The organism is Methylomonas aurea (genome assembly GCF_024505045.1).
In the GTDB taxonomy this organism is placed as follows: domain Bacteria; phylum Pseudomonadota; class Gammaproteobacteria; order Methylococcales; family Methylomonadaceae; genus Methylomonas; species Methylomonas aurea.
Genome location: NZ_JANIBM010000012.1, coordinates 1 through 57671 on the forward strand (window position 1 = coordinate 1; position 57671 = coordinate 57671).

The 57671-nt window shown below is 58.4% G+C and carries 55 protein-coding genes and 2 pseudogenes (1 of these 57 running past the window's edge); 13 read left to right on the forward strand and 44 right to left on the reverse strand.

Annotated elements, in window-relative coordinates:
- The 17 genes from NP603_RS11520 to NP603_RS11600 form a co-directional block, all read right to left on the reverse strand.
- Positions 1-601: 4Fe4S-binding leucine-rich repeat protein (locus tag NP603_RS11520; RefSeq protein ID WP_256611031.1), on the reverse strand; the 601-nt coding region annotated here is incomplete at its 3' end.
- Positions 602-610: 9 nt separating this feature from the next.
- Entirely contained in the window at positions 611-877 is a 267-nt protein-coding gene (locus tag NP603_RS11525; protein WP_140911805.1) for a DUF6129 family protein, read from the reverse strand.
- Positions 878-879: 2 nt separating this feature from the next.
- A complete protein-coding gene (gene nifX, locus NP603_RS11530; RefSeq protein WP_256611032.1) occupies positions 880-1572 on the reverse strand; it encodes a nitrogen fixation protein NifX in 693 nt (230 codons plus the stop codon).
- A 4-nt stretch (positions 1573-1576) separates the two neighbouring features.
- Positions 1577-1777, reverse strand: coding sequence for a 4Fe-4S binding protein (locus NP603_RS11535; RefSeq protein ID WP_140911807.1), 201 nt, complete (start codon positions 1775-1777; stop codon positions 1577-1579).
- A gap of 4 nt (positions 1778-1781) precedes the next feature.
- The gene (gene nifT / locus NP603_RS11540) at positions 1782-2003 is read right to left on the reverse strand and encodes a putative nitrogen fixation protein NifT (RefSeq protein ID WP_256611033.1); all 222 of its coding nucleotides are present in this window, start codon (positions 2001-2003) and stop codon (positions 1782-1784) included.
- 96 nt (positions 2004-2099) lie between these two features.
- The gene (gene nifK, locus NP603_RS11545; RefSeq protein ID WP_256611034.1) at positions 2100-3671 is read right to left on the reverse strand and encodes a nitrogenase molybdenum-iron protein subunit beta; all 1572 of its coding nucleotides are present in this window, start codon (positions 3669-3671) and stop codon (positions 2100-2102) included.
- A gap of 115 nt (positions 3672-3786) precedes the next feature.
- Positions 3787-5268 (reverse strand): nitrogenase molybdenum-iron protein alpha chain, encoded by a 1482-nt coding sequence (gene nifD, locus NP603_RS11550; protein ID WP_256611035.1) that lies wholly within the window; start codon positions 5266-5268, stop codon positions 3787-3789.
- Positions 5269-5364: 96 nt separating this feature from the next.
- On the reverse strand, positions 5365-6237 hold the full coding sequence (gene nifH / locus NP603_RS11555) for a nitrogenase iron protein (RefSeq protein WP_256611036.1): 873 nt from the start codon (positions 6235-6237) through the stop codon (positions 5365-5367).
- A 352-nt stretch (positions 6238-6589) separates the two neighbouring features.
- Positions 6590-7339, reverse strand: a complete 750-nt coding sequence (locus NP603_RS11560; protein WP_256611037.1) for an Lcl C-terminal domain-containing protein — start codon at positions 7337-7339, stop codon at positions 6590-6592.
- A 114-nt stretch (positions 7340-7453) separates the two neighbouring features.
- Complete coding sequence (locus tag NP603_RS11565; protein WP_256611038.1) at positions 7454-7783, reverse strand: hypothetical protein; 330 nt, start codon at positions 7781-7783, stop codon at positions 7454-7456.
- A 496-nt stretch (positions 7784-8279) separates the two neighbouring features.
- The gene (locus NP603_RS11570; protein WP_256611039.1) at positions 8280-8618 is read right to left on the reverse strand and encodes a YdbL family probable chaperone protein; all 339 of its coding nucleotides are present in this window, start codon (positions 8616-8618) and stop codon (positions 8280-8282) included.
- Positions 8619-8628: 10 nt separating this feature from the next.
- Positions 8629-8823, reverse strand: a complete 195-nt coding sequence (locus NP603_RS11575) for a YnbE family lipoprotein (protein WP_256611040.1) — start codon at positions 8821-8823, stop codon at positions 8629-8631.
- Positions 8824-8858: 35 nt separating this feature from the next.
- The gene (locus tag NP603_RS11580; protein WP_256611041.1) at positions 8859-10679 is read right to left on the reverse strand and encodes an intermembrane phospholipid transport protein YdbH family protein; all 1821 of its coding nucleotides are present in this window, start codon (positions 10677-10679) and stop codon (positions 8859-8861) included.
- Positions 10676-13021, reverse strand: coding sequence for an MMPL family transporter (locus NP603_RS11585; RefSeq protein ID WP_256611042.1), 2346 nt, complete (start codon positions 13019-13021; stop codon positions 10676-10678). The genes NP603_RS11580 and NP603_RS11585 overlap by 4 nt, the downstream gene beginning before the upstream one ends.
- Positions 13002-13583: a LolA family protein gene (locus NP603_RS11590; protein ID WP_256611043.1), complete on the reverse strand. Its 582-nt coding sequence runs from the start codon at positions 13581-13583 to the stop codon at positions 13002-13004. The genes NP603_RS11585 and NP603_RS11590 overlap by 20 nt, the downstream gene beginning before the upstream one ends.
- Positions 13580-13999: an acyl-CoA thioesterase gene (locus NP603_RS11595; protein ID WP_371928836.1), complete on the reverse strand. Its 420-nt coding sequence runs from the start codon at positions 13997-13999 to the stop codon at positions 13580-13582. The genes NP603_RS11590 and NP603_RS11595 overlap by 4 nt, the downstream gene beginning before the upstream one ends.
- Before the next feature lie 4 nt (positions 14000-14003).
- Positions 14004-15536, reverse strand: coding sequence for an HAL/PAL/TAL family ammonia-lyase (locus NP603_RS11600; protein ID WP_256611044.1), 1533 nt, complete (start codon positions 15534-15536; stop codon positions 14004-14006).
- Between the two features lie 399 nt (positions 15537-15935).
- Between NP603_RS11600 and NP603_RS11605 the strand changes: the two genes are divergently transcribed.
- Positions 15936-18158 carry a PKD domain-containing protein gene (locus NP603_RS11605; protein WP_256611045.1) on the forward strand — a complete coding sequence of 741 codons (2223 nt, stop codon included), beginning with the start codon at positions 15936-15938 and terminating at the stop codon, positions 18156-18158.
- A gap of 91 nt (positions 18159-18249) precedes the next feature.
- Here NP603_RS11605 and NP603_RS11610 read toward each other — a convergent pair whose 3' ends face one another.
- The 22 genes and pseudogenes from NP603_RS11610 to NP603_RS11715 all read right to left on the reverse strand — a co-directional run bounded on the left by NP603_RS11610 (position 18250) and on the right by NP603_RS11715 (position 34090).
- Entirely contained in the window at positions 18250-19170 is a 921-nt protein-coding gene (locus NP603_RS11610; RefSeq protein ID WP_256611046.1) for a lysophospholipid acyltransferase family protein, read from the reverse strand.
- Entirely contained in the window at positions 19167-19901 is a 735-nt protein-coding gene (locus tag NP603_RS11615; protein WP_256611047.1) for a glycosyltransferase family 2 protein, read from the reverse strand. Before NP603_RS11615 ends, NP603_RS11610 begins: the two co-directional genes overlap by 4 nt.
- Positions 19898-21574, reverse strand: coding sequence for an ApeI family dehydratase (locus tag NP603_RS11620; protein ID WP_256611048.1), 1677 nt, complete (start codon positions 21572-21574; stop codon positions 19898-19900). Before NP603_RS11620 ends, NP603_RS11615 begins: the two co-directional genes overlap by 4 nt.
- A gap of 4 nt (positions 21575-21578) precedes the next feature.
- Positions 21579-22121 carry a COG4648 family protein gene (locus NP603_RS11625; protein WP_256611049.1) on the reverse strand — a complete coding sequence of 181 codons (543 nt, stop codon included), beginning with the start codon at positions 22119-22121 and terminating at the stop codon, positions 21579-21581.
- Between the two features lies 1 nt (position 22122).
- Positions 22123-22371, reverse strand: coding sequence for an acyl carrier protein (locus NP603_RS11630; RefSeq protein WP_256611050.1), 249 nt, complete (start codon positions 22369-22371; stop codon positions 22123-22125).
- A 6-nt stretch (positions 22372-22377) separates the two neighbouring features.
- The gene (locus tag NP603_RS11635) at positions 22378-22635 is read right to left on the reverse strand and encodes a phosphopantetheine-binding protein (protein ID WP_256611051.1); all 258 of its coding nucleotides are present in this window, start codon (positions 22633-22635) and stop codon (positions 22378-22380) included.
- Positions 22616-23410: a lysophospholipid acyltransferase family protein gene (locus NP603_RS11640; RefSeq protein ID WP_256611052.1), complete on the reverse strand. Its 795-nt coding sequence runs from the start codon at positions 23408-23410 to the stop codon at positions 22616-22618. The genes NP603_RS11635 and NP603_RS11640 overlap by 20 nt, the downstream gene beginning before the upstream one ends.
- On the reverse strand, positions 23395-24123 hold the full coding sequence (locus NP603_RS11645; protein WP_256611053.1) for a beta-ketoacyl synthase chain length factor: 729 nt from the start codon (positions 24121-24123) through the stop codon (positions 23395-23397). Before NP603_RS11645 ends, NP603_RS11640 begins: the two co-directional genes overlap by 16 nt.
- Before the next feature lie 233 nt (positions 24124-24356).
- Positions 24357-25022, reverse strand: a complete 666-nt coding sequence (locus NP603_RS11650; protein ID WP_256611054.1) for a RusA family crossover junction endodeoxyribonuclease — start codon at positions 25020-25022, stop codon at positions 24357-24359.
- A 199-nt stretch (positions 25023-25221) separates the two neighbouring features.
- Positions 25222-25734, reverse strand: coding sequence for a hypothetical protein (locus NP603_RS11655; RefSeq protein WP_256611055.1), 513 nt, complete (start codon positions 25732-25734; stop codon positions 25222-25224).
- Positions 25735-25809: 75 nt separating this feature from the next.
- Entirely contained in the window at positions 25810-26244 is a 435-nt protein-coding gene (locus tag NP603_RS11660; RefSeq protein ID WP_256611056.1) for a DUF695 domain-containing protein, read from the reverse strand.
- A 114-nt stretch (positions 26245-26358) separates the two neighbouring features.
- Positions 26359-26900, reverse strand: a pseudogene (locus NP603_RS11665) (REP-associated tyrosine transposase).
- 246 nt (positions 26901-27146) lie between these two features.
- Entirely contained in the window at positions 27147-27794 is a 648-nt protein-coding gene (locus NP603_RS11670) for a glutathione S-transferase family protein (protein ID WP_256611057.1), read from the reverse strand.
- 19 nt (positions 27795-27813) lie between these two features.
- Complete coding sequence (locus NP603_RS11675; protein WP_256611058.1) at positions 27814-28209, reverse strand: nuclear transport factor 2 family protein; 396 nt, start codon at positions 28207-28209, stop codon at positions 27814-27816.
- Positions 28210-28422: 213 nt separating this feature from the next.
- Positions 28423-28782 carry a hypothetical protein gene (locus tag NP603_RS11680; protein ID WP_256611059.1) on the reverse strand — a complete coding sequence of 120 codons (360 nt, stop codon included), beginning with the start codon at positions 28780-28782 and terminating at the stop codon, positions 28423-28425.
- A gap of 34 nt (positions 28783-28816) precedes the next feature.
- A complete protein-coding gene (locus tag NP603_RS11685; protein ID WP_256611060.1) occupies positions 28817-29236 on the reverse strand; it encodes an Sbal_3080 family lipoprotein in 420 nt (139 codons plus the stop codon).
- An 18-nt stretch (positions 29237-29254) separates the two neighbouring features.
- Positions 29255-30478 (reverse strand): beta-ketoacyl-ACP synthase, encoded by a 1224-nt coding sequence (locus NP603_RS11690; protein ID WP_256611061.1) that lies wholly within the window; start codon positions 30476-30478, stop codon positions 29255-29257.
- Positions 30472-31232 (reverse strand): annotated as a pseudogene (gene fabG / locus NP603_RS11695) (3-oxoacyl-ACP reductase FabG). The gene NP603_RS11690 and the pseudogene fabG overlap by 7 nt, the downstream one beginning before the upstream one ends.
- A complete protein-coding gene (locus NP603_RS11700; protein ID WP_256611062.1) occupies positions 31189-31638 on the reverse strand; it encodes a hotdog family protein in 450 nt (149 codons plus the stop codon). The pseudogene fabG and the gene NP603_RS11700 overlap by 44 nt, the downstream one beginning before the upstream one ends.
- A complete protein-coding gene (locus NP603_RS11705) occupies positions 31635-32804 on the reverse strand; it encodes a beta-ketoacyl-[acyl-carrier-protein] synthase family protein (RefSeq protein ID WP_371928839.1) in 1170 nt (389 codons plus the stop codon). Before NP603_RS11705 ends, NP603_RS11700 begins: the two co-directional genes overlap by 4 nt.
- Positions 32797-33366 carry a DUF3261 domain-containing protein gene (locus NP603_RS11710; RefSeq protein WP_256611064.1) on the reverse strand — a complete coding sequence of 190 codons (570 nt, stop codon included), beginning with the start codon at positions 33364-33366 and terminating at the stop codon, positions 32797-32799. The genes NP603_RS11705 and NP603_RS11710 overlap by 8 nt, the downstream gene beginning before the upstream one ends.
- A 1-nt stretch (position 33367) precedes the next feature.
- Complete coding sequence (locus NP603_RS11715; RefSeq protein ID WP_256611065.1) at positions 33368-34090, reverse strand: class I SAM-dependent methyltransferase; 723 nt, start codon at positions 34088-34090, stop codon at positions 33368-33370.
- 579 nt (positions 34091-34669) lie between these two features.
- On the opposite strand from NP603_RS11715, the gene NP603_RS11720 reads away from it, so the two are divergent.
- The 5 genes from NP603_RS11720 (at position 34670) to NP603_RS11740 (ending at position 41811) form a co-directional block, all read left to right on the forward strand.
- A complete protein-coding gene (locus NP603_RS11720; protein WP_256611066.1) occupies positions 34670-35413 on the forward strand; it encodes a YkgJ family cysteine cluster protein in 744 nt (247 codons plus the stop codon).
- A gap of 216 nt (positions 35414-35629) precedes the next feature.
- A complete protein-coding gene (locus NP603_RS11725) occupies positions 35630-36328 on the forward strand; it encodes a zinc ribbon domain-containing protein (protein ID WP_256611067.1) in 699 nt (232 codons plus the stop codon).
- A gap of 81 nt (positions 36329-36409) precedes the next feature.
- Positions 36410-37507, forward strand: a complete 1098-nt coding sequence (gene gcvT, locus NP603_RS11730; protein ID WP_256611068.1) for a glycine cleavage system aminomethyltransferase GcvT — start codon at positions 36410-36412, stop codon at positions 37505-37507.
- A 4-nt stretch (positions 37508-37511) separates the two neighbouring features.
- Positions 37512-40430, forward strand: a complete 2919-nt coding sequence (gene gcvP, locus NP603_RS11735; RefSeq protein WP_256611069.1) for an aminomethyl-transferring glycine dehydrogenase — start codon at positions 37512-37514, stop codon at positions 40428-40430.
- Positions 40414-41811, forward strand: coding sequence for a 3'-5' exonuclease family protein (locus NP603_RS11740; RefSeq protein WP_256611070.1), 1398 nt, complete (start codon positions 40414-40416; stop codon positions 41809-41811). Before gcvP ends, NP603_RS11740 begins: the two co-directional genes overlap by 17 nt.
- Before the next feature lie 45 nt (positions 41812-41856).
- On the opposite strand, the gene NP603_RS11745 is transcribed toward NP603_RS11740, so the two are convergent.
- On the reverse strand, positions 41857-42348 hold the full coding sequence (locus NP603_RS11745; protein WP_256611071.1) for a hypothetical protein: 492 nt from the start codon (positions 42346-42348) through the stop codon (positions 41857-41859).
- On the reverse strand, positions 42345-43283 hold the full coding sequence (locus NP603_RS11750; RefSeq protein WP_256611072.1) for a DUF4747 family protein: 939 nt from the start codon (positions 43281-43283) through the stop codon (positions 42345-42347). The genes NP603_RS11745 and NP603_RS11750 overlap by 4 nt, the downstream gene beginning before the upstream one ends.
- Before the next feature lie 398 nt (positions 43284-43681).
- Between NP603_RS11750 and NP603_RS11755 the strand changes: the two genes are divergently transcribed.
- The 3 genes from NP603_RS11755 to NP603_RS11765 all read left to right on the forward strand — a co-directional run bounded on the left by NP603_RS11755 (position 43682) and on the right by NP603_RS11765 (position 48032).
- A complete protein-coding gene (locus tag NP603_RS11755) occupies positions 43682-44215 on the forward strand; it encodes a DNA/RNA non-specific endonuclease (protein WP_256611073.1) in 534 nt (177 codons plus the stop codon).
- Positions 44216-44434: 219 nt separating this feature from the next.
- Complete coding sequence (locus NP603_RS11760) at positions 44435-47500, forward strand: DUF3857 domain-containing protein (RefSeq protein ID WP_256611074.1); 3066 nt, start codon at positions 44435-44437, stop codon at positions 47498-47500.
- Positions 47501-47795: 295 nt separating this feature from the next.
- Complete coding sequence (locus tag NP603_RS11765) at positions 47796-48032, forward strand: hypothetical protein (RefSeq protein ID WP_256611075.1); 237 nt, start codon at positions 47796-47798, stop codon at positions 48030-48032.
- Between the two features lie 68 nt (positions 48033-48100).
- Here the strand turns inward: NP603_RS11765 and NP603_RS11770 are convergent, their stop codons facing one another.
- The gene (locus NP603_RS11770; RefSeq protein ID WP_256611076.1) at positions 48101-48778 is read right to left on the reverse strand and encodes a hypothetical protein; all 678 of its coding nucleotides are present in this window, start codon (positions 48776-48778) and stop codon (positions 48101-48103) included.
- 1029 nt (positions 48779-49807) lie between these two features.
- Between NP603_RS11770 and NP603_RS11775 the strand changes: the two genes are divergently transcribed.
- The 4 genes from NP603_RS11775 to NP603_RS11790 all read left to right on the forward strand — a co-directional run bounded on the left by NP603_RS11775 (position 49808) and on the right by NP603_RS11790 (position 54965).
- Positions 49808-51334, forward strand: coding sequence for a phytoene desaturase family protein (locus tag NP603_RS11775; protein WP_256611077.1), 1527 nt, complete (start codon positions 49808-49810; stop codon positions 51332-51334).
- A 42-nt stretch (positions 51335-51376) separates the two neighbouring features.
- Positions 51377-52972, forward strand: coding sequence for an aldehyde dehydrogenase family protein (locus NP603_RS11780; protein WP_256611078.1), 1596 nt, complete (start codon positions 51377-51379; stop codon positions 52970-52972).
- On the forward strand, positions 52969-54471 hold the full coding sequence (locus NP603_RS11785; RefSeq protein ID WP_256611079.1) for a phytoene desaturase family protein: 1503 nt from the start codon (positions 52969-52971) through the stop codon (positions 54469-54471). Before NP603_RS11780 ends, NP603_RS11785 begins: the two co-directional genes overlap by 4 nt.
- 89 nt (positions 54472-54560) lie before the next feature.
- Positions 54561-54965, forward strand: a complete 405-nt coding sequence (locus NP603_RS11790; protein WP_256611080.1) for an RNA-binding protein — start codon at positions 54561-54563, stop codon at positions 54963-54965.
- 23 nt (positions 54966-54988) lie between these two features.
- On the opposite strand, the gene NP603_RS21880 is transcribed toward NP603_RS11790, so the two are convergent.
- Both NP603_RS21880 and NP603_RS11805 read right to left on the reverse strand, forming a co-directional pair.
- Entirely contained in the window at positions 54989-56122 is a 1134-nt protein-coding gene (locus NP603_RS21880; RefSeq protein WP_305891412.1) for a methyl-accepting chemotaxis protein, read from the reverse strand.
- A gap of 256 nt (positions 56123-56378) precedes the next feature.
- On the reverse strand, positions 56379-57671 hold the 3' portion of the coding sequence (locus NP603_RS11805) for an FtsX family ABC transporter permease (protein WP_256611081.1). It continues 1119 nt past the right edge of the window; only the last 1293 of its 2412 coding nucleotides appear in the window; its start codon lies off the right edge, out of view; its stop codon occupies positions 56379-56381.

Consider the following 57671-nt stretch of genomic DNA (forward strand, 5'->3'; position numbering starts at 1 on the left):
CCGCATCGTCGGCCGGCATGCGTTCGGCGACGATGCGGCGCACGTCCGGCGCCGGGTCGTTGGCCATCAGGCCCAGGCTGACTTCGGGCAGGCGTTCCGCGACCCGCTTGCGCACCTGCAAATCCTCGTCCTTGATGAAGCGGAACAGGCGGCCCGGCGGCAGGCGCTTGGCGACGGTGAGGCGGACGATGTAATCCGGATCGTCCGCCAGCCGTTCCAGATTGTCGGCGTCGATCCGATCGGCCACGGTCATCCGCACTTCGCGATCCGGGTCGTCGATCAGCGCCGCCAGTTGTTGCGCGGGCAGGCGGAAGGCTACGGCGCGGCGCACGACTTCGTCCTCGTCTGCGATCAGCGGCAACAAGGCTTTCAGCGGCGAGTAACGCACGGCGATGGCGCGGCGCTCCCAGAATTTGTCGCGCAGAAAATTGATTGCGTACACCGGGTTGACGCGGAAGAAACGGTCGATTTGGCGGCCGCTTTGGGCGGCAACGCAGGTATCGCCGGGCATGCAGCGGCCCATCAGCAAGGTCTTGCCGCGAAACGGGCAGATGCTGCAGTCGGCAATCGGTAGGCTGACGGGACGGTCCGCGTCACTCATGCCGCCACCCTATTCCGGGATGACTTCGGCGATGACGATGCCTGACGCGTGTTCGTAGTTACGGGTCAGGCACAGGCAATGTTCACGGCCGTCGACCAGATACAGATTAAAGCCGCTGCCTTCCAGCAACGGTTCGTGGTTGGGAATGTCGTCTTCCATGCAATAGGTGAAGTGGATGCCCGGAAATTCGCCGCGCAATTCGGTGACTACGCTTTCGCTCAGCGTGGTGCCGTTGATGCGGTCGGCAATGGTTTGCAGTTGGTCTGGACTGATCATCGTTAGGATTCCTGTTCGAAACAAATGCGTGGAGTCGGGGCAATCCCCATCGATTTGGCCAGCCACGGCGGCGGGGTTTGGCTCAGCACGCTTTGCAGTTGATGGATGACTTGGTTGATCGCTTCGCCTTGCTCGGTTTTAATCGGGTGCAAGCCGTACTTGATGATTTTGGCGGCGGCCGGCCCGCCGATCGAGGCCACATACAGCACGCGGCAATCGGCGATCAATTGCGCGCGGTAGGCGTTTTTGTCGTCGTGGCGGCGTTGGGCGTCGCTATCGACGCTACGGATATCGATCAAACGCGCTTCGCCGGCCGAAACCTGGTACACCAAAAATTGGCGGCATGAGCCGAAATGGCCGACGACTTGTTGCGGATCGTCGCTGCCGATGGCCACTAATATCGAGCCGGGCAGGTCGGCCAGACGCGGTTGCGGGGCCGGTTCGGCCGGCGTCGCCGTATTTTGCAGCAAGCCGAGCGCCTTGCGCACCGTATCGGCGTCGGTTTTTACGCCGAAGTTACCGAGAGCCTGATGCAGTTGCGCCTCGCCGAGCTGGGCGACGCCGCGTTCGTCGAGCTGCGGTCCGGCGCAGGCGCGCAGCACCGATACGAACAGTTTCGGCGAGGTATCGGGCAGGGCGCGTGCGGCCAGTCCGATCCGTAGAGCCAGTTCCCGGCTTAAGCTCGACCGGTTCATCGCTCTAGGCCGCTAGCGGCAGGATGCAATTGTCGATCGGGCAGACTTTGACGCATTGCGGTTCGTCGTAATCGCCGTTGCACTCGGTACAGGTTTTTTTGTTGATCTCGAATACGATGGCGCCTTCCTTGATCGAATCGGTCGGGCACACCGGCAGGCAATCGCCACAGGAAATACACTCTTCGGCTACGATGTAAAGGGACATGGCTTTATTCCTCCGCTAAACGTTTCGCTTGTAACGTGGTCGGGATTTTCGGCGCCGGGGACAGCGGTTCGAAGTAATATTTCGAGCCGTCGCCGAGCAGGACTTCGCCGCCCCATTTGTCGGCGGTATCGAACTCCAGGGATTCTATGGTTTCTTCCAAGTCTTTTTTGGCAATGTAGAACAACAGCTTACCGTCTTCGCGCTTTCTAAGCATGACGCTGGGCATGGGGATTCTCCTTTAGGATAGCGTGAGGCGGGCAATCGCCCGCCTGGCAGGAAGGGCGGTGGGCGCCTGGCGGCGCCCACCCTACGAGCTTCGATCTTAGCGGATCAAGTCGTAGTTGTAGTCGGTGGTGCCCATGCCTTTGGTTTCTTTGTCCAACTGCTCCAGAACCGCATTGACCAACGTGGTCAGCACATACATGCCGCCTTCGTAACCCAGCGTGGTCATCCGGTGCAAGTGGTGGCGGTCGAAGATCGGGAAACCGATGCGGATCAGCGGCACTTCGAACTCTTCACCTTTGTAGAAGGTGTCGCGTTGGATGAATTTGCCGTAGCTGTTGCCGATCATGAAGTCCGGTTTGTTGGTGAACATCAAGGAACGGAAGTGCCACAAGTCGCGACCGATATGCACCGTAGCATTTTGGCCGTAAGGAGATTCGGCCAGGATAGCTTCGCAGGCTTTTTTCCAACGTTTGTTGGCGTGGTTGACCAACACGTCGCTGACTTCGGCACCGAATTCCAGCAGCATTTTGGTCATGCCCAAGGCAAAGTCGGCGTCGCCGTACAGCGCGAATTTTTTACCGTGCAGCCAAGCGTGGGAGTCGGTGATCATGTCGACGTAACGGCCGCGCTCTTTTTCCAACGATTCCGGAATGGCTTTGCCGCTCAGTTCGGAGATTTTCATCAGGAACTCGTCGGTCCATTCCAGGCCCATCGGAATGTTCAGCTTCGGAATTTCGTGTTTCCAGGTGTTTTCCGCGAACTTTTTGGTTTTTTCCAACTGCCAAGGTTGCAGCAATACGGTGGTGATCGCGTTCGGCGCATCCTTGATTTCGTCCATGGTGGTACCGCCGGAATACATGCGGAAGGTACCGTCGGCCGGGGTATCCAGCACTTCGGTCGGGTCGCTCAGCAAGGTGTAGTCGACGCCCATTTCCTTCATCATCCGGTGGATGACGCGGTAGTTGCCCAGGTAAGTCTCGAAGCCGGGGACGAAGTTGATTTTGCCGTTTTTACCCGGTTCCTTGCCTTCCATGAAGTTCAAGGTGAAGTAACGCGCCATGCCTTCGAACATGTTGTCCCAGCCGGTGGTGTGGCTGTCGACGAAGCTCGGGGTGTGGGCGAACGGGGTCGGAAAATCTTCGGGTACGTGGCCTTCTTTCTTGGCGTTACGGATGAACGCGTTCAAGTCGTCGCCGATAACTTCCGCCATACAGGTAGTCGATACCGCAATGATGTCCGGTTTGTACAAGGCTTTGGCGTTTTCCAGGCCGGCGAACATGTTTTTCTGGCCGCCGAATACCGCCGCATCTTCGGTCATTGAGTCGGAAACGCAAGATACCGGCTCTTTGAAATGGCGGTTGAAATAGGTACGGAAGTAAGCGACGCAACCTTGCGAACCGTGCACGTAAGGCATGGTTTTTTCGAAGCCCAATGCGCAAAGTACCGCGCCCAGAGGTTGGCAGGCTTTAGCCGGGTTGATCGTGATCGCTTCGCGGCTGAAGTTCAGCTCTTGGTATTCCTGGGTGGTGGTCCATTGGAATACTTCGTCGATTTGGTCTTGCGGGTGGCGCTCTTCGTACAGCGCCCGTTTGTTGGCAAGATTTTCCTTGTATTCGTCGGTACGGAATAAAGGGTAACTCGGTTGGATATTGTCGACTTGTTGACTCATGATAATCTCCTAAACGCGCCACTAATCTGTGGTCCGGCGTTGATTGGATTGCTCGGGCCGAAGCCCGAACGATTTTCGATGGCTGAGGCGGACGGCGCACCGCCCACCCGGCGCATTACGCGACTGCTTTAACCGCTTCGCTTTCGGATTCGGCTTTTTTCCAGGGCACCTGAATTTGTTTCCAGCAAGGATTGTTCAGGGTCATGTCCATATCGCGGGCGAAGATGGCGAAGCCGTCGTAGCCGTGGTAAGGGCCTGAATAATCCCAGGAGTGCATTTGCCGGAATGGGATGCCCATTTTTTGGAAAATGTACTTTTCTTTGATGCCTGAACCGACCAGGTCCGGTTTGATTTTTTTGACGAACTCTTCGAATTCGTAACCGGTGACGTCGTCGTACAACAAGGTGGCATTGCCCATTTCCTTGATGGTACGGTCGTAATCGTCGTTATGGGCGAACTCGTAACCGGTACCGACCACTTCCATGCCCAAGTCTTCGTAGGCACCGATGACGTGGCGCGGACGCAAGCCACCGATATACAGCATGACTTTTTTGCCTTGCAGACGCGGTTTATATTTGGCGATGACCGCATCGTATTCGGCTTTGTAACGTTCGATCACGCGTTCGGCGCCTTCTTTGATCGTGTCGTCGAAGTGAGCGGCGATTCTGCGCAAGCTTTCGGCGATTTTGGTCGGGCCGAAGAAGTTGTACTCGATCCAGGGGATGTTGTACTTCTCTTCCATGTGCCGGGCGATGTAGTTCATCGAGCGGTAGCAGTGAATCAGGTTCAGCTTCACTTTCGGGGTTTTTTCGATCTCGGCGATGGTACCGTCGCCGGACCATTGCGCAACGACGCGCAGACCCATTTCTTCCAACAAAGTCCGTGATGCCCAAGCATCGCCGCCGATGTTGTAGTCGCCGATCACGGCTACGTCGTACGGGGTGGTCGGGAAGCTATCGTCGCCGTCGCGTTTGTCCAGAACCCAGTCGCGGATCGCGTCGTTGGCGATATGGTGGCCCAAGGATTGCGATACGCCGCGGAAACCTTCGCAGCGCACCGGCACCACGGTTTTACCGATGTCTTTGGCTTTGTTTTTGGAAACGGCTTCGATGTCGTCGCCGATCAGACCGATCGGGCACTCGGACTGTACGGAAATACCTTTGTGCAACGGGAACAAGGCTTCGATCTCGTCGATACATTTGGCCAGTTTTTTGTCGCCGCCGAAAACGATGTCTTTCTCTTGGAAATCCGAAGTGAAGTTCATCGTGCCGAAGGTGTTGACACCGGTGGTACCGACATAATAGTTACGGCGGCCGGCGCGGGAATATTGGCCGCAACCGACAGGACCGTGGGAAATGTGGATCATGTCCTTGATCGGGCCCCAAACCACGCCTTTGGAACCGGCGTAGGCGCAACCGCGGATGGTCATCACGCCCGGCAGGGACTTACGGTTTGAGGTAATGCATTTGTTGGATTTTTCCAAGCTTTGGTCGTTGACCGCCAAGTGCTTGGCGCGGTCTTTCTTGGCTTTCTCGGGATAGACTTCCAGCACTTCTGCGATCAGCGCTTCCGTCTCTTCTCTTGTCATGGCTGCCATGATGGTTCCTCCTAATGTCGTGGGCAATCCCCCAACTGACAGTGTTTGGGAATGAAAGGCGGACGGCCTGGGCCGCCCGCCGCTATCGCGTAAGGCTTATTCTTCGGCGGCGGTTTTACCGACGACAGACAAATCCTCTTCTTCCATGATGCCGAATTCCATTAACAATTCTTCCAGTTCGTCCATCGTGATCGGAGTAGGAATCACCAGGTTTTTGTTGCTGATGATTTTTTGAGCCAGCGCGCGATACTCGTCAGATTGTTTCGCGGTAGGATCGTATTCGATGCAAGTCATCCGGCGGATTTCAGCACGTTGTACGACGTTGTCGCGCGGTACGAAGTGGATCATGTGAGTGCCCATTTTGGCAGCCAATTGCATGATCAGCTCGTCTTCGCGGTCGGTGTTACGGCTGTTGCAGATCAAGCCGGCCAAACGCACGCCGCCTGAGTTAGCGTATTTCACGATACCTTTGGCGATGTTGTTGGCAGCGTACATCGCCATCATCTCGCCAGAGCACACGATGTAAATTTCTTGCGCTTTGTTTTCGCGGATAGGCATCGCGAAACCGCCGCAGACAACGTCACCCAGTACGTCGTAGAATACGAAGTCGAGTTCGTCGTCGTATGCACCTTCCTCTTCCAGGAAGTTGATCGCGGTGATAACACCACGGCCGGCGCAACCAACTCCTGGCTCAGGACCACCTGATTCAACGCATTTCACGTCGCCGTAGCCGACTTTCAACACGTCTTCCAGTTCCAAGTCCTCAACGCTACCGGCTTCAGCAGCCAAGTGCATGATGGTGGTTTGCGCTTTAGAATGCAGGATCAAGCGAGTAGAATCGGCTTTAGGGTCGCAGCCGACGATCATCACTTTTTTACCGGCTTCCGCCAGAGCGGCAACCAGGTTTTGGGTAGTGGTGGATTTACCAATACCACCTTTACCGTAAATAGCACATTGACGTAATGCCATGGTCTTCTCCTCTTGAGTGGGTGTTGTTAATAACAACCTGATAAGAGCAATGGCCGTGCCAATGTGGTTTGTTGTTTTAAGTTATTGAAAATAAACGAATAAAAATCGGGAATTCCGGTTTTGGTTTGGTGGGGTTGGTAACATTGTTTGTAGGGTCTTGTTATTTAACCAACATAAAAAGCGGGGTTTTTGGCGGGAGGGGGCTTTTGCTGATTTGGGGCAACGGTGTATCTGCATCGGCTCAGCGTTGGGCGGGTGATGTGGTTGCGGAATTCAGCCGCTTTAAGCTCCGCAGTGCTGGGATTAGCGCAAAGGTGTTCGGCCGAAGCCTATCCCCGCACCATATCGGGGGTCAACCGGCATTCGGTGGGAGTGGAATGCCGCATCCAGATAGTCTTTCCGCGATAGTCGATAACTTGCGGTCGGCCTTAAGCGGCTGCGGAGTTAGTTTTTTTGTCCATAACGCCGTAGGCACGCCACTAAGCCCAACCCGAAGCCGTACAACCAGATTGCTGCCGGAACCGGGTACTGCCGCGATATCGCCGTCGCGGACGGCCCAGGCGTGAGGTTCGAAACTCGATTTATTCACATAGACCTGAACACCGCCCATCCCGAATGCCCAGGCCGTTTGGCCGAGCGGATCGCCGGAAAACTCCGTGGCGGACCAGTATCCGGAAATCCGGATATTCGAAAACAACTCGTAATTGTCGTTGTGCGAATCGGAGATTGCGATTGTGGCTTTGCCGCCGAGAACGTTATAAAACAAGTTGCCCAGTTCGCTGCCAATGCAGTTGCTACCCAGGGAGGCACCGAAAGCTTGCACTCCGCAACTGGTATCCGGCTGCAGCGTATAAGGCAACCGCCAACCGGTTACGCCGGCAATATTCAGGCCGGCAGCCCAGGCATTGGCTTGTTCCCATGTCATTAGGCCGTCGCCGTCGTATCCGGAGGTCTTGGCATAGTCGGCATCCGCCAGCCAAGTGATACCGGCGTCGGTATCGTAATAGGCAAGTCCTCCGAGTCGGGATAGTAAATCGGCTTGCGCGGGTGCAGAAAGAAAAGCGGCCAGAACCGCGACGGAAAACAGATTACGTGGCTGCATGGCGTTGCTCCTATTAGTCAAGGGTTCTGATTATGCCAAGTCTCTGATTCGAATGGAATATAAACCGACCTTGTGATATGGGTGGCCGCAATGGTTTTACCGGCGCCGGTGGATTTAATCATCATATACCGCTTGGACGAGTCGGCCGTCCTCGGTAAAACGCAGGCCAAGCCTGCCGACCCGTAACCAACCGTCTTTTTCGAACGGCTGGCTAGATGACCATGCCTGTTGCACCGCCTGAACGATTTGTTCGCGCGAGGCGTCGCAGTTACCCAGAACTTTAATGATCGCTAGCGCTTGAGCGAGAGCCTGCTGGTGTTCCTCGAACGATACGCCTTGATAGGTATATGAAATGCCAAAGTCCAACAAGCGGTAGGCCCACCACGCGTTGGACACGACAAGTGCGATGGTAAGCAACGTGATGGTTGCAGTGGTTCTATTCATATATTCGGCGTGGGGTATCGCGTGGTTTGGGCTTCTTGAAGACCTCTCGGGCCAACTTGTTCCAAAAATTCCTGAATGTCGTTAGATATGCGACAAGCGCTATCTGAGCCGGCGATACAGTCAACTGAAACAACAGGCCATGGTTTGCGGTAACTCATATCGAATGCGATCGATTCCAGGCCGCCGTTACTTCCGAAGAAATACAGGTTTGGATAATGCTTGCGGTAGTTCTTGTCTCGTCACCGTTCTATTGCAAATGCGCCGTCGAATAACTGAAACCAGAACGGGGCGATGGCAAGTTCGCCTTCACCGCCGTTTGAGTATCTGAGAAACTCGATGTACTCGAATGGCGGCTCAAATGGAAGGGCTCTTTTCAGCTCGATAGTATGTTGCCGGGTCGCTCCGGAAACTTTTCGCCATTCACGATCGGACCCCGACAGTAATCCTGAAATGGAACGCATATGGATTCAACGCAGGTAGGATCGTTAGTTGTTTGTCAACGCTGCTGCCACCCCGATCCGGTATCGACAAACTGGCCCGGTGCGGCTTGGTTGATGACTTTTTGTGCCGTCAGCCGCGCGACCTCTTCTGCGGTGACGCCGTTCTTGGCGGCGATGCGTTGGTATTCGGCCTGACGTTGGGCGTTGATGTTGTCGACGAAGGCTTTGACTTCGGCCGGGGCGTCAGGTTTGACCAGGCCCAGCAGGCCGTTGCTGCGTTCGCCGACGGTGCCGGCGGCTTTCAGTTGCGCCAGATCGGCGGCGCCGGCGGAGGTGGACAATATCAAGCCCAGGGTCAGGGCGGACAACAGGGATTGTGCGGTTTTCGCTAACATGGGGGACTCCTTAGAACAGGCCTTTTTGGCTGGAAATCAAATCGTCGACGTCTTTTTCCACTTTCAGGCGGATTTCGTGTTCGATCTTGACGTTCATGTTGATCTCGATCGGTTTGTCGGGGGCTTCGAGTTTGACGGACGGCGAGCATCCCGCCAGTATCCAGACGGCCCAGACCGGCAGTATGCATTGCGCTGCTAATTTCATGGTGTTCTCCTCTCGGCCGCCGGCGGCAGCGTTGGTTATGGTTTCCCAGCGGGCTGGGCTTTGGGTTCGGCCGGCGGTTGGCCGACTTGCTCCAATATCGCGCGTTCGAAATTGCCGGCCACCAAACCGCGGCGCAACAGCTCCGGCAATTGGCCGCTGATGTTCAGGTTAAAGGCCAACGGGTGCCCGGACAGCACTTCCGGATTGTGGCCTTCCAGGCGCAAGCCGATCCGATAATCGCCGTTGGGCTGGTAGTTTAATTGAGCTTGCAAGCGATGGTAAACCAGGTTGCGCAGCGCTTGAAACGCCAGATTGCCGTCGTCGGCCGGGCTTAGGTAGCGCAAGGTGCCGGGGCGGGTGCCGAACAGCGTGCCATTTTGCAGTTCGATGCTGCCGGTTGCCAGCGTTAACGGCAGTTCGCCGTCGACGCTGCCGGTTCCGGACAATTGCGGGTGATGCAGGCTGGCCAATAGCTGGGCCAGATCGATTTGCCGGGCTTGCAGGGTCAAGGCCAACGGCATCTGGCCGATGTCGAACGTCGCCGGTGCCAGTTCCAGTTCGCCGCCGAAGATGGCCAGCCGCGCCCGCTTCAGATTCAATTCCGGCTCCCGGTAGGCGGCGTCTATCTCCAGATCGCGGCCGTTCAAGCCGTCGCCCAATTCCAGCGTCCGAATCCGGGCGCTGAGTTCGCCGCTGCCGGCGCCGAGGTCAGGGACGGCCACATGGATATCGCTGTGCAGCAAGCGCGCCGGTCCGGCGGTTAACGCCAAATCGGAGACATTGATGTCGGCTTTGCCGCGCTTCAGCTGCGCTTGCCAATAGATTTGCCAAGTGGCGGCGATCTGGCCCGAGGCCACGCTCCAGTTGCGGGCGGTTTCCGGGAGCCAGGGTTTGGCCAAGTCGAAGGCTTCGCCGGCGGTCAGCGCCAGCCGACCGGTGACGTCGGCGGCCGGCTGCGGTAGCAGGCTGACCGCGGCGCTGGCTTCGGCCAGAATGTTTTTATCGCGGGCCAGCGACAAATGGCCCTGGCTGTGGCCGAAGTCGTCGGAACTGTGCAAGTCCAGATTTAATCGGCTGTTGCCGAGTTGCGCCGCCAACGCCGTCGGCGCGCCGGCCGGCCGCAGCTTGGCCGGCAGCAACGGCGTGCTTGCCAGCCAGGCGGCGATGTCGCCCAATTTGCCGCGCAGGCTCAGCTTGCCGGCAGCGCTGCCGAAGCCGGAGCCGTCCAGCGCCAGAATCCGCGCGCCGTTTGTGCCCGCCAGCGCCAAGTCGAAATTGCTCATGTCGGCGGCCAGATGCAGGGTCAGACTTTGCCGGCTGTCTTCGAGGTTCAGCCGGTAAGCGGCGGGCGGCGTCAGTCCGAATTGGGCGCTGCCGTTGAAATTGCTGTTGCCCCAGGGTGTGGCGATTTGCAGATCGAGCTGGGCGATGCGTACCGGCGGTAGCGGCAAGCGCCCGGGCTTCGCGTCCTCACCAGCCTTCGCGGGATTGTCGGCGGCGGGCCGGTAGTCCAGCTTCAGTGTCGCGCGGCCGATATCGACGGCATCCACACCCAGCGGTTCGAGCCGATAATCGGCTGCGACGTTTTCCAGCGTTACTTGCAACGGGCCGGCGGCGGTTTCCAGCGCAAATCCGAACCGGGCCAGTTGCACCCGCCCGGCGTCGAATTGAAGGCCGGATAATTCGGTTGCGGCCAGCGGACTGAATTGCAATGCGCGCATTAGCAATCGTTCGCTAATTTGAAAGCGCAGGCTCCAGATCGCAGCGCCGAGTATCGCCAGTAGCGCCAGCAAAAATAACCACCTGTAGCGTTTGGCGGGTTTGCTTGCCGGCGGCGAAACGGGTGCGGGCTTCATTGCTTGGACTTATTTGCGTTAAAGCCAATGAGCGGCGCCAGTAGGAAGGCGCTGCCGACGCCGGCGGCCAAGGTCACGCCGAAGGCATGGACGATGGCGGTGGAGCTGCTTGCCAACAAGCCGTAGCCTAGCAGCGTCGTGAAGGCCGACAACGCCACCGCGAGCGTGGTCGTATCGCGCTTATCAACGGTACCGGCGGAGGCGGCCGCCATATGGAAAAATACCGCATAGTCGACGGCAACTTCCAATACCAACAGCAACGCGAACAGATTGAACAAGGTAAACAATTCGCCGAACCAGCCTAGCGTTGCCAGCGCCGTTAACATCGCCAACAGCGGCACCGACATGACATGCACGCCGTCGCGCCAGCCCAGCCGATAAATCAGGATGCCCATAATCAAGCTGCAGACGCCGACTAGCAACACTGTCACCCGTTGCCGGTAGCGTTGGAATAAGTCCGACAATTGCGACACGTGGTCTACCCAGACGACGCCGGGCAAAGCGGCCAGCGCTGGCAGCGGCGCCAGATCGGCGATGCCGGCCAATACCACGATGCTGCGGCAAGCCTCGGCGTTGCAGCCCAACCATTGCTGGCGCAGATTGGGGTTGGCGCTTGCCAGCCAGTCGTCCAGGCTCAATGTTTTTGATTCTGCGGCCGCGAAATTTTGTAACTCACTATCGATCGCGGTTTGCTCGAATCCGAGGTTCAGCATGTAGCGCTGCAACAAATCCGGCCGGTAAACGCCGGTTTTTAGTAACTGGTAATCGGCTCGTTGTTGGGTCGGGTCCGGCCAGTGCGAACTGACGCCATCGAACTGCTTGAGTTTGGCTTGTGCGGTTAGCGGTGCTAGCGCGTCGAGCAGGCCGCGTTCGTTGCGGTACCAATCGGCCAGGTCTGCCCCGGAGACCAGGAAGAATTGGTTGTCGCGGCCGATCGGCAGTAGCCGCCTGATTTCGGCGTCCGCTGCGGTAATTTCCGTTGGGGCGGTTTGCAACAGGCGAACGTCATCTTGCGCGCGCAACTGGCTCAGGCCGCCGACCAGCAGTAGCGCGAAACCGGCGCAGAGATAGCGCCGATAGCGGTGTAGCCGTTCCGGCCAACTGCGCTGCCAGTAGCCGGCCAGACTCAGCATGCCGAATTGGTGTTGCGGCCGGAAGCGGGCCAGTAGAAAAGGAAACAGCATGACCACGGTAAGCCAGGAGGCGACCAAACCCAGTGCCGAGAACAGCGCCATTTCCCGCAAGCCCGGAAACGGCGAGAAGCCGAGGCCGGCGTATCCCAACAAACTGGTCAGCAAGCCGAAGGCGATGCCCGGCAGCACGTAAGTCAAGCCGCGGCGCGGCGTCCAGTGCGGCAGGCCGAGGCCGTCGCAGAAAAAATGCAACGCGTAATCGACCACCACGCCGATCAGGCTGGAGCCGAACACCAAGGTCATTATGTGCAGTTTCGGGACCAGCAGCAGGCTCAAGTTCCAGGCGGCCAGCAGACCGACGGCAACGGCCAGGCAACACAGCAGCAAGGGCCGGGGGCTGCGGAAAGTCAGCGAGAGCAGCGCTACCACACCCAGCGTCGAGCCGATGCCGATGGTGGATATTTCGTGTTGGGCCAGGTGGGCGCCGTAGGCGGTAAACAGCGGCAGGCCGGTCGCCAGCAGTTCGCCGCCTTGTTGGCGCACTTGGTTTTGCAAACTTTGATTCAGGCTCAGCAAGAGTTCCAGTTTGTCGAGTTTCAAATCTCGGTCGGGCAATTCGCCGACTAGCAAGGCCCGGACCATCTGTCCGTCCGGCACCACCACGGCGCCGTGTTCGATATTCAGTTGCAGCGGGTTTTGCGCGGCGAAGTAACGGCTGAACAGCAACAACGGGTCGTGTTCCAGATTGGCGGCCTGCAACTGGCCGAGCGGGCTGTACAGCGTTTCCAGATTGTCGCGCAGCAAGCGCTCTGGATCGTGCTGCAAGGCTTGCCGGGTTTTCGCGTCCAGCAGTTGGTAGCGGTAACTAAACAGTTGCTGGTAACTTTGCCGGTACTGTTGCTGCGGAATTTGCAGGGTCAACTCGGCGAACAGCCCGCTGGCGGCGAGGCGAGTCTTCACCGTTTCGGCCAGGGTTACCGCTTGACCGGCGTTGGCGGCGCCGGCCAGCCAGACCACTTTGCGGTTGACGGCCTGATTGTGGCGTTCGATGGCGTTTGCAACCTCCGGCCGTTGTTCGGCCTGCGGCAGTAGCGCCAGGAAGCCGGTTTCCAGCCAATCCCGCCGCAGATTTTGCAGGGTCAGCCAGGCCAGGGCCAGCATGCCCAGCAGCCACAGCGCCGCGTAAAGTTTAGGGCGATAAACGCGCAAATTCGGCCGCCTGTTGCGGGCTGAGTTGGGCGGGGCGGCTGATCTGATCGAAGCCGATCCGCGACACGTTGCCGCCGGTTTCGCGAATTTCCACGCTGCGCAATTCGCTGTCGCCGGCCAAGTAAATGGCGGCGATGGCTTTGCCGAGCAGCGGGTCTTTCGGCAGCAATGTCAGGCGCCAGGAATCGGGTTGCATCTCGGCGCTGGTGCTGAAGTCTGCGCCCAATTCGGCGAGATCGCCGCCGAGCATGGCCGGAAACACGCGGCCGAAACTGGCCGGCAGGGCTTGCTCGCCCTGGCTGGTGATTAAGCGGTTTTCCCCGATCAGCAGCACCGACTCGACCGGACTGACGGTTTTCCAGATCACGCCGCGTTGCTGCTGGAAGGTGAATTCGCCTTCCGAAACCAGCGGTTTGCTCAGAAATTTCAGTTGTTTTTCCTGGCGGAAATGGCCTTGGACGATTGCCGCCGGTACCAATCGGGATTTGATGGCGGCCAAGGCGTCGACGGCCTGGGTGGCGGCGGCGAATAGCCAGAGGATCAGGGTGGATAGGGTTTTCATGGTTTTTCGATCCCGAGTTTGGCGAACAAAACCGGCGGCGATTCGAAACGCATTTCCCGGGTTTGGATATCCACCGCCACTTGCACGCTGTGGCCCTTGCACAGCCGGCTGCCGCTGGCGTGGTCGCGGATTAGATAGTCGATTTTCAGCCGGTTTTCCCACTCGCTCAGCGTGGCGCGCACCAAAATGCGCTGGCCGAAACGCGCCGGTTTTATGTAGCGCAGGTGCAAGTCGATGATAGGCCAGAAAAATCCCGAGTCGCGCATTTGCCGGTAGTCGTAATCGATGCTTTCCAGCAAGGCGCAGCGGGCGATCTCGAAATACTTGCAATAGTGGCCGTGCCAAACCACTTCCATCATATCGACATCGTGGAACGGAACCAGCAACCCGACTTCGGTGGTCAATTTTTCGGCCATGGCGTTACGGATACAGTTGCCATTGCTGCTGCCGAATCGCACGCAGGCAGCGGCGCAAATCGGCTTCCAGCGCCCGGTCGTCGGTCAAAAACGCCACTTGCTCGCGCACTTGGTGCAGGGTGGCTTGCAACATCGGTCCGCTCCGATCCAAGCCGCCGCGCAGTTCCAAGGCCTGACAGCTCGCGATCAATAACGCTGCCGCCACTTGTTCCGTCAGTTCCAGAATCCGGATGCAGTCGCGGGCGGCGATGGTGCCCATGCTGACTTTGTCCTGGTTATGGCATTCGGTGGAACGGGAGAACACGCTGGCCGGCATGGTCAGTTTCAAGGCTTCGGCGGTCCAGGCCGAGACGCCGATTTGTACTGCCTTGAAGCCGTGGTTCAAAGGCGCCTGGCCGCCGCAGGCACCGCTCAGATTGGCCGGCAGGCCGTGGTTGAATTTGGGGTCGACCAGTTGCGCCAGTTGCCGGTCCATCAGGTCGGCCAAGTTGGCGACGGCGGTTTTTAAAGTGTCCATCGCCATCGCGATATGGCCGCCGTAAAAGTGGCCGCCGTGCAGGACATGCTCGCCATCGGCATCGATCAACGGATTATCGTTGGCGCTGTTCAATTCGGTTTCGATCAGTTGCCGCAGCCAGGGCAGTGCGTCTTCCAGGACGCCGATCACATGCGGCGCGCAGCGCAGTGAATAGCGGTCCTGCAAGCGCTTGTCGTTGCGTGGCGCTTCGCCGGTGATTTGCAGATCGGCGCGGATCCGGGCCGCAACCCGCATCTGGCCGGGATGGGGCTTCAACGAAAACAATTTGGCGTCGAAGTGGTAGGCGTTGCCTTGCAAGGCGGCCACCGCCAGGCTGGTGATGCGGGTGCAGAGTGCGGCCAGATAGGCGGCGCGGTCGAAAGCCAGACAAGCCAGGCCGGTCATAGCCGCGGTGCCGTTCATGATCGCCAAAGCCTCCTTGGGTTGGAAGCGTAGGGCTTCGATCTGCAATTCGGCGAACACCTCTGCGGTAGGGCGGCGTTGTCCGCGGTACTGCACCTCGCGTTCGCCGGCCAGCACCGCGGCTAAATAAGACAAAGGCGTCAAGTCGCCGCTGGCACCGACCGAGCCTTCCTGCGGGATCAACGGCAAAACGTCGTGTTGCAGCAACAATGCGATTTGTTGCAGCAGTTTGTATCTGACGCCGGAATAACCTTGGGCCAGGCTGGACAGGCGCGCGGCGACAATCGCGCGGCTTTGCTCCGCGTCGAAGTAATGGCCGAGGCCGCAGCCGTGAAAGGTGTACAAATGGATTGGCAATTCCTCAACCCGGTCGAGCGGAATGGCGACCGTACAGGAGTCGCCGTAGCCGGTGGTGACGCCGTAGACGCAGCCTTCTTCGCGCAGCAGCCGGTCGACGAAGGCTGCGCCGCGGTCGATACGGGCCACGAAATCCGGGTTATCGCTCAATACGGCGCCACGGCGTTGGCGGGCCAGGTCGGCGATGGATTCGATGGGCAACGGCGAGGCGTCGAACAAAACGGGCGAGCGGTCGGTCACGGCGTCGGTCGATGGGCGGAGTTGGGCCGGAAGCCGGCCGGATAGCGTAGCAAGGAGTTGGGCATGCCGGTTGCGGAAATCATAACGCTCTGAATTTTCGCATATCCCGCGGCCCAGGGTTTAACGAACTTTGCCTGCGGCTGCGTGCGGCCGGATTTGCAGACCGGCTCACTGAAACGTTAGCGGCTGGTGATGGCATCGGCGGAAGTTAGAGCTGTTTCAAAGTATCCCGACGTTTGCCTCGTAACAATAAGGCGTGCTGAAAACAAACCCTGGGTTTTGACTTTTCCGTGCATTCCATTAACTCGACGGCGATAACGCATAACGCAAAGTCGTCACTGCAACAGGTTGGATCGGTTGGTGTGCCTGTTGAAGTTCGCATAAATAAAGGTGACCGATATGAAAACGCTCAATAAGATAGCAGCGGGCATTCTTGCCATTGCTGCAAGCTCCGCCTCTCTGGCATTCGCCGCAGATACCTCCCGGTTGCTTGGCAAAGATCTCGATAAAAACCGCGATCTGGTCAATAGCGTCATGCAAGGCCGCAACTACATGGTTCAAGTCGATCAGGACGGCAAAATCAAACAGATCATCGATACCGGAGCCAACGGCGACGGTAGCGACCCAATGCAACCGGCCGTTTCCGCCAACGCGGTGTTGGCCGATCCCGCCGTGGCGTCCGTCGAATTGCCGGTCAACTACGAAGGGCAACATGCCATCGACTTTTTAGGCACGGAATTGGCCAAAGTGGCCGACGGTTACGGCTTGGCACCGGAGAAATTGCGGGAAATGTTGCTCAGCGACGATTCCTTGCGGATCGATGGCAATAACCGGATGTTTTACGTCGACCAAGACGCCGGTAATCCTGGGGCGGGCGAACCCGAAGCGGCGGGCGGCGCTACCACCGCCAGCACCAGCAACACCACGGTGCCGATCGCTTCCACCGCGCAGTTGGCCAATGCCTTTAAACTGCACAGCAAACCGGGCGCCAGCAAGACCATTTATCTGAACTTCGTCGGCTATACCGCCAGCAAAACTGCTTGGAGCAGTTCGACTATCGCCGCTCCTGCCTACGATTTGAGCGGTAACCCGGCAGTGTTCGACGACAACGAACGCAGCAATATCATCAGCATCTGGAACCGGGTGGCCGAGGATTACATCGCCTTCGACGTCGACGTCACCACCGAGCCGCCCAGCAGCGACGCGCTGCTTCGTACCAGTTCCGCCGATAGCAGTTACGGCACGCAAGTCGTGATCACCAAAACCGGCACCATCAGTTGCAGCTGCGGCGGTATCGCTTACGTCGGCGTGGTATCGATGGTGAACAATACCTATTACCAACCGGCATGGGTATTCCAACAATCGCTGGCCAACAACGAAAAATACATTGCGGAAGCGATATCGCATGAGGCGGGCCATACCTTGGGTTTGTTGCACGACGGCCAAAAATCCGGGACTACCACGGTAGGATACTACGCCGGCCACGGTACTGGCGAAACCGGCTGGGCGCCGATCATGGGCGTGGGCTACTACAAGAATCTGACTCAGTGGAGTGCAGGCGTCTATCCGGGCGCCAACAATCAGCAAAACGACTTGGCGGTGATGGCATCTGCCGGGTTCAATGCGCGTATCGATGATTTCGGTAACCTGTTCAGCACTGCCAGCTCCCTTAACAACACCGCAACCGGCGCGACGGCAAATATCAGTACGTTCGGTGTGATCGAAACCGCTGCCGATGTCGATATGTTCATCGTCAATACGGCCGGCGGTACGGTCAACCTCAGTGTAAAACCGGCAGCGAAAGGCCCGAATCTGGATACCAAAGCGACGCTCTATAAAGCGGACGGCAGCGTAGTTGCAACCAGTGCTGCAGAAAGTTCGCTCGCCGCTACGATCAGCAGTACGGTACCCGCCGGGGTTTACTACTTGGCGGTCAGCCCCAGTGCTCGTGCCGCGGTTGGAACAGATTACGGCTATCCGACCTATGCCAGCTTGGGGCAGTACAGTATTACCGGCTCGTTCCCGGTTGCCAACGCTGGCGCCGTCGCACCGGCTGCCGTGATCGACGCTTCCACATTAAGCGGACCAAGTGCATTGACCGTCAATTTCTCTGCGAACAAATCGGTCGGTAACGGCAATATCACCAAATACCAATGGAGCTTTGGCGACGGCGGCAGCTCGACCAGCGCCAACCCGGTCTACACCTACAAAACCGCCGGTACCTTTACCGCAAAACTGACCGTAACCAACCAATACAATCTGACCGATACCAAATCAGTGCAAGTGGTTGTCACCGCTCCGCCGGTGAAATCGGTATCTGCCGGCGCCGCCAGCATGATGGTGGCCAGAGGCTCGACTGCGACCGGCATGATTTTGCTCAGAGTGGTCGACGCCCAAGGCCGCCCGGTGCCGAATGCAGTGGTAACCGGAACCTGGTCGGGTGCGCTGTCCGGTACTTCCGTCGCCAAAACCGGAACCGATGGTATCGTGATTCACACCTCCAAACCGTCGAAACAAGTCAAGGCGGCATCCGGCGTCTATACCATCAACAGCATTGCCGCGACCGGTTATACTTACGCCCCGGCAAAAAACGTTAAATCGGTATTTACTCTGACCTGGTAACCGGCTTTGCCGGCGGACACCGGTCCAGGTGTGCCGTCCGGCCCGCTCGGCAATACAGCCTAGGCCGCCGTTCTGCTGAACGGCGGCTTTTTTATGTCTGCCAGAAATCGTAGAAATTGAACCATTGCAAAGGCGCTTGCAATGTATGCTGCTGCAGCCGCTGCGCGAAAAGCGCGGCCGCTTGTTGAATAACGGCATCCCGCTGCTCGCGCCGCCAACTCAACGCATCGCCGATTCGCTCGAATACGATTTGGTGCCTGCCGTTGCGCTTGACGCAAAACAGGAAATACACCGGGCATTTCAACAGTCCGGCCAATACGAACGGCCCGAGCGGCAACCGCGCCGGCGCCCCCAGGAAATCGACGGTCAGCGTGCGGCCGCCGTTGACCGGCGTGCGGTCGGCCGCAATCACCACCAACTCGCCCTGTTCGATTTTTTCCGCCAACAGCATGGCCGTGGCGGCATTGATTTCGGTGACTTGCAATAAATTCATCGCACTGTCCGGGTTGTAACGGCGGAGCAGGCGATTGAATTTCTCGGCATGCTTGGTATGCACCAATACCGTGATCTTCACGGCAGCGTCGCGGTCGGCCATGACCCGGCACACTTCCGGATTGCCCAGGTGGTTGGCCAGCAACAAGGCGCCGCGGCCGCCGGCAAGGTCGGCCAATAGTTGTTCTCGGCCCGAGAATTCGACATCGTTTACCGCGATCAGACCCGACCAGGCGGCCAGTTTGTCGATAATGGCGTTGGCGAAGCCGAGAAAGTGGCGGTAGCTATCGAACAGGCTGCCGGATAGTTTCACCTCGGGCTGGAAAGCCGCCAATCTGGCCAGGTAATCGCGGCTGGCGCGTCTGGCCGCGGAATTTGCCAGCCAGTAATAGGTCACGACCGGGTAGAGAAAGACTTGTAGCATCTGCCGTCCGCACAGTCGGTACACCGTAAACAACAGGCGCATACCCCAGGCCAGGCTCCAGTCCTGCATTTGCGACCAATGGCGCTTGGTTTTCATCGCCAATGCCGCGCCAGCAGGCGGGGGATGCGGGGGAGCATGCCGCAAAACAGGTGGGCGTGGGTCGCGGAAATCTTTAAGTTGTCCCGCCACAGGTCGAAATGCGATACCCCTTCCAACGGGTAGCGGACGGCGGTCGGCAAGTTGACCGCATCGACTCCCTGCCAGTACAGACGCACCGCGATATCGATATCGAACGCCATGCCGGGGGCTAATCGGCTGTGGCTCAGCAATTGCCCGACCGCCGTCAACGGATACAGGCGAAAGCCGCACATGCCGTCGCCGATGGCGGTCGACAAGGTATTGATTGCGATCCAGAAATTGGTGATTTTTCGGCCATGAACCCGGCTTTTCGGCGCGTCGCTCTGGTATTGCGGGGCTCCCAAAATCATCTTTTCCGGATGTTGGCAGCCCAGCTCCAGAAATTTGGGAATATCGTCCACGTCATGCTGGCCGTCGGCGTCGATTTGCAGCGCATGACTGAAGCCCTGGGCTATGGCCCGCTGAAAACCGTCGACTACCGCCGCGCCCTTGCCGCCGTTACTCGGCCGTTGTAGCAGCGTGATCCAACTGCGGTGTCGGGCGGCACAGTCGATCAGCTCTTGCCGGCATGCCGGACTGCTGCCGTCGTCGACCAGAATGCAAGGCAACCCGAAGCGTTCCAATCGGGCCAGCAACGGCACGATCGCGCGTTCGTGGTTGTAAACCGGGATGACCAAACAGGTTTTCACGATGGGTCCGTTGCGTATACCAAGCGGCCGGAACTATAGACTTGTTCGGCTTGGCTGAATCGGAAATTCAGTTTGTTGCTGTCGCGGCGCCAGTCCAGCGTTAATTGCAATTCATAATCGGGACGGACCGGTTTAGCGAACTTGACGGCTTCCAAACGGCTAAACGGCGCGTTGATGTTAAAAAGTTGTTTGCCGAAATGCTCGGCCCAGCCGATCTGTACCACACCGGGCAGAATCGGATAACCCGGGAAATGGTCGGCAAAATAGCGCAGCTGGCGCGGTACTTTCAAACCCAGTACCACGGTGTCCGGCTGCAAGTCGGCGGTTTGTAGCAGCGGCATGCGGTCGTTGCTCTGTAACAAGGTTTGCAGCAATTGGCTGTCGAGTTTGGCTTGCGCGGTGGTCGGCATGGCGGACACAAATAGCCACTTGCGCGGAATCAACACCGCTTCGAACCACGGCTGCAAAGCTTCCTTCAGCTTGCCGACCAAGAGTTTGCGGCCGTGGTCGGCCATTGCCGCTTTCCCGGCCGTCGACAGTACCGCGCAGACGGCCAAATGGTCGCGGCTGCAGGCCAAGGCCAGAGCATGGACTTCGCTCAGCCATGGGCTATCCGCCAAATGCCGTTCCAATTCGTCTAGAGACAACCGTTTTTCTTCGATCTTGACGATACGGTCGCGGCGGCCGTGCAACAGGAAACGGTCCTTGCTTTGCAAATCCAGCCTGTCGTCCAGTTCCAGCGCGTTCTCATCCGGCAAATAGGGTGAGCTAAGGTAGGCTTTGCCGTCGATCAGGTCGATACTCAGGCCGTCGAACAATTGCCAGGCCGGATCGGGATAGCGGCGCCAGGCGATGCCGCCGGTTTCGCTGCTACCGTAGATTTCCAGCGCCGCCCGACCGCAATTGCGTTCGATCTGCGCGGCGGATTCGGTCGGAAGCGGGCCACCGGAACTGAAAATAGCGGAAAGCCCGGCCAGACTCGGCCACGGCGCATCGGCAGCCAGCCGCTTCAAATGGGCCGGGCTGGCAATCCAGCAAGCCGGACCGGCTGCGGCTTGCTGGGCCAGATGCTCGGCATCCAGTGCCGTTTCGCTGTGGAAGGTGCGGCCGGCCGCTAGCGGCCACAACACCCGGAACAGCAGACCGTAGATGTGTTGCTGGCTGACCGTCGCCAGAATCCGGCTGCCGGCCAAATCCCGGCCCCAAAGCCTTTCCAGCGTGTCGACTTCGGCTTGCAACTGTCGGAGGGATTTGCTTATCGATTTGGCCGCGCCGGTCGAGCCGGAGGTGAAAATCGCCAGGTTGTTCGCGTCCGGCTCCAGACGGCCGAAAACCGGCATTCTCCCACGCTCCTGGTCCAGCCGGTAATCGAAGCCGGCTTGCCAGTCGCCGATCAGCCGGCAGCCGGCCTGTTGCAGTTGCTGCGCCGTGCCGGGCCGGTTGTTGGCGGCGAGCCAGACCTGCTTGCCGGCGTGCCACAGCGCGCACAACAACACCGCAAACGGGTAGGCGTCGTGGCAGAACAAGGCATATTTTTGCTCGTTTTCAGCGGACAACGATTCCCGCCAGTCATCGACCGCCGCGCGAAATTCGGCGAAGCTATAATCGCGGCCGCCGTGCCTGGCAACGGTTCCGGCCAGCTCGGCACTGAGTAAATCGGCCAGCGCAATCAAAGCCTTATTCCGGTTTCAGCGTGCGCAGCCTGACCCAATATTCGCCGGCAAACAGCAATCCCATCAGCAGGTACGCGATCAGGCCGTTGTACAGGCTCCAGATCTGGAAACTGCTCCACAGCGCGGTCGCTGCAGCGATACCACCGTTGACGATAAAGAAACCGCACCAGACCTGGGTGACGCGCCGGGTATACGACACGCCTTGCGTCGGCAGATCAGGTTGTTTCAGCCGCGCCAGGCGTTCGACGATCGAGGGCGGATGCAACAGGCTGGCGGCAAATATCGCCAGCATCACGGCATTGACCAGCGCCGGATAAAAGCGCAAGGCCACGGCCTGATTGCTCCAGATTGCAAAGCCGGCGTAGGCCAAGCCGGCCAGGAGTAACGGTTTGCTCCAGTCGGCGCGGACCAGGGTCAAGCGCAACAGCAACGTCGCGGCGAGAGCCAGGGCGATGAGCCGGGGTTGCAGGTATTGCAGGCCGAAATACACCGCCGCCGGATACAGCGCGGTTAACAGGCCGATCAGCGCATTCAAGCCCGGCGTCATCTCAATCCTGCATCAGGCGGTGGACGGCCTCGACTACATCGCCTATGGTGCGCGCGGTTTTGAAATCCTCGGGTTTCACCATTTTGCCGGTGAGTTCTTTCAGGCGCACAATCATGTCGACCGCGTCGATACTGTCGAAATCCAGGTCTTCGTAGAGGCGGGCTTCCGGTTCGATGCGGGCCGGGTCCATTTCGAACATTTCCACCATGATGTCTTGGATGGTGGCCAAAATTTGTTCACGATTTTTCATAAGCTGTTAACTGCGCGCGGAATCGATAAATTGAGCCAGAGCCGCAACCGACGAAAAAATCTGCGCCACGTCGTCCTGTTCGGCGTCGATTTTAACCCGGTATTGTTTGCGGATCGCCACGCCCAATTCCAGGGCGTCGATCGAATCCAGCCCCAGCCCGCCGTTAAACAGCGGCGCCGAGCTGTCGATGTCGGCGGCGTCGATGTCTTCCAAAGCCAGCGTATCGACGATCAGGCGTTTCAATTCAGTTTCGGTGTTGCTCATAACGTTGGCGTTGTTCGGTGAAGTAGTCCAGTAAAGTTTGGGTCAGCCGGCGTACCGCGATCGAGTGCGGTTGCAATCGCCGGTACTCGCTCAGGTCGATGTCGTCGCCGACTTCCATCCGCAAATGAAACCGCCGCGGCGGAATCCGGTACCAGGCCAGGTTCTTGGTCAACGTGCTGGGGGTGCAAGTCAAGGTCACCGGGGTTAACACGCAGTCGGCGGCCAGGGCAATCGCGGCGGCGCCGCGCTGGAAGCGGTAAGCCTGGCCCGGTATCGAACGGGTGCCCTCCGGGAATACGATCAAGCCGCCGCCACCGTTCAGCCACGCCGCACAATCCGCGATCATGGTCTGCGAATCGGCATTGCTGATGTAGCCGGCATGCAGGATCGAGCCGCGCATCGCCGGATTGCGCCACAGGCTAGCCTTGACGATGCAACTGGCTTGCTTGATGCGGCTGAGCAGAAACACTACGTCGACCAAAGTCGGATGGTTGGCGACGACCAGTTGGCCGGGACGGTTCAGTTTCTCGCCGCCGCAGATTTGGTAACTCATAACGCCCAGCCGGTGCATCAAGCCGATAAAGGCATAAAAGCTCAGATGGACCATGGTTTGGGCGCGGCAGGCTTTGCGGCGGCGGTCGCCGGGCAGCAGCGCCAGCAACGGAAACACCACCAACCACAACAGCACACCGCCGAGGCCGAAACAGGCGAAGCTGATTGCGGTTGCCGCCAGTCGCCAAAGATAGTTGATGTTGTTACTCAGAGTTTCTGCCATTGCCAACCGCGGCCGCCGTTTCCCAAATGCAATCGGCTTCGGTCGGCGGCCAGGAATTCGATAAAGGCCGGCAATTGTAGCGGTTGATCGCCGTCCTGACGAGTCGAGCTTGTCGGCGAAAACTCCAGCGCCAGTCCTGGGCCGTCAAGCGTCAGCCGCAATGCGGCTGCGCAGGGAAAGGGTAACGATGCCGCAAAACCGGTCGCAGGAAAGAAATCCGGCAATACTTCGTCGTAATACACCAGCAGGACTTCACCGTACCCGCTATGCAGCAAGCCAAGCGCTTCGATCAGTCCCGGTCCGAGCCCGCCGGCGCCGGGGGCGACGCAATTGATTTCGCAACGGTTGGCGTAGGCGATCGAAAACAGGCCGGCAATTGCATTGTGTACCGACAGGCTGAACGCGGTCGGCGATAACTCCTCGCCTTGCTGCAGATCGTTCAGCATGTCCAGGCATTTGCCGATTTCGCCGTGCGACGAGCTGAACACGGCCGGCATTTGTTCGCCGGGCGCCAGGCATTGCTCGACGACGAACATCGCCGCCTTCGCCAACGGGCTGAGCCGGCGTTGCAAGGGTTTGGGCGTAGATTGCAGCGGCGGCGGGGCCTGATGGTCCGGCGGTTTCCGGCCGGCCGCAAATTGCTGCCAGTCATCCTGGGTTTGCACTCCCGGTGCCCAGGCGCTCCAACGGCGGATGATGAACGGGTAGGCCATATTGCGGAGGTCGGTTGACGCTGGCGCCGAAGCGGCGGGGAGCAAATTATAATCGGGAACTGAACTGCCGCGCGCGGGTCGCCGTTCAGAGGATTCGGAACGAGGGAATTTGGACGGGTGATGCAATACTAATCGAAGCGAAGGCCGTAAGGTGTAATTGGGTAGGGCGTCAATAGGCTAAGCCGTATTGCGCCGCAAGTTGGCTTTTAATCATGCGGCGTATTACGCTATCGCTAATACGCCCTACGCGGGCTGTCAAGATCGTCACCATCGACCGTACATAACTCGACAAACTGGAAGCCCTTGTCGCGTATCTTTACGTAGTAGATGAAGTTCTGAATCGGTAAGTCATAGACTGATTCGTAATACTCGTCCTCGCTGGAAATGGAGTCCCATGTGGCGAAATATCTTCTCACCATGACCATGTAGCCAGTATCTGCGATAAGTGCGTTGGTCGATGGGAAACACCAACCGGAAGGTGACTTGAGGAAGACTAGATCCGCCTTCCTAGAAAACAGGAGGTCCGGATATTCGATTTCAACTTCAAACCAATCATCGTGAGGGCTATCAATCCAATTGACGGTGACCCTATTCACAACGACGTCGTCGACGATTAACCCGCGCTCTCCGGTTAGACCGTCCAAGATTGGCTTGACGATGTTGTCGATGTCGTAAACGCCCGGGTTCTTTTCCCGTCTAACGTGCTGGCAGTAGTAGTCGATGGCAATCCAGCAGGTGCCGGTAATGATGTATTCGGATTGGCTGGTTATCTTCTGCAACTCCTTCTTGAATGCAGCGCGCTTTGCTCCATCGTTTTGCAGGGAAACAGGTTTTGTATGGACTGCAAATTTCACATATCCGTGCTCAAAGTGACTTGAGTCAAAAGTCGAGATCGTCATAGACGGGCTAAGGTAGAAGTGAGGGGCGGCCGGAGCGCAGCGTAGGGAACCACAAGCGGAGCTTGTAGCTGTCCCTATCGACTGCCGGGTTAGGCCGGTTTTTCATATAGCTTGGCACTTTGGACTGCGTAATCTTTTTTCTTTCGGATTTCGCTGGTCATGAGCTTGCTTAACAAACCCTAGTGTTCGTAAAACTTCATCATCGTAGTTCGAAGTTCCAATTGCGTTGAAGTTCAGGTAGCAATAAATCGCGCATGCTCAAAACCTCGACTTTAAAGCGACGATTCAGTGTCTTCGAATTGATGTCGAGAGTAATCGGTTGCGTGTTTTCTTTACCTTTCACAATCCAGCAGACCCAAACACGCTGCACTTTTTCGGGATCAATGCCTACAGCTTGATATGTGTTCTGTATTTGATCAAAGTAAATCTTTCCTTTCTCGTGATCTGTTTTTCCGTTTGCCTTGCTCTCACGTTTTGGCACAGATCCAAAGAATTTCTTTTCAAAGCCGGATTCAAGCTGCACGACCGTTGGAGCCCAATTGGGTCGGTGGGTTACACCAACCTCTACATGAAATGCCAAGTTTTCATGGATATTGATAGCAAGGAGATCAAACTGCCTATTGTTGCCTTGTATGACCTTCAAATCGGTAAGGGTAAAACATTTGCGACAAAGCCTGAAATACGCTTCGACAATGTGTTCCGCCGCGTTCATGTAGGTTGTGCCTAACGTTTGACATGAGAGGCGCTTGGAGGCCGTAGGCCGGAAAGCGTCCTCTCGATGGAAGGGTTAGGCAGCGCTGAAGTCATTGATGAGGCCTTGAAGATCGGACCAGGCTTTGTCTTCATAGAACTTGATCTCGATTGGATACCTAGGGTGAGCTGCAACGTGCTCATTGAACTCCGCTAGGAATCTGTCGCGGTCGGCTGCGTAGAAGACGTACTCCCTTAGCCCAGCTCCGATCCGGCGATAGGCTTCAACGAAAAACTCTTGCCGTTCGATTCTTCCAAGAGCTTCTTCGAGCATCAACATCTGTTGGTTCACTTCAGTTTCAGGCATACCGTTGTTGCCTGATCCGTCGTATTCCCATCGCACGACTGTGAGCCAGGGGCTGTTTCTCCGAACATCTTCTGTGGGCATTTCCGGAACGTACGTCCAGAGAATGCGATGGCCTTCCTTCTGCGTAGCGACTATGGGTCCGCTTGGCTCTGAAACTGTATTCATCGTGCCTTCGAAGTCTTAGATGCGTTGCTTGCGCTGCCTAACAAGTTATTAAGCTGTTAACAGCTCGTAGGATGGGTAGAGGCGCTAGCCGAAACCCATCAAAAACACCATCGATTACCCCAAATCCAATTCAGGATATATGCCGCCCGCCCAATTTTCCGGGAGAATCCCGCGATTGACGAAATCATGAAATGAAGAATATCGCCAATCAGCAACACAACAGACATAGCCGTGTTTTACTGGATTGTAATGAATATAGTCGACATGCTTGACGAAGTCGTCCTCGTTTCTAATTCGATGCTCCCAAAACCGTCTTTGCCACTTGTGCCCTTAGGGTAGATACCGCGCTCCTGTTTGCGTTCACGGCTCTTGGAAATTCGCTCGCCTTTTTCGACCTGTTTAGTGAAGTGGGTCTTAATGAGCCGCCAGCGACAACTAAAATCATCGTCACCCTCCGGCAAAGTCCAAATGGTATGGAGATGTTCCGGTAAAACAACAATCGCGTCGATATTAAACGGGTGTTGATCTATCACGTTACGAAAAGACTCGCGAAGCAGTTCAATTTTATCGGTTAGCAAAGTCCGATTTCGTTCCGCTAAATTGACTGTGAAAAAATAACAACCGCCTTTGAGGCGATGTCGGCGATATTCTGTCATATCTCATTATCGGCGTTTGATTTGATGGGTTTCGCTTCGCTCTACCCATCCTACTGTCGGCAATTGGTTCACCCTCTGTCGGTTGTCTCCTATGGCCGCTACCGACCACTCACCATCTCGGTCCAACTACCGGATTTCTTTCGGCAGAATTAGACACAGAAATTCGGTATCCGCACCGAGCCCTGATTTTCAAACCGGCTTTGCGCTGCTTTTCACCGATAAAACGGCACGGTTGCCAATGCTGCTTTACTCGAACGCGCTGATGACTTCGCTTTCCTGTTTGCCGGCTTCGATCCAGGCTTGCGCTTCCGGGCTGTGCAACACGGTTTGCACGTAGGCCTCTGCCTCAGGATTGGTGGGCAACTGGTAACTGTGGAAGCGGAACGCCACCGGCGCGTACATCGCGTCGACGATGCCGAAACGGCCGAACAGCCAGGCGCCGTCTTTGCCGTGCCGGCGTCGGCATTGTTGCCAGATTTCGCCGATGCGGTCGATATCCGGCTGCACCCCTTCCGGCAAGTGCTTCGCGGCCGGCGTGCGCCGGCAATTCATGCCGCAATAGGTGCGCAATGCGGTAAAACCGGAATGCATTTCCGCCGCCAGCGAGCGCGCCAACGCCCGTTCGGCAAAATCGTCCGGCCAGCCCTGGGTTTGCGGGAAGCGTTCGGCCAGATATTCCAGAATCGCCAACGAATCCCAAACCCGCAGTTCGCCGTCCAGTAATACCGGGACTTTGCCGGACGGCGAGTATTGCAGGATTTTGGCTTTGGATTCTTCCTGGTACAGCGGAATCCGGATCTCTTCGAACTCGATGCCGTGGTGTTTCAAATAAAACCAGGGCCGGAACGACCAGGACGAGTAATTTTTATTGCCGATGACCAGACTCAGACTCATATCGATAAGCTCCCGTGTATCAAGATTCCAATGATGCGCCGCGGGACGCGGCCACCGGGTCGCAATAATGCGCCATGACCCGGCAAATTTTACCGGCGGCGTCGATTTCCATCGTTTCCGCCGCCATCAGGTCGTTCACGCTGCGGTACAACAAGGTGACGCTACCGACGCCCGGCAGGACCTGCAACAGCGTGAAATGCAATTCGGGGAATTTGGCCAAACCCTGGGCAAAATAGGCTGCCAAAGCCGCTTTGCCGTGCAGGCTGCCGTCCGCGATATCCATGAGTTTGACGATGAACGGGCTACGAAACTCGATCGCGTCGGCGTAGTGTTCCATGATCCGCGCCAGGTCGCGGCTATTCCAGGCCTGCAGCCAGGCGTCGGCCAGTTTGTCGGCTTGTGGTTGGGTAAGCATGTGTTAAATCGTAAGTTGCCGGAGTGGTGGTTTGACGGCCGGACGGGTTCGGCGCCATTGGTTGCCGTTTAATTTAACAGCATTCCGGCTAACGGGAAAAGCCATTATGCCTATTCGCCGCTGCCGCCTTGGTCAGACGCTACAGGCAATGCCGGCGCAACGGGCCGGCGGGCTTCGGTTCGCGGCCGGCGGCCGGAACCGAAGCGGTGCGGATTATTCCTGCTTGTCGTTGATCAAGTCGTAGGTGATGTTCGGATTCAGACCCATCGGCCAGTAAATCAACGAGAACGGCGGCCAGAAAATGGAAACCACCCGGAATTTGGCGCGGAGCTTGCCTTCTTTCAACACCTTGCCGTCTTTCTCCAGCCGGTAAGGAATACCGCCGCCCGGCGGCACGCCGGCTGCGGTCCAGAAGAACGGCCGGGTCGTGACTTCGCCGTTGGCTTTAATGTCCACCGGTTGCGGCCGCTTGTACAGATAGAGTTGTGAGCCTTCCGGCACCTTGAAATGGCCGGTCGTGGTACAGCCCACCAACAGGCTCAATAACAGCGCGAGTACGATCTTGTTCAGCATGGTTGTCTCCTGGGTTGCAGTACAGCGTTACGGTTTATTTTCGGAATAGTTCTATCAGTAACGGCCGGATTTTGTTTTTGGTGCGGCCAACGGCGGAAGGCCCCAATGCGGCGTTGTAGGAGGCCATGCCGATCTGGCGGCCGTCTTTATTGACCGAGAATTCGGCCAGCGACAAATATACGCTAAAAGTCCAAAACCAATCCCAGGACCATTGCGCCTCGTAGCTCATCGTATACGGACAATCGCCGCCTTGGCTCAGCAGTTCGGTTTCGATGGCGTGTTCCGCCAACTGGGCGCGGACTTCGGGCAGGAAGTCCTCCATATAGGTTTTGGGATTTTCCTTGATGCACAGGTGGCTGATGGTTTCGGTGGCCGGCACCGGTTCGATCCGGATCACCGGCGAGGCGCAGCCTTGCACGAGCAGAACCGATAACAGGGCGATCAACTTCTTCATATGCGTCTCCTCGTCGATTTAAAAACGTTTGAAAATCAGCGCAGTATTGATGCCGCCGAAGGCGAAGTTATTGCTGATCACGTATTCGGTGTCCACCAGCCGGCTTTGGTCACGAATATAGTCCAGATCGGCGCAGGCCGGATCGACCTGCTCCAGATTCGCGGTCGGGTGAAACCAGCCGGCGTTCATCATCATGATCGCGGCCCAGGCCTCCAGCGCGCCGCAAGCGCCCAGGGTGTGGCCGGTGTAGCTTTTCAATGCGCTGATCGGGGTGTTGCCGCCGAATACTGCGAAGGTGGCGCGGCTTTCGGCGATATCGCCGTGCTCGGTGGCGGTGCCGTGGGCGCTGATATAGCCGATGGCCGATGCCGGCAGGCCGGCATCCTGCAGCGCAAGCCGCATCGTGGTTTGCATGCTGGCTGCGTCCGGCTGGGTCACGTGCAGGCCGTCGGAGTTGGTGCCAAAACCGGCGACTTCGGCGTAGATATGCGCGCCGCGGGCCAGGGCGTGTTCCAGTTCCTCCAGTACCAGCGTGCCGGCGCCTTCGCCGATCACCAGACCGTCGCGGTCGCGGTCGAACGGCCGCGGCGATTGGTCCGGTTCGGCATTGCGCAGACTGGTGGCGAACAGCGTGTCGAACACCGCCGCTTCCGAGGCCGACAATTCGTCGGCGCCGCCGGCCACCATGACCTGCTGCTTGCCGTATTTGATTGCTTCGTAGGCGTAACCGATGCCCTGGCTGCCCGAGGTACAGGCGCTGGAGGTGGTATACACCCGGCCGTTGATGCCGAAAAACAGGCCGATATTGACCGGCGCGGTATGCGCCATCATCCGGATGTACGACGTGGCGTTGAGGCCGTCGGTGGCATGGTTCAACAGCATGTTGCCGAAATCGGCGATCGCCTCGAAACTGCCGGCGCAACTGCCGTAAGCGATGCCGGTAAGGCCGCCGCTCAGGCAGGGGTGGTTCAGCAAACCGGCGTCGACCAAAGCCAGTTCGGTAGCGTAAGTGGCGAGCAGCGCCACCCGGCCCATGCTGCGGGTTTGTTTGCGGCTGTAATGGGCCGGTCGTTCGCAAGCCACCGGGGCTGCCAACCGGGTATTCAGGCCCCGGTATTGGTCCCATTCGGCGAGGGCGCGAATGCCGGTGCGGCCGCTTTGCAGATGTTGGGCTATCGTCGGCCAGTCGTTGCCGATCGGCGACAAACCGGCGATGCCGGTAACCACCACCCGCTTCAACACAGGCCTCCGTTCACCGCAATCACCTGGCGGGTGATGTAGCCGGCGTCTGCCGACAGCAAGAATGCCACCGCCGCGGCCACTTCTTCCGGGCGGCCGACCCGGCGCGCCGGGATCATTTGTTTGATTTCGTCCAGCGGCAAGGCTTCGGTCATGTCGGTGTCGATCAAGCCCGGCGCCACGCAATTGACCGTGATTTCGCGCTTGGCCAGTTCCAGAGCGAGGGCTTTGGTCGCGCCGATGATGCCGGCTTTGGCCGGCTGTAATTGACCTGGCCGCGGTTGCCGATCAAACCGGAAACCGACGACAGGGTCACGATCCGCCCCGGTTTCCGGCGTCTGACCATCGGCATCACCAACGGCTGCAACACGTTGTAAAAGCCGTCCAGATTGGTGCGGATAACGCTGTCCCAGTCTTCGCCGGTCAAGGCCGGAAAGGCATTATCGGCACTGATGCCGGCGTTGCAGACCACGCCGTAGTAGGCGCCGTGGGCTTCGACGTCGGCGCTTAACACTTCGGCGCATTCGCTGCGGTTGCCGATATCGAATTGCAGGATGCGCGCTTGGCGGCCCATCTGCGAAATTTCGGCGCAGGCAGCCTCGGCTTCGGCCCGCCGGCTGCGGCAATGCAAGACCAGGTCGTAGCCGCGTTCGGCCAGGTAAAGTGCGATGGCTTTGCCGATACCACGGCTGGAGCCGGTGACGAGAACAGTGTTATTCATCGGGTAAGGATTGGTCGGATCGAGGTTGGTAGACATTCAGCTTGGCGCTGATTTCGATATTGTCGCCGCTAACCCGGCAATCGAAAACGCCTAATTGCTCGTCCTGCACGATTTTCTCGACCGTCACGGCCAGTTCGCAGCCGACCGGCAATGTGCCGACATTGCTTTGCAGCAGGCGGCTGCCGAGCAGGAAACCGAGACGGATCGGCTGGCCGGCCTGTTTGGCTTGCAGGCCGACATAGGCGCCGATGGCTTGCGCCATGTATTCCAGCGCCGCCCAGGCCGGTACCGAGCGTTCGTCGCCGAACAGCAAGCCGTTGCCGCGCACGGTGATTGCCGCGCTGAGGTGGTCTTCTTCAAAGCTGACTACCCGGTCGAGCAATACCATTGCGCCGGTATGCGGCAACAACTCGGCGATGTCCCAATCGGTCACGGCTGTCATGCCTGCGCTACGATGATCGAAACATTGCTGCCGCCGAAGGCGAAGGAATTGCTTTGGCAGACTGTTAACGGCCGGCCCAGGCTCTGGCCCGGAGCCACCCAATTCAACGGCGGCAGGTCTGGGTCGATATCGTCGCCGTTGATGTTGGCGATCAGACGGCCTTGGGGATCGTTGCTTTGCAGTAATAACCAGCAAAAGCCCAGTTCCAATGCCGCCGCCGCGCCCAGGGTGTGGCCGCTCATGCCTTTGCTGGAACTGACCGGCGTGTCGGTGCCGAACACGGCATGCACGGCCTTGCTTTCCATCGCGTCGTTCAACAGCGTCGCGGTGCCGTGCAAATTCAGATAGTCGACTTGCGCCGGTGTCAGGCCGGCCTGGTCCAGCGCGGCTCGCATCGCGGTTTGCACGGCGGTGCCGTCCGGATCGGGGGCCGAGAAGTGGTAGGCATCGCTGGTCGCGGCCACGCCGCGCAAGCAAACCGGCCCCGGCTGTTTGCTCAGGATGAACAGTGCGGCGGCTTCGCCGATATTGATGCCGTCGCGGCGGCGGCCGAAGGGTTTGCACAAGCCGGCGCCGACCGATTCCAGCGCGGCGAAGCCGTTGACGGTCAAGCCGCACAGGCTGTCGGCGCCGCCGACGATCACGGCGTCGCACAGGTCCATCGCCAACAGCCGTTGCGCCGAGGCAAAGGCCTTGCCGCTGGAGGCGCAGGCGCTGGACAGGGTGTAGGCCGGTCCGCGGATTTGCAGATACTCGGCCAGAAAATCGGCGCCGGCGCCCATCTGCTGTTGCTTGTAGTGGTAGGTGGGCGGCAGCCGGCCATGCTCGGCTTGGTAAGCCAGAGCCAGTTCGGTATTGCGGACCCCGGAGGTGCTGGTGCCGAGGGCGATACCGATCCGCTCGGCGCCGAAGCGTTCGCGCATCGCTTCGATGCCTGGGCGGATTTGCTCGGCCGCGGCCAACAGCAGTTGGTTGTTGCGGCAGGCGTACACGGCCAATGCGTCCGCTATCTCGGGTAACGGTGTTGTGACTGCGCCCAGGTAGTGGCTGCGGCTCGGGCTGAATGCGTCGCTCGGTTGCAGTCCGCTGCGGTCGCCGCGCCACAAGCCGGCCAGTACCTCCTGTTGGCCGCTGCCCAGTGCGCAGAGGATGCCTAAATCATTCAAGTAGCAGTTCATAACTCAGGGTATCGATGGTCAATCGATAGCGGTAGCGCAGGTTCGACAATTCCGCGTGCCGCGGCCAATCGGCTTCGTCAGAGCGATAGACGATTTCGGCGATTTTTTCCGCGCCTTGGAACAGTTCGCGGCGGTTGGCGCCGCTTTGCAGATGCCAGCCGGGCGGTAGCCGGTCTTGCAACTGCGCGACAGGCCAGTAGATTAATTGCATATCGGCGACGATGGCCCGCGGGTCGATCGCATCCGGCAGCAACGGATTTTTATCCAATGCCAAGTTTTCGCCGTCGTAGCTCAAATTGAACAAACTCAAACCGTCTTTGCTGGTGCCGGCCATCGCGATGCGCTCGGCGTTCAATTCCAGTGCACAGAGCAGACTGTCGCTGCCGCCCGGCCAGGTCGCGGTCACCAGTTGCAGGATGTGCCGGGCCGGGCCCAGCGGCGGCGCCAAGTTTGGCGGAGTCAGCTCCGGCGGCGGAGCACTACAGGCCGCAGTCAAAATCGCAGCCAAACCGGCCGGCAGGCCGCGGCGGAGCGCTTGCAATACCGCCACGTTATTTGACGGCGACTAGATTGACCAAGGTCGGTTCCGGCCGCTGCGGCAGGGAAAAGCCGAACCATTCCAGCGCGCCGATATCCGGCCGGCTCCACCACAAATAGGGTCTGGAGATGGCGGCATCGTCTAGTTTGAAGCCGCTGTCGCGGATCAATGCGATGTATTCGTCGGCGGTTTTTTGCACCTGCATCGGATGCCGGAACAGCAGCCGGATCGGCAGGGAATGGATGAAGCGTTTGCAGGATTCGGCGAACAGCAGCAGGCCGCCCGGCTTCAAGACCCGGTGGAACTCCTGCATCGCGCGCCGGTGTTGCACGATGTGGTGGAAACTTTGGTGGCAGAACAGCAGGTCGAAGCTGGCATCCGGAAACGGTAACTGCTCGGCATTGCCTAAAGCGACGTCGACCGGGCAGGAACATTTGCGTCCGGCGCGAGCCGCGTCCGCCAGCAATGCCGGGTCGATTTCGATGCCGGCGATATGTTTGGGTTGGAACTGCTGATCCAATAGCGCAAACGAATTGCCGCGGCCGCAGCCGATATCCAGAATCGCCGGCCGAAGCGGGGGAGACGGCAACAACCTGGCCAGATCGTTCAGTGCGATGCGTAGTACCCGCTGCCGCCAGGTGTAGGTGTTCAGAAACCAGATGCCGAAAGCGCTTTCCTTGACCCAATAAGTGCGCGGCGTCCCAGCCGGGGGTGGAGTGAGGTTGGCGCTGGACATCTGCCGGGCGCAGGCTTATTTGGCCTGAACTCTGTAAATGGCGTAGGCGGCGAAACTGACGGTCAGGATGTAAATTACGGCTGAGATCACAGGCATTTCCTCGTGGATGGTTGAGCGCAAACTTTTAACATTAATTTTCCGCAATGGGAAAGAGATTTTTCTGGCAGTAGCGGCCGCCGTTGTTTTGCAAGGCCATGAGCACCCGGCGAGCTTGTTTTCTGCCGGACTCTCCAAGCCCGACGCTCATGTCGTCGTCCGGCCTAAGGCCGGTTGCCCTAGGCATGGAAACAAAACCGCAAGGGCCGGCGGCAATGCCGTTGGTTTAAGGAACAGAACGGGCTGGCCCGCTCCTACCATCCTTAACTTGTTAACCCGGCCCTATTCGTTACTGGTATTCCGTTCGGGCTGAGCCTGTCGAAGCCTGAGGTGGAATGTCCTTCGACAAGCTCATCACCCTCAAGGGCATAAAGGCGAACGGTATTTAAGGGCCGGGTTAATAACGACATTGAGGCCGGCGGAAGGCGTTAAAATTGACCGGCGGCTGCCCGGCCGCTTAATTCAGCAATCGAGTTTTACAACATGGCCAAGAATGTATCCGCCCAAGTCAATTTGACGCTTTACGGCAAGCCGATCGCGTTGCAGTTCGCGGTCCCCGCGGACAAGGTGACGCCGCTCGGCGTATTGCCGGCATTGCAGCAAATCGATAACCAATTCGTCGATACGGCGGTCGCGGCCTTCGTCGGCACCGACCAGTCCATTTCCTGCCAGGCCGGTTGCGGCGCCTGTTGCCGGCAGGTGGTGCCGTTGGCCGAATTCGAGGCTTACCACATCGCCGCCTTGGTCGAACGCTTGCCGGAACCCAGGCGCAGCGCGGTCAAGCAACGGTTTACGGACGGTTGTGCGCAGTTGGACCGGATCGGCTGGCTGGAGCGCTTGCAGCAGCAACTGGAGCAGGGCTCCACCCATGACGCGGTGCAGAACCACGCACTGGATTATTTCCGCCAGAACATTGCCTGCCCGTTTCTGGAAGCCGAGAGTTGCACGATTCACCCGGACCGGCCGCTGGCCTGCCGCGAATACCTGGTCACGTCGCCGGCCGAGCATTGCCGGGAGCCGTCTCCGGACACGGTCAAGCACATCGAATTGAAGTTTCAGGTCTCGCGGCTGGTGCGCAAGCTCTGGAAAACCAAGCACATCACTCAGCCGGATTCGGTGCCGATGATCTACGCCCTGCAATGGGTCAAGACTCACCCCAACCAATTTCCGAAAAAACGCGGAGCCGAGTGGATGCAGGAGTTTTTCGATTATCTTGCCAAACCTTGATGCCGATTCGGTTTGATTTTGCGGTGCAACGGCCTCGGCTGCTGAAGATGCCGAGGCGGCAGGGTTGGTTGGGCATGGCCGCCAATCCCGCCCGAATTTGATCTATGCTACGCTAGCCCGGGCCGCAATTTAGGGCCTTGTCCGGCAACCGCGTGCGCAGCGCAGCCGGCCGAAGGCTGCTCTCGCCGGTACCAACACCCTGTCATAGGAGGCAATATGTCTGCAAACACGACCGCTCTGCGCGCCGCCCAACTGCTGGTAACGCTGTTGACGATATTGGCCATCGGCAAGGCGGTGTCGCTGGTGCCGATGATGGACCAGTTGGAATTGTTCTGGCATTTCAAGGCCGGACAAATCGTATGGTTCGCAGCGAAACTGGCGGCATTGGTGCTGTTTTATTTTTGCGCCAGCCTGGCGTTGCAAACGGTGCCGGACCGCGGCGGTGTGCTGGCCTTTGCGATGAGCGTCGCCGAGCCGCTGTGCGCGTTAGCCATATTGGCCATGGCGCAAAGCCTGTTTTGGGAGATCCTCGAACCCTTCGTCAATGCCACCGGCAAAACGATTTATTACGGTAGCGTGCTGGCGTTAATCGTCGGCGTCAGCGTCTGGTTGGTATTGCGCGCTTACCGCCAAGCCGACCAACTGGTTCTGGCGCTGAGCGATTTGGCCAGGCTCCGGCCCTGGCTGGCCGGCGCCGACAAACGTCGTTGCCGGCAATGCCGCTCGGCGGTATCGGCTACGGCCCGGTTTTGCGCCCATTGCGGCGGTCAATTGCAGCCCGCGGCGCAATGCCATGCTTGCGGTTCCCCGCTCGGTGCGGAGCAGCGTTATTGCCCCGATTGCGGCGCCGATGTGCAGCTCGCCGCGGCCCGCGAGGCCGCGGCCGACGCCGCAAGCGGCGAGTCCGCCCCCTAGGCCAAGTACGCCGGCGTACCGCGGTGTTTCCCGATACGCTGGTAGACTGAATATCTCGCAACCCGCAACTGCCGGCCCGCCATGACAGACTTGAAACAAACCCCGCTCGCCGCCCTGCATCGGGAATTGGGCGCCAAAATGACCGCCTTTGCCGGCTACCAAATGCCGGTGCAATACCCGCGCGGCATCATCCACGAACACCTGCATTGCCGCAGTCGGGCCGGCTTTTTCGATATTTCCCATATGGGTCAATGTCTGGTGTTGGGCCCGGCAGCCGCTGAGGCCATCGAAAAACTGACGCCGGGCGGCATCGCCGATTTGCCGGTTAACAGCCAAAAATATTCGGTACTGACCAATGCCCAGGGCGGCGTGATCGACGACATTATTGTTACCCGGCTGGCGGACGGCGTCGGCCTGATTGTCAACGCCGGTTGCAAGGACAAGGATTTTGCCTATCTGCGGGAAAAACTGGCCGGCACAGCTACATTTCGGGAATTGGCCGACCGGGCCTTGCTGGCCTTGCAAGGCCCGGAGGCGGCTGCGGTGTTGGCAAAATTTTCCAGCGAAGCCACGGCGCTGAATTTCCTGCAAGTCTGCGACACCAACATCGCCGGGGCGGCCTGCACCGTCAGCCGTAGCGGCTACACCGGCGAGGACGGCTTCGAAATCTCGTTGCCGGCTGAGACGGCCGAACGAGTCGCCAAAGTGTTGCTGGCCGAGGACGGCGTCGAGCCGATTGGTTTGGGCGCGCGCGATACCTTACGCCTGGAAGCCGGGCTTTGCCTGTACGGCCATGAGTTGAATGAAACCATCACACCGATCGAGGCCGGCTTGGGCTGGATTTTCAAGAAAGGCCACACCGATTTTCCCGGCGCCGAATCCATTCTGGCGCAGCGGCAAAACGCGGTCGGCCGCCGCCGAGTCGGCTTGTTGGTTGAAGGGAAAATTCCGGTTCGGGACGGCGCTCTCTTGCTGGATAACGCTGATAGCGAAGTTGGCATCGTCAGCAGCGGCAGCTTTTCGCCAAGCTTGAACCGGCCGATCGCGATGGCCTTGGTCGATCAACGCGTCGCCACAACCGGCATCCGCCTCAAAGCCCTGGTGCGGAACTCGGCAGTGGAATTGACAGTCTGCCGGCTACCTTTCGTGCCACATCGGTACCACAAACCTGGGAGATAAACCCATGAGCCATCGTCTCCGCCTCGATCAACTGGAAATGCGCGGTAACTTCATTCAACGCCATATCGGACCTACTGCCGAGCAAACTCGGGCCATGCTGGCCGAATTGGGCCTGGACGACCTGGAACAAATCGTCGACCGAGTGGTGCCGCCCGATATTCTTAACCACGAGCCGTTAAAACTGACCGGTTCGATCAGCGAGCGGGCGGTGATCAAGTACCTGCGCGCCATGCGCGAACGCAACAAAGTCATGGTTTCGATGATCGGCATGGGTTACTCGGACACGATCATGCCGGCGGTGATCAAGCGCAACGTGCTGGAAAATCCCGGCTGGTATACCGCTTACACGCCGTATCAGGCCGAAGTCGGCCAAGGTCGGCTGGAAGCGTTGTTGAATTTTCAGCAAATGATCATCGATTTGACCGGCATGGAGATCGCCAACGCCTCGTTGCTCGACGAAGCCACAGCCGCCGCCGAAGCGATGACGATGGCGCGCCGTCTGGCGAAAAGCCAAGCCAACACGGTGGTGATCGACCAGAACTGTCATCCGCAAACCATCGCCGTGGTCAAAACCCGGGCCGGCTCGCTCGGTTACGAGGTGGTGGTCACCGACCCATTTAACGGGCTGGAGCAGTACGAGTTTTTCGCGTTGATTCTGCAATATCCCAACAGCGGCGGCGAAATCCACGATTTGACCGAAATTACCGCGTTGGCCCACGCCAAATCGGCGCTGGTCACCGTCGCCGCCGATTTACTGGCTTTGGTGCTGTTGACGCCGCCGGCCATATTCGGCGCCGACATCGTGGTCGGCAGTGCTCAGCGCTTCGGCGTGCCGATGGGTTACGGCGGCCCGCATGCGGCGTTCTTTGCCACCCGCGACGACTTCAAACGCTCGATGCCGGGCCGCTTGATCGGCGTCTCCAAGGACAGCCACGGCCAGGTCGCATTGCGGATGGCCTTGCAGACCCGCGAGCAGCACATCCGCCGCGACAAGGCCACCAGCAATATCTGCACCTCGCAGGTGTTGCTGGCGGTAATCGCCAGTTTTTACGCGGTCTACCACGGCGCCGACGGCTTGCGCCTGATCGCCGGCCGGGTGCATCGTTACGCCCAGATTCTGGCCGCCGGCTTGGCGCGTAGCGGCTACCAGGTGTTGAGCCAATGCTATTTCGACACGATCAGAATTCGTGTGCCCAACCGGGCGCGGCGCTTTGCCGCTCAGGCCGAAGAGGCCGGCATCAATCTGCGCGTGATCGATCCGGATACCTTGGGGATTGCGTTGGACGAAGCCACCACCCGCGACCATATCCGCGCGCTCTGGCAAATCTTCGCCTCGCCGATCAGCGAATTGCCCGACATCGCCGCGCTGGATGCCGGCCTGGCGGAATGCATTCCCGCTCACTTGCTGCGCGACGATGCGATTCTGAGTCATCCGGTGTTCAGCCTGTACCACTCGGAAACCGAGATGATGCGCTACATGCGCCGGCTGGCGCGGCGCGACATTGCCCTGGATCGGGCGATGATTCCGCTGGGCTCGTGCACGATGAAACTGAACGCTGCCACCGAAATGCAGGCGATCTCGTTTTACGAATTTGCGGCGATGCATCCGTTCGCACCGTTGCACCAAACCCAGGGCTATCAGCAATTGTTCGCCGAACTGGAAGACATGCTCTGCGACCTGACCGGCTTCGATGCCTTCTCGTTGCAACCCAATGCCGGCTCGCAAGGCGAATACACCGGCTTGCTGGTAATCCGCAAATACCACCAGGTCAACGGTCAAGGCCAGCGCAATATCTGCCTGATTCCGGCTTCTGCGCACGGCACCAATCCGGCCAGCGCCAGCTTGGCCGGGCTGCAGGTCGTGGTCGTGGCCTGCGATGACCACGGCAACGTCGATGTCGCCGATCTGCGCGCCAAGGCCGCGCAATACCAGGACACGCTGGCGGCGCTAATGATTACCTATCCGTCCACCCACGGTGTGTACGAACAGGCGTTTCGGGAGATTTGCGACATCGTCCATCAACACGGCGGCCAAGTGTATATGGATGGCGCCAACTTCAATGCGCTGGTCGGTTTGTGCCGGCCGGGCAAGATCGGCGCCGACGTGGCGCATTTGAATTTGCATAAAACCTTTGCGATTCCGCACGGCGGCGGCGGGCCCGGCGTCGGGCCGATCGGCGTCGGCGCGCATCTGGCGCCGTACTTGCCGGATCATCCGGTCGTGGAGGGCGTCAATCCGGCCAAGGGCGAGCACGGCACGGTGGGTACGGTGTCGGCGGCGCCGTGGGGCTCGGCCAGCATTTTGACCATTTCCTGGGCCTATATCGCGATGATGGGCGCCACCGGCTTACGCCGCGCCACCTTGACTGCGATCATGAACGCTAATTACATCGCTCGCCGGCTGGCGCCGCATTACCCGATTCTTTACACCGACGCCAACGGCTGGGTCGCGCACGAATGCATCATCGATTGCCACGCCTTCAGGAAAACCGCCAACGTCACCGTCGAGGACATCGCCAAGCGGCTGATCGATTACGGCTTTCACGCGCCGACCGTGTCGTTTCCGGTGCCGGATACCTTGATGATCGAACCGACCGAGAGCGAGAACAAAACCGAGATCGACCGTTTCTGCGCGGCCATGATTGCGATCCGCGCCGAGATTCGCGAGATCGAAACCGGCAGTGCCGATCCGGAACACAACGTGTTGCACAACGCGCCGCATACCCACCGGCTGTTGCTGGAGGACTGGAAGCTGCCGTATTCCCGGCAAAAAGCCTTCTTCCCGGACAGCCACCAGCACGATGATAAATACTGGCCGCCGGTCGGGCGCATCGACAGCGTTTACGGCGACCGCCACGTATTTTGCAGTTGCCCGCTGGATTGGGCGCAAGCCGCGACGGAGTGCGATGCCGAAACTCGTTAACCAGCCGCTGGCCTTCGTCGACCTGGAAACCACCGGCGCCACCGCCACCAAAGACCGCATCACCGAAATCGGCATTGTCCTGGTCGATGCCGATGGGGTGCGGGAATGGAATCAATTGGTCAATCCGCAAACCCGGATTCCGTTGTTCATCGAACAAATGACCGGCATCAGCAATGAGATGGTCGCCGAGATGCCCAGCTTTGCCCAAGTAGCCGGCGAAGTGGCCGAATTGCTGGAAGGGCGCTTGTTTATTGCCCACAACGCCCGCTTCGATTACGGCTTTTTGAAGAACGAGTTCAGCCGGGTGGGTATGACTTTCCGGCCGCAAGTGCTGTGTACCGTCAAATTGTCGCGGGCTTTGTATCCGCACTTCCACCGCCACAATCTGGACAGCCTGATCGAACGCCACGGCTTGCAGGCCAAAGACCGGCACCGGGCGTTGGCCGATGCGCAATTGATTCATCAATTCTGGACTCAGGCTTGCGAGCAATTTTCTGCAGAGACCGTCGATGCCGCTGTGCAGCGTCTGGTCGGCCGCTCCAGCCTGCCGTCCAATATCGATCCGTTATTGATCCACGATTTGCCGGAAACCCCTGGCGTGTACCTGTTTTACGGCGAAAACGACCTGCCGCTTTACATTGGCAAAAGCGTCAACATCCGCAACCGGGTGCTGGCGCATTTCGGCGCCGATCACAAGAACAGCAAAGAGATGAGCCTGGCCCAGCAATTGCGCCGGATCGACTGGATCGAAACCGCCGGCGAGTTGGGCGCGCTGTTGCTGGAAGCCCGCTTGATCAAGGAAAAAACCCCGGTGCACAACCAGCGCCTGCGTCGCAAAAACGCCTTGTGCGCCTGGCAGTTACAACAACAGGGCGAGCAACTCAAGCCGGTATTGAGCTGGGCTGGCGAGCTGGATTTCGGCGCCCAGGACAATCTCTACGGCCTTTACCACAGCCAACGCGACGCCCAAAAAGCCTTGCGCGGCGTCGCCGAACAGCACGGCCTGTGTTTGAGCGTGTTGGGTTTGGAGAAAACCGCCGCCGGCCGGCCATGTTTTGGTTACCAGATCAAAAAATGCCGCGGCGCCTGCGTCGGCAGCGAAGTGCCGCTGGCCCACGCGGCGCGGGTGCTGATCGCCATGCAAAAACTCAAACTCGCCGTCTGGCCGTATCCGGGCGCGATTGGCGTGCGCGAAGGCGAGGAATTGCATGTGATCGACCGTTGGTGTTATCTGGGTACCGCGAAAAATGAGGCGGAAATCGCGGAGTTGTTGCAGGCCGGCGTTCCGGCGTTTGATCGGGATACTTATATGCTGTTGAGTAAGTCGTTGAGGAAGGCGGAGGTCGTCGCGTTGCCGCAAACGTTGAGGGTGGTTGGTTGAGCTTACGTTTGTCCGATTACGCTTTGCTAATCGGACGAATGCGGGCTATTTAGCACGGCTAATCACAGCCCTATAATCATTGGCGATAATAAAACCACGACATTGCACCGCAGCCACTACCGCACTTGAAGCAAAACAGGCCACGCGCATCGCAATAGCAATTGCCCAAACCCAGTTGAAAGGTTCCTCTATGCTGATAGGAAATATCAACGATAACATCTGCGCCAATCGCTCGATGAGCAGTAAGCCGATTACAGCGAATGCGTTTACTAGTATTTCTTTCTTTAAGTTGGTCAGAGATTGAATTGTCGCCCCAAAGCCTTCAACCCCCTTTACTTTCGCATCCGATGAAACATCTTTTAATACGCCATCAACATAAGAATATAACGCATAAGACAGGGTGCCCGTTACTACTGTCAGAGGGACAATGACCGATAATAATTCTTGAAAAATCGGCAGGGCTAAGTTGCTAAAATAAAACGTTATCAGCAACGCTAAACTGAAAGCTAACAAAAAGACCAATATGAATCTAATCATCGGCTATGATTACGATCAAAATTCTCGGATTCGGCAATTACTTGAGCAATAAGGCCTGCATCGCTTGATTCTCGCCCTGGAGCTGGCAAACCTGTTTCCAATTCCAATTGCCCTTCGTTATATATCTCTTCTTCAGTTGGAATTGGCAATTCCACGTAAATAGCGGCCTCCTCGCTTGTATGTGTCTTTTTTCCTCCTCGGTCGCCTTCGGTAACTAATACCCACTTTCCTTCGCCTTCAGCAGCATAATCGACATAGTCGGCTATCGGTTCTTGAGGGATTACTAGATTACCTGATTCACTTTCGAGAACCATGGAAATTTCATCTTGGCTATATAGTTTTTTTAGCTCTTCTAACGCCTCGCGTGCTTTTTCATTGGTACGAAGAATATTTGGCGAAATTAACTTAAGTTCTAATCTATATATTCTTTTGTGGGATTGGACGACTGACCAGAATTCTGCTGTCTTGGTTTTGGCTTCTATGAATACTCGATAGTTATACTTTGCCAGTACCGGTTCGCGGATACCCGCTTGAAGTGCATTTGTAACTTGAGATTCGGTGCCAAACTTCCAATCCCGCTGTATAAATATGTATTGTTCCTGGAGGTCAAATACAGCTACAAGGGGAATCCAGTCATCTGCTTCACGTTCGATAATGTCGCCGGGGACTTTTTCACCAACATGTGCGGTTCTTAACTTTGCTACTTTGCCGACGAAATATCTACCTATTTGGAATGTATATAGCTCGGTAGGTTTTGCTTCCGCAAAACCTACAAATGCGTATTTAACATTGTGATGTTCGAATTCGCGATCTCCATGCAGTGCAACTAATACTGCAGCACCTTTCGTTGAGGGCAACGGCGAGACATCTAAGCTAGTTTGAGCATCTTCCACAAGGGAATAGCGGAGTACCAGAAAATTTCCGGTATTTTTCATGTTCTCTCCTTGGTAGCTATAACAAGTTCTTTAATATCTAACATAAGAAGTTGTAGTCTTGAAGGCCGCAATGCGCAATCTGCAGGACCGTAGGGCGAATAAGCGAAGCGCCATCCGCCAAATTGGCTAATCTTTACCAATGCCAAACTATAGACGTAACCGCATCCCTGGTGGAACGTATTTCTTCACGGTGAATTTGCTCGAACGCAAATCTAGCCTGTTAGTCGATAATATCGACAAACTAAGGCACGCGGTGCGGATTGTTCGGGAAAAGCAAGCTTTTTTCCTCGTTCCCACGCTCCTGCGTGGGCATGCATATTCGTTTCCAAGGCTGTATGGGTTCCCACGGAAGACCGTGGGAACCAGAAAACCAGAAAAAATCCAACCAAGGAGAATCAATGGCTGTATATCCGATGCTGGCGTCTATGATGGCCGGCGCTAACATCCATTCATCGCATGTCTTTGAAACGCGTGTCATACCGTATCTGCTGGAGACTTGGCTTGAGGACTATAGATGTTTCATTAAGGGCAGCGAAATTTTGGAGACTAGTGTCGACGGCTTTTCGTATTTGTTCGATGTGACGGTTGAGCGATTGATCGTCGCATGGGGTATTAGCCACGGCCGACATGCTGGCGCCCGCGACCGCTCGCGTATGGCTGGTCACCCCCTCAGCGACGGTCCGGATTATCACCGGGGCCACTCCATCCCGCATACCCTGGGCGGAACGACCGACATTAACCTGGTACCGCAGCTTGGCGCCGTCAATATAGGTCCTTTTCGGGAGTTGGAGAAACGCGCGGTAGCCACACCCGGTTCCTTGTATTTTACCTATTGGGTATACGGCGCGTCAGGCAGTCAAAAGCCGTTGTATGTTCAACAAGGTATATTAATTCCGGGGAGTTTTCCTGATATTAGAACTCATCCGAATTAGACGTTTCGGGGGAAACCATGGCCGACTTCGGCGTGCAGCCGAAAGCCGGTCCGCATCCTCTCGTTCTGGGTAGCCGAGGCACCCACGGTTGACACTAGACCGCTTTCGCCGCATGCTCAGCCCCGCCCCTGCGGGCCGTCAAGTTTGCCGTGATCCGGCAAGAGCCTGCCGGCCTGCGTAAACGACCCCGCGGGATAAAATAATGAGAAGAGGATTTTCATGTCGATTCGTAAACATGTGCCGATAGAGCAAGCCGAGTGGTCGGTGCAGCCTCCTGCGGAATGGGTGCAACAGCGTTCCGTGGATTGGGCTTGGCGGCCCGGCGAGGGTCACGGTTTCGGTTATTTGCTGATCGACGAACAGCACCACGTGGCCAGCCAGGCTCTTTATGCGCGCACCGTCAAGATGCTGGCTTCGCTGTCTGCGGTGCAGACCCAAAGCCAGGTGGTGGTCGAGTTCGATCCGGCCGCTCAGCGTTTGCAACTCCACGAACTGGCAATCTGGCGCATGGCCGCCGACGGTGCCTGGCAAAAACGCGAGCCGGTGGCCAAAGAGGCGTTTCTGCTCAGGCAGCGCGAGCAACAGTTCGAGCAGCAAATGCTGAAAGGCTATGTCTCGCTGGTGGCGTTGCTGGAAGACGTGCGGATCGGCGACGTGATCGACTTGTCCTGGACGCTGTTGCCGCGCGAACCGCTGCCGGGCCTGCTGTTCACGGCCCTGCATTTCCTGGCCTGGAGCGTGCCGGTGGCGCACTACCGTTTGGCCTTGCACGCGCCTGCCGGCCTAAATCTGCGTTGGCGCTTGCATGCGTCGGACGCGGTGCCGCTGCCGGTCGAGACGGCCGAGTCGGATGGCGTGAGCTGGCGTTTCGAGCGGCCGCCGATCTTCCAGGCAGAGGCTAGCGTACCTGGCGTGTATTGGCCGTTTCCGGTGCTGGAAGCCAGCGCCTGGGAGTCTTGGGGGCAGGTCGCGCGCTTTTTTGCCGAACTGTGGGCCGATGCGGCGCAAGACGATTCGGCAAGCGTCGCCGCAGAAGCGCAAAGCCTGGCCGACGGCAAAACCGGCGCCGAGGCCATCGTCGCCGCGTTGCGCTTCGTGCAAAACGATATCCGCTATTTGAGCGTCGATTTCGGCCACGGCGCCGGCATGTTGCCGAACGGCGCCGGCACGGTGTTGAGGCGCCGTTTCGGCGACTGCAAGGATAAATCCATATTGTTGGTAGCTTTGCTGCGCGAGTTGGGCATCGCGGCGCGGCCGGTATTGGTCGCCAGCGCTTGGCGCGACGGCATCAAACGCTTGATGCCGTCCACGGCCTGTTTCAACCACGTTATCGTCGGCTTCGAATTCGACGGCCAACGATATTTCGCCGATCCGACCGTCGTTGGCCAGGGCGGCGATCTGGCGCATTTGAGCGTGCCGCCGTTCGCGGCCGGCCTTGAAATCGATCAGGCAACGACGGGTTTACTCGACTTGCCGCCAGCGGCGCTCGCTGAATTGACGCTGACCGAAACCTTCACGCTGGACCGACGTGAGGTTAACGGTGCCGTCGAGCAAGTGCTGGAGGCCAGCGGCTGGCTGGCCGACGACATCCGCGCGGCAATCCTTAACCAAGGCCAACGCCAATTTGCCAAACATCGGGCCGACGCCTTGCAGCAGAATTTTCCGGCTCTGCAACCCAATCTGGACAGCCTGCAGATCAACGACGACAGCGACAGCAACCGCATCGCATTACGCAGCCGGCACGGCTTGCCGACCTGGGGCCAGACCGGACGCAAACCGCCCGACTTTTTCAGTTACGGCGCCCACGGCCTGTTTCTGGCGGTGGAAACCATCGATCCGCACCAGCAACGCGAGCAGCCCTTCCAATTGCGCCATCCGCTAACGGTCTGCCACAGCGTCGTCGTGCGCGGTAAAGCGGTGAAGAAGCAGAAAGCCGGCGCATTCCGCCACGAGGGGCCGGGCTTTCGCTATCGAGTCGATATCCAGTCGCGCCGGCGCGAAGTGAGTTTCGATTACCGTTGGGAAAGTACCGCCGCGGAAATCGCGGCCGACCAATGGCCGGCCTACTGCCAGCAACGCGCCGTCGCGCTGGAAAGGGCCGGGGCTTTGGTGCATACCCCGGCTTTCAAACCGCTGGCTGCCGCGCTGCGCTTGGTCCCGGTTCTCGCCGTGGTCGGCGGCTTGGCGGCCGGCTGGCTCGGCAATGCCGGGAATAATCGCACCGTTCGCGAAGCCGGCGGTATCGAAGCGGCGGGCTCAAAAGCTTTCGAACATGTCAAACGTAGCGAATTCACCCAGGGTTACGTCTTGGCTGCTGCCGTTCAGCCCAATTACCGCAACAATTTCGATTTTCAGATCATGTTTAGCGAAGCGGCAATCCGCACCGGCCATTTCGCCGAAGCGGAGCAGGCGCTGGAACAGGCGCGGAGCCTGCGTGCCGGCGATATCCTGCCGGAGCAGTTGCAGGCGGCGTTATTCGAGGCGCGCGGCCAATTGCCGCAAGCGCTGGAATTGCTGAAAGGTTTGGCAAGCCACACTGGCGCGCCGGAGCGGGTATATGCCGATTTGGCGCGCATCTCGGAACGGATGGCCGAATTCGGCGGCGCGCGGACTGCCTGGGAAACGGTGTTGGCGCGGCATCCGGCGGAGCCGGAGGCCTTGTATAGTCTGGCGCGTTTAATGTGGGTGGCCGGCGAGCGGGAACGCGCCGATAACCTGATCTCCGGCGTGATTGCCTCGCAACCCGTGTCCAGCGCGGCGCTGGAGAGCGCCTTGGCGCGCTATTTTTCAGTAACCGGCCGGCCCGAACGCGCCATCGACCCGGCCCGCCGCGCCGTCGAGCGTGAGCCGGGCGACCCGTATTTGGCCTACAAGCATGTCAGGGCGCTGATCGAAAGCCGCCGTTACGATGAGGCTTTGGCGGTCGCGATCGGCGTCAACCAAAAATTCCCGAAACAGCCTATGGCCGCCGCAGCTTTGGCTACCGCCGCGGCGATGGCCAACGACAACCTGCGCGCCGAACCGGCATTTAAAGAATGGGTGGCGCTGGCGCCGGACAATCCGGATGCGGTATCCAGTTACGGCTTCTTCCTGCATCGGGTCGGCCGCGATTTGGAGTCGCAAACCGTGCTGGAGCAGGCAACCCGCAAATTTCCGGCCCACGGCAACCTGTGGCTGAATTACGCGGTAACCCTGGAAGCCCTGGGCGACGCCGACGCCGCCCAAGCCCGCCAACAAGCCGCCCGTCTGATGACCGACGAGCAACGGGCGACGTTGGTGAGATGAGGCGACTCGCTACGCGCTCGGATACCGGCCTTAAAACGAGACCGGATGAGGAGACTGGCAATATTCTGAGTCAGCGCTCGGCGGCGAGTATAAGTGGTTCAACCCGATCGCAAATTCGTTTGACTTCTCTAGGGCGGTTATCCCGTAATTTTGTAGGCGGTCTCTCAGTTTGTCTGACGGAAAAGGTAGTAATTCACGGATAATTTGTAAGTTTTTTCCGACAATTGTTCCGTATTTAACAGCATGGAGATTCCAGTAAATGTGCGGAAAAATGGGTGAGAACGAGATTGAGAGTATGGAAAACATGATGTCGATGGCGGTGTATTTGGTGATCGCCGACACGTTGGATATCGATGTCGACGCTATCTACCCCGATAGCAACCTGAAGCACGATTTAGGCATGACAGCCGCGGTTCAGCAAGAGCTGGACCAGTCGATCATGGAGATGTTTAATAATTTTCAGGTCGACTTTAGTCAGGCCGATACCGTGGGCGATGTTGTCCGACAGATCGCCAAAGTGACGATACACTGAAGCATTCCGAACACGCATAAACCAAGCCGGCCCTGGTGCCGGCTTTTTTTTTGCACGGCCGCTAAGCCTCAAACGCACCAGGCTTCGACTATTCGGGTTTCGTGGCGGCCGTCGGCCAATTCGCCCGGCGGATGAATCTGCCACGGCCAGCGGCCGACGCACGCGGCACCGGCGGTAAAGCCTTGCAGTAAGTCGCGATAGTCGCTGCTGTCCGCCAATACTCCGTGGCGGTCGAAGTGGCGGTCTTCGACTTCGCTGATGAGGCAGATTGGCGCGCGCCAAGCCTGCAACCAACGCAAATGGCCTTGTATCAGCGTCCGGCCGAACGTTTCGAGCGCCGATTCGTCCGATACTTTGTCGGCCAAGTAATTCAGCGGTAGCAGCGGCAATTGAGTCAGGCAATTCACCGATGCGACCCAATCGGGTTTTATTTCGAGTAGCGGTAATACGGGACGGATCAGCATTTCCGCGGGCGGCAAACGGCGGTGTCTTGCCAGCCAATCGACGATGCCGGTAACGTCGTGGCGACACAGGTGCAACCGCTTCGGCCAACGTTTGGTCATACGCCGCGCCTCAACGCCGAAGGCAATGTCCAGTAAAACGATGCGCTCGAACCGGTCCATTAACTGGGCGAGCGGCAGATCGTGAACGCTGCCGGCGCCGACCAGTAGGGCGCAAGCCGGATTCGGCCGGGCCAGATCGGCGGCGCGCAACAAGGCGGCTCGGGTGGCTGCCAAATGCGGCATCCAGGCTTCCCGGCAACGGCGGTGACGGGTCTCCAGCGCTGCCGCCTCGCTGGAGTAGCCTAGTCGGCGCGCGCCAGTGCTGGCGGTTCGTGTAGCTAGATAATGTATGAATTCCGCGATCATCGTAGTCAAGAGCGCCCGTGCAGTTAAATTAAAGGCTCCGGCAGATTTGCCCGGGCTGGGATCGGTGTCTCGTGGGTCGGCGTACCTTTTGTTTTGTGACAGCCGCCGCTTTCCGCGGCTAAGAACCCGGTTTTTGTTGCCGGGAAGTATTGTATCTGTGATTGTCATCAAGGTTGTTCGGGCAGTCTCCTTCTATAACTATTCCCGAACTATCGGCTTGGGTTGCAGTGCGGTGTATTCGGGATCGGATACTTGGCTCGGCTCTAAGCGGAGTTCCCCCCTCATGATTGACATCGGCCCCGGTTCTCCGGGGCTTTTTTTTGCCTTCGGCGCCGAAATATCTGAGTTCGAAACTGACAAATACACGGCAAATGCATCTGCTGCGAACCGCTGTAACCCGGCAGAAGCAAGGCCTGACAAGGCGTGCGACAAAACGTCGCAGTTTTTCTGGACATCAGTTTTTTTATCCCCTACAATGCGCCCACCTTGAGTAGGTCGGCTGGTTCTAGGCAACCGCCACCTGCCAATAGGGGGAGGGAGGAAAGCGACCAGTCATCTGGTAGAACAACAATAATAAACGCAAGCCATTAACCTGTCGTATCGCGCGGCAGGCGTCCAACACACAAAAAATAAAACCGGACGAAGCCCACTTAGGTGGGCTTTTTTATGCCTGCGAAAAATCATGCCGTTGTGATGCTGCGTTGTGTTGGATGGCAACCTTCGACCCCTGGCCTATCCTTCGCAAATCATGGAATTTGCTTGCGCCGGGGTTTTGCACTGTTTGACTCGCAGCTCCGGTCTGCTCGATGCGGTCGTGAAACTCCGACCAAAAATCGCTTTTTCGAGTTTTACTGTTACATTACCGGCATAATCGAAAGTTACAGCTACGAAAACGCAATCGGAAACATGAGCCAGTCCAAACATATCATCATCGTCGGTGCCGGTCCGGGGGGCTTGTGCGCAGGCATGCTCCTGAGCCAGCGCGGTTTCAAAGTCTCGATTTACGACAAGCATCCGGAAGTCGGCGGCCGCAATCGGCCGATTCGCCTCGACGGTTTTACCTTCGATACCGGTCCCACCTTCTTGTTGATGAAGGGCGTGCTGGACGAAATGTTCGAATTGTGCGGACGGCGGAGTGAGGATTACCTGGAATTTCTGCCGCTGTCGCCGATGTACCGGCTGGTGTACGACGACCGCCAGATCGAAGTGTATTCCGACCGGGAAAACATGCGGGCCGAGTTGGACCGGGTGTTCGATGAAGGTACGGCCGGTTACGAACAGTTTCTGCAACGCGAGCGCAAGCGCTTCAACGCGCTTTACCCTTGCATCACCCGCGACTATTCCAGTTTGAGCTCGTTTCTGTCGGCGGACTTGATCAAGGCTTTGCCTTGGCTGGCGTTTCCGAAAAGCGTGTTCGCCAATTTGGGCCGTTATTTCACGCAGGAAAAAATGCGCCTGGCTTTCTGCTTTCAGTCCAAATATCTGGGTATGTCGCCGTGGGAATGTCCGGCACTGTTCACCATGTTGCCTTATCTGGAACACGAATACGGCATCTACCACGTGGCCGGCGGCTTGAACCGCATCGCCGCGGCGATGGCGCAAGTCGTCACCGAAAACGGCGGCGAAATTCATACCTCGACCGGTGTGAAGTCGTTATGGGTCGAAGACGGTGTGGTTAAAGGCGTGATCCTCGACGACGGCAGCCAGGTGCGCAGCGACGAAACCGTGGTCAATGCCGATTTCGCCCATGCCATGAGCCGGCTGGCGCCGGCCGGCAGCCTGAAGAAATATGCGCCGGAGAAATTGCAAAAGCTCGATTACTCCTGCTCCACCTTCATGCTCTACCTGGGGCTGGATAAATGTTATGACTTGCCGCACCACACCATCGTCTTCGCCAAGGATTATCGGACTAACATCAGCAATATCTTCGCCAACAAGACGCTGAGTGCGGATTTCTCGTTTTACGTGCAAAACGCGTCGGTCAACGATCCGAGTCTGGCGCCGGCCGGGAAATCGGCGCTGTACGTGTTGGCGCCGATGCCGAACAACGATAGCGGACTGGATTGGGACGCCCATTGCCAGTCGCTACGCGAACAGGTACTGGATAGTCTCGGCGTGCGCTTGGGCCTGGCCGACATTCGCGACCATATCGAATGCGAAAAAATCATCACGCCGGGCGGCTGGGAGCGGGACGAATACGTATTTAAAGGCGCCACCTTCAGCCTGGCGCATAAATTCAGCCAGATGCTGTATTGGCGGCCGCATAACCGCTTCGAAGAGTTGGACCATTGCTATCTGGTCGGCGGCGGCACCCATCCCGGCAGCGGCTTGCCGACGATTTACGAATCGGCGCGCATCTCCGCGAACATGATTTCCCGCAAGCACGGCGCCGCGTTTGCCGACATCCAGCACAGCCGCTGGCTGAAACAGTAAGAACAAAGTGTCGGGTTTATCCACCGACCGGCTTCGGTAACCGTGGCAACGTTACAGGCCTTTTCACCGCTGGATGGCCGCTTGCTCGGCGAGTACCCCGTCGCCACTGCCGACGACATCAGCCGGACGCTGCAGCGCGCCCGCACCGCGGCCAGCATTTGGAGTCATACGCCGGTCAAGCAGCGTTGCCAAATTTTGGCGTCATTCGGCGAACTGGTGCTGGCCGAACTCGACGCCATCGTTGATTGCCTGCGCCTGACCGGCGGCAAGGTGGCTTGCGAAGCCTTGCTCGGCGAGATCTATCCGCTGCTGGATTTGCTGGCCTATTACCGTAAACACGCGCCGGATATTTTGGCCGAACGCGGCGTGGCGACGTCGCCATTCGCCTTTCCCGGCGCCACCGCGAAGGTTTGTTACCGGCCTGTCGGCGTCGCCGCGGTGATTTCGCCGTGGAATTACCCGTTTCAATTGTCGGTGGCGCCGCTGCTAACCGCCTTGTTCGCCGGCAATGCCGCGATCTTGAAGCCCTCGGAACTCAGCCTGCCGGTCGGCCAACTGATTGTCGATTTGTTCCGACGCCTGGATTTGCCGCTGGATTTAGTGCAATGGCTGCCTGGCGACGGTTCGGTCGGCGCGCAATTGATCGACGCTGGCCCCGATCTGGTGTTTTTCACCGGCAGTTTGGCGGGCGGCCGCGCGGTGATGCGCCAGGCCGCACAGCATCCGATTCCGGTATTGCTGGAATTGGGCGGCAAGGATGCGATGCTGGTGTTCGCCGATGCCGATTTACCGCGTGCCGCCGCCGCCGCGGTTTACGGCGCGTTCAGCAACAGCGGCCAGGTCTGCGTCTCGGTGGAGCGCCTATACCTGCAACGCCAGTGCCATGATCAAGTTCTGCAGCGCTTGCTCGAGGCTACCGAGCAACTGCGAGTCGGCGCCGGGGCCGATGCCGAACTGGGGGCGATGGTTTCCGGCCGGCAAATCGAATTGATCAAGGCGCAGTACGACGATGCGCTGGCGCAAGGCGCCGCAGCCTCCGGACCGTTGGTTTGCGACGGCAACTTCGTCCGGCCGGTGGTGCTATGGAATGTGCACCACGGCATGCGCCTGATGCGGGAAGAGAGTTTCGGGCCGTTGCTGCCGGTAATGGCATTCGATAGCGAGGCCGATGCGGTAGCACTGGCCAACGACAGCGAGTTCGGTTTGAATGCCTCGGTCTGGAGCCGCGATATCGCTAAAGCCGAACGGGTCGCTCAGCAACTGCAAGTCGGCAACTGGGCCGTCAATGATGTGATCAAGAATATCGGCCATGCCGGCCTGCCGTTCGGCGGCGTCAAACGCAGCGGTTTCGGCCGTTACCACGGCGCGGAAGGCCTGCTGGCGTTCAGCTACCCGGTGTCGGGGTTGACCAGCCGCAGCCATTTGCCGAAGGAACCCAACTGGTTTCCGTATTCGGCGCAGCATTACCGGGCGTTGCAGGGCTATCTCGATTTCGTCCACGGCGGCGGTTCGCTGCGGCAACGCATAAAACGCAACTGGCCGGCCTTGCAGGCGTTTCGCGAGTATTCGGCGTTCGATCTGGCCCAGCGCTGGCATAACCTGAAATTACTGTTGTCTTGGCATAGGAATTATCGATGAAGCAAAACCTTGGGAATCAAAAAGTCGTTGTGATCGGTGCCGGTCTCGGCGGTTTGTCCGCGGCAATCTCGTTAGCCAGCGAAGGCTTTCAGGTACAGCTGCTGGACAAGAACGACAAGGTGGGCGGCAAACTCAATATCATGACCCAGGCCGGATTCACCTTCGACCTGGGGCCATCGATTCTGACCATGCCGCACGTGTTCGAGTCCTTGTTCGAGCGGGCCGGCAAACGCATGGCCGATTACGTCGCGATCGAAAAAGTCGAACCGCACTGGCGCAATTTCTTCGAAGACGGCACCGTCGTCGACTTGTGCGAAGACCCGGACAACCAGCGCCGGGAGCTGGATAAGCTCGGCCCGCAGGTCTACCAAGAATTTCAGCGTTTCATGGCGTATTCGCAAGAACTCACCAAAGAAACCGAAGCCGGTTATTTCGCCAAAGGCTTGGACGGATTTTGGGAACTGCTGAAATTCTACGGGCCGCTACGCAGTCTGAAATTCGACGTATTCCGCACCATGGACCAAGGCGTCAGGCGTTTTGTCTCGGATCCGAAACTGGCCGACATTTTGAATTATTTCATCAAGTACGTCGGCTCCTCGCCTTACGATGCACCGGCGTTGATGAATCTGATGCCTTATATCCAGTACGGCTACGGTTTGTGGTACGTCAAAGGCGGTATGTACGGTTTGGCACAGGCCATGGAACGACTGGCTTTGGAACTGGGCGTGGCGATACGTTTGAACGCCGAAGCCGCTGAAATCGAACGCCAAAACGGCCGCGCAACCGGCGTGAGGTTGGCTGAGGGCGAGTTGCTGCCGGCCGACATCGTGGTTTCGAACATGGAAGTGATCCCGGCGATGCAGAAACTGCTAAACAGTACGCCAGCCGAACTGAAAAAAATGCAGCGCTTCGAACCGAGCTGTTCCGGACTGGTGTTGCATTTGGGCGTGGACCGGATTTATCCGCAACTGGCCCACCACAATTTCTTTTATTCCGCCGACTCGCGGGCGCATTTCGACGCGGTGTTCCACAGCCACCGATTATCCGACGACCCCACCATCTACCTGGTCGCACCGTGCAAAACCGACCCGGCGCAGGCCCCGGCCGGTTGCGAAATCATCAAGATTCTGCCGCACATACCGCATCTGGACCCGGAGAAACCGTTAACTGCGGACGATTACCGGGCCCTGCGCGAACGGGTATTGCTGAAGCTGGAGCGGATGGGGCTGACCGACCTGCGCCAGCATATCGTCACCGAAGAATACTGGACGCCGCTGGATATTGAGGCGCGCTATTACTCCAATCTGGGCTCGATCTACGGCGTCGTGGCCGACCGCAACAAAAATCTGGGTTTCAAGGCGCCGCAACGCAGCAGCCAGTTGCCGAATCTGTATTTCGTGGGCGGCAGCGTCAATCCGGGCGGCGGTATGCCGATGGTGACGTTGTCCGGGCAATTGGTGCGCGACAAAATCCTGGCCGATCTAGGGCTTTCAGCTTAGCCGGGCATCGGGCTAAAATGCGCTGCGGGCCGGTTCTGGTTGCCGGCTCGGAACATAGTCCAGCGTGCCGCAACTGTATCGAGCGTTTTATGATTTTGTTTTTCAAGGATATTCCGGTCAATTCCCGCCCCAACGAACTGTATAAGCTGATCGCGTCGGCCGGCGGCGAAGCAGACAGCGGCGAGGTGTTGAAAGCCGAGGTCATGGTAATCCGCGACAGGTTCACCAATGTGCTGGAGCACCACGGTCTGGCCATGCTCGATTCCGAGGAGTCGGGCCTCAGAGCGATAGAGCGTTTAAACGGCAAAGCCTTCAACGGCCGCGAAATCGCGGTGCGACCCTACAATTTTCGCGACGATCTGAACGACCGCCGCCGCGCTACCGACGACCAAGTGGCAGAGGAACACAGGCAGCGGGAACGCCGCCGCGGCGACCGGATCGAAATTTTCATCGATTTATCCAATATTTTTTTCGCCGCCGACCCTTTGGTTTAGCGTTCAGGCGAACCGGTCTCCGTTCAGGCGTGCTTGGCTTGGCACAGCAAATTGCTGTTGGATTCTGCGCTGTGCGCCATTTTTTCCAAGTTCGACAATACCTGCATGCTGGCCTCCTCCATGTTGCCGACCTCGCGCAGCATGGTTTCTACCTCGCCGGCGGCGTGAGCTTTCAGGGCGTTGATCGCGCTGGCGTGTACGCCGATATGGGGTTGTTCGATGTCGTGATAACCGGGCAATTGCGAAAAACAGGCCTTGCCCTCGCCGTGGTAGTACCATTTCCCCAAGCGACATTCGGTGTGCTGAGCGAAATCGTGCACCGATTTTTGCGATAAATGGAACAACACTTTGTACAGTTCGAACTTGTAAATCAGGTGGTCCAGTTTCGCCAGTTCACAAAAGCTGCGCAACGACGATGCCGCCACCACTTTTTCCATCGTTACCGAAAAGTCGAGCAATTCGCGCATCGTGCCGGTGGCGCGCTGGCCGTCCTCGCTGAAGCTGCGCGACTGCTCCGCCAGCGAATTCATCTGGTCGCGGGTGCCGCCGCTGGCGACCCTGATCGATTCGGCGAGTTTGGCGATTTTATTGGTGGCTTCGGCGGTTCTTTGCGCCAGGGTCCGCACTTCGTCGGCCACCACGGCAAAACCGCGACCCTGTTCGCCGGCACGGGCCGATTCGATCGATGCGTTTAAGGCCAGTAAGTTGGTTTGGTCGGCGATATCGTGGATCAGCTTGACCACGCCGATGATTTCCCGCGAGCTTTGGTCCAGTGATCCGGCCTGCTGCGCGGCGGAACTGGAGGCGTCGGCCAGGTTGGCCAGGTTTTTCGAAATGCGTTCGATGGCGTTGCTGCTGTCCAGCGAGATACCTTGCGCCTCGACGGCATTGTCTTTTTCGTCGCGCAGGCGGTTGGCCAGCGTCAGCAAGCTGGCCTGCATCGTCACCAGCGACTGGCCGAAATTCTGTAAATGGCGCACGGTGCCGTTCTGGCTGTGCAATTGCTGCTGCAGGGTTGCGTTGGCGTTATCGGCCGACTGCAAACGCCTGCGCAGTTGCTCGAGTTCGCTGTTTTGCTGTTCCATGCGCTGTTCCGCTTTAGCCAGTTTTTGTTGTAATTCTTCTATTTCGCGTTTGCGGCTGAATATTGAGAACATAATTCGGGTGAGAGTGATAAAAGTCTGAGTTACGCTAGCAAATGGGTTTGATCGAGCAGTCGCGGCGGCTCGTCGTTATCCTCCATTATCGGCTACCCGGCCACTTTCTGCAGCCGGCGCTACGGCCAAGGCCGGGTGTTTTGCCGCCAAGTTCCGTTTTTTCGGCGACGGCTAACGGTGCGGGGCGGTTAGGTTTACCGGCCCCAGCCGGCAAACGAGATGCAAGTGCTTGCCCGGTCGGGAGCAAAGCCGGCATTCAGTGTGACAGGCAATCTTGGATCGCCATTTTTGCCGCTTTCCGCGCCGGGAAATACGACGCCGCAGCCGCCAACACCAGAATCAAGCCCAGCCAATAGCCGGCCGCTGCGATGTCGAAACGATAGTCCAGACTCAAACCGAGCATGGTTTCGCCGAGGCGTTTGGCCAGCGGTGCGCCGGCCCGATACGCCAGCGGTACGCTGACCAACCAGGCCAGAATGCCGTGGAACAGGCCTTCCAGCATGAACAGCCGAGAAAGGGTCGGCGACGGTGCACCGATGGCCCTCAATACGCCGATTTCCCGACTGCGTTGCAGTACGCCGATCGCCAGCGTACCGGAAAGGCCGATGCCGCCGACCGCAGCCAGCATGACGGCCAGACCGGATAAGGCGCCGATCACCGGTCGAAATTGGTTGCGGGAGAAGTCGCGCTGTTCCAGCAGCCCTTGCGTGTTGTAAACGTCCGCTACGGCGCCGCGTTTTTGCAGCAACTCGCCGAGCCTTTGCAGTCGGTTGGCTTCGTCCTCCCGAGTCCCGGCCGGCGTAGCGACCAGCGCCAATGATGCGAAACCGCCGCCAACCGCTTTTTCGATGGTCTCCAGCGGGGCGTAGACCGGTTCCACGGCGTATTGGCTCCCGGCCAGCCAGCGGTACAAACCCACGACCTGCCAAGTTTGCCTGTATCGGCCGATCGCCGCTTCGACCATGTCGCCGGTTTTGATGCCGTTCAAGGCCGCGGTTTCGGCATTCATCACCAGTACATCCCGGCCGGCGTCGTCGGCTTGCAGCCAGCGGCCGCTCTCGATTCGGGGGCGATAGAACGCGCTGCCGGCCGGCAGCGCGAGCAATTGCAGGCCCAGGCTGCCTTTTTGGCGGAAAACGCCCTGGTCGCGGCCGAGTTCCAGCGGCAGGCGGCGCCAAGTCTCGACGGCGTAGGCCGGATCGGCCGCTTTTATCGCTTCCTGCAGCATTTGCTTGGGTTGGTCGCTGGCGAAGCCCAATTTCAGGGAGTATCGGCTGCGGGCCATTTCGTTGTCCAAGGTCAGGTTGACTGAAGCGATCAGGCTCATCAGACTCAGGAAAGCGATGCCGGCCACGACCAGTACGATTTGCGTCAACAGTAGCCGGGTTTTGCGGCGAAACAGATTGCCGAGCGCCGCGGCGTAAACGGTAGGCAACCAACGGCCGGCCAGACCTTGCAACCAGACGTCTAGCCGGTAAGTGCCAAAATCCGCGGCCAAGCCGTAGCTGGCGATCGCAGCGCGTACCGTCATCGTCGTCCCGCGCCATAC

Bases quoted from the DNA above. Each gene is read 5' to 3' on its own strand.
- NP603_RS11630 (WP_256611050.1), bottom strand. From the start codon at position 22,371: ATGAAAAATCGTGAACAAATTTTGGCCACCATCCAAGACATCATGGTG.
- NP603_RS11680 (WP_256611059.1), bottom strand. From the start codon at position 28,782: ATGCTGAACAAGATCGTACTCGCGCTGTTATTGAGCCTGTTGGTGGGC.
- NP603_RS11625 (WP_256611049.1), bottom strand. From the start codon at position 22,121: ATGACGCCGGGCTTGAATGCGCTGATCGGCCTGTTAACCGCGCTGTAT.
- nifK (WP_256611034.1), bottom strand. From the start codon at position 3,671: ATGAGTCAACAAGTCGACAATATCCAACCGAGTTACCCTTTATTCCGT.
- NP603_RS11565 (WP_256611038.1), bottom strand. From the start codon at position 7,783: ATGAATAGAACCACTGCAACCATCACGTTGCTTACCATCGCACTTGTC.
- NP603_RS11610 (WP_256611046.1), bottom strand. From the start codon at position 19,170: ATGAAAACCAAGCGCCATTGGTCGCAAATGCAGGACTGGAGCCTGGCC.
- NP603_RS11760 (WP_256611074.1), top strand. From the start codon at position 44,435: ATGTCGATTCGTAAACATGTGCCGATAGAGCAAGCCGAGTGGTCGGTG.
- gcvT (WP_256611068.1), top strand. From the start codon at position 36,410: ATGACAGACTTGAAACAAACCCCGCTCGCCGCCCTGCATCGGGAATTG.
- NP603_RS11595 (WP_371928836.1), bottom strand. From the start codon at position 13,999: ATGGCCGAAAAATTGACCACCGAAGTCGGGTTGCTGGTTCCGTTCCAC.
- NP603_RS11700 (WP_256611062.1), bottom strand. From the start codon at position 31,638: ATGACAGCCGTGACCGATTGGGACATCGCCGAGTTGTTGCCGCATACC.
- NP603_RS11720 (WP_256611066.1), top strand. From the start codon at position 34,670: ATGGCCAAGAATGTATCCGCCCAAGTCAATTTGACGCTTTACGGCAAG.
- NP603_RS11525 (WP_140911805.1), bottom strand. From the start codon at position 877: ATGATCAGTCCAGACCAACTGCAAACCATTGCCGACCGCATCAACGGC.
- NP603_RS11725 (WP_256611067.1), top strand. From the start codon at position 35,630: ATGTCTGCAAACACGACCGCTCTGCGCGCCGCCCAACTGCTGGTAACG.
- NP603_RS11645 (WP_256611053.1), bottom strand. From the start codon at position 24,123: ATGGCCTACCCGTTCATCATCCGCCGTTGGAGCGCCTGGGCACCGGGA.
- NP603_RS11685 (WP_256611060.1), bottom strand. From the start codon at position 29,236: ATGAAGAAGTTGATCGCCCTGTTATCGGTTCTGCTCGTGCAAGGCTGC.
- NP603_RS11640 (WP_256611052.1), bottom strand. From the start codon at position 23,410: ATGGCAGAAACTCTGAGTAACAACATCAACTATCTTTGGCGACTGGCG.
- NP603_RS11740 (WP_256611070.1), top strand. From the start codon at position 40,414: ATGCCGAAACTCGTTAACCAGCCGCTGGCCTTCGTCGACCTGGAAACC.
- NP603_RS11785 (WP_256611079.1), top strand. From the start codon at position 52,969: ATGAAGCAAAACCTTGGGAATCAAAAAGTCGTTGTGATCGGTGCCGGT.
- NP603_RS11605 (WP_256611045.1), top strand. From the start codon at position 15,936: ATGAAAACGCTCAATAAGATAGCAGCGGGCATTCTTGCCATTGCTGCA.
- NP603_RS11715 (WP_256611065.1), bottom strand. From the start codon at position 34,090: ATGTCCAGCGCCAACCTCACTCCACCCCCGGCTGGGACGCCGCGCACT.
- NP603_RS11590 (WP_256611043.1), bottom strand. From the start codon at position 13,583: ATGAAAACCCTATCCACCCTGATCCTCTGGCTATTCGCCGCCGCCACC.
- nifD (WP_256611035.1), bottom strand. From the start codon at position 5,268: ATGGCAGCCATGACAAGAGAAGAGACGGAAGCGCTGATCGCAGAAGTG.
- nifT (WP_256611033.1), bottom strand. From the start codon at position 2,003: ATGCCCAGCGTCATGCTTAGAAAGCGCGAAGACGGTAAGCTGTTGTTC.
- NP603_RS21880 (WP_305891412.1), bottom strand. From the start codon at position 56,122: ATGTTCTCAATATTCAGCCGCAAACGCGAAATAGAAGAATTACAACAA.
- NP603_RS11575 (WP_256611040.1), bottom strand. From the start codon at position 8,823: ATGAAATTAGCAGCGCAATGCATACTGCCGGTCTGGGCCGTCTGGATA.
- NP603_RS11535 (WP_140911807.1), bottom strand. From the start codon at position 1,777: ATGTCCCTTTACATCGTAGCCGAAGAGTGTATTTCCTGTGGCGATTGC.
- NP603_RS11750 (WP_256611072.1), bottom strand. From the start codon at position 43,283: ATGAAAAATACCGGAAATTTTCTGGTACTCCGCTATTCCCTTGTGGAA.
- NP603_RS11570 (WP_256611039.1), bottom strand. From the start codon at position 8,618: ATGTTAGCGAAAACCGCACAATCCCTGTTGTCCGCCCTGACCCTGGGC.
- NP603_RS11675 (WP_256611058.1), bottom strand. From the start codon at position 28,209: ATGCTTACCCAACCACAAGCCGACAAACTGGCCGACGCCTGGCTGCAG.
- nifX (WP_256611032.1), bottom strand. From the start codon at position 1,572: ATGAACCGGTCGAGCTTAAGCCGGGAACTGGCTCTACGGATCGGACTG.
- NP603_RS11655 (WP_256611055.1), bottom strand. From the start codon at position 25,734: ATGAACGCGGCGGAACACATTGTCGAAGCGTATTTCAGGCTTTGTCGC.
- gcvP (WP_256611069.1), top strand. From the start codon at position 37,512: ATGAGCCATCGTCTCCGCCTCGATCAACTGGAAATGCGCGGTAACTTC.
- NP603_RS11580 (WP_256611041.1), bottom strand. From the start codon at position 10,679: ATGAAGCCCGCACCCGTTTCGCCGCCGGCAAGCAAACCCGCCAAACGC.
- nifH (WP_256611036.1), bottom strand. From the start codon at position 6,237: ATGGCATTACGTCAATGTGCTATTTACGGTAAAGGTGGTATTGGTAAA.
- NP603_RS11755 (WP_256611073.1), top strand. From the start codon at position 43,682: ATGGCTGTATATCCGATGCTGGCGTCTATGATGGCCGGCGCTAACATC.
- NP603_RS11650 (WP_256611054.1), bottom strand. From the start codon at position 25,022: ATGACGATCTCGACTTTTGACTCAAGTCACTTTGAGCACGGATATGTG.
- NP603_RS11660 (WP_256611056.1), bottom strand. From the start codon at position 26,244: ATGAATACAGTTTCAGAGCCAAGCGGACCCATAGTCGCTACGCAGAAG.
- NP603_RS11765 (WP_256611075.1), top strand. From the start codon at position 47,796: ATGGAAAACATGATGTCGATGGCGGTGTATTTGGTGATCGCCGACACG.
- NP603_RS11790 (WP_256611080.1), top strand. From the start codon at position 54,561: ATGATTTTGTTTTTCAAGGATATTCCGGTCAATTCCCGCCCCAACGAA.
- NP603_RS11775 (WP_256611077.1), top strand. From the start codon at position 49,808: ATGAGCCAGTCCAAACATATCATCATCGTCGGTGCCGGTCCGGGGGGC.
- NP603_RS11560 (WP_256611037.1), bottom strand. From the start codon at position 7,339: ATGCAGCCACGTAATCTGTTTTCCGTCGCGGTTCTGGCCGCTTTTCTT.
- NP603_RS11770 (WP_256611076.1), bottom strand. From the start codon at position 48,778: ATGCCGCATTTGGCAGCCACCCGAGCCGCCTTGTTGCGCGCCGCCGAT.
- NP603_RS11670 (WP_256611057.1), bottom strand. From the start codon at position 27,794: ATGAGTCTGAGTCTGGTCATCGGCAATAAAAATTACTCGTCCTGGTCG.
- NP603_RS11635 (WP_256611051.1), bottom strand. From the start codon at position 22,635: ATGAGCAACACCGAAACTGAATTGAAACGCCTGATCGTCGATACGCTG.
- NP603_RS11745 (WP_256611071.1), bottom strand. From the start codon at position 42,348: ATGATTAGATTCATATTGGTCTTTTTGTTAGCTTTCAGTTTAGCGTTG.